Annotated in this window: 48 protein-coding genes and 2 pseudogenes (2 of these 50 running past the window's edge); 24 read left to right on the top strand and 26 right to left on the bottom strand. The window is 70.1% G+C overall.

The features are described 5' to 3' along the window. The 4 genes from ACIRF9_RS35725 to ACIRF9_RS35710 all read right to left on the bottom strand — a co-directional run. On the bottom strand, positions 1 to 1612 hold the 5' portion of the coding sequence (locus ACIRF9_RS35725; RefSeq protein ID WP_403830900.1) for a glycosyl hydrolase. Its footprint begins 404 nt before the window's first position; the window shows 1612 of its 2016 coding nt (coding positions 1-1612); its start codon is at positions 1610 to 1612; its stop codon lies beyond the left edge, outside the window. Between the two features lie 200 nt (positions 1613 to 1812). Then, complete coding sequence (locus ACIRF9_RS35720) at positions 1813 to 2667, bottom strand: carbohydrate ABC transporter permease (RefSeq protein WP_403830897.1); 855 nt, start codon at positions 2665 to 2667, stop codon at positions 1813 to 1815. Continuing rightward, entirely contained in the window at positions 2664 to 3629 is a 966-nt protein-coding gene (locus tag ACIRF9_RS35715) for a carbohydrate ABC transporter permease (RefSeq protein ID WP_403830894.1), read from the bottom strand. The genes ACIRF9_RS35720 and ACIRF9_RS35715 overlap by 4 nt, the downstream gene beginning before the upstream one ends. 77 nt (positions 3630 to 3706) lie before the next feature. Then, positions 3707 to 5026 (bottom strand): ABC transporter substrate-binding protein, encoded by a 1320-nt coding sequence (locus ACIRF9_RS35710; protein ID WP_403830891.1) that lies wholly within the window; start codon positions 5024 to 5026, stop codon positions 3707 to 3709. 283 nt (positions 5027 to 5309) lie between these two features. Between ACIRF9_RS35710 and ACIRF9_RS35705 the strand changes: the two genes are divergently transcribed. The 3 genes from ACIRF9_RS35705 (at position 5310) to ACIRF9_RS35695 (ending at position 10155) form a co-directional block, all read left to right on the top strand. Continuing rightward, the gene (locus tag ACIRF9_RS35705) at positions 5310 to 7709 is read left to right on the top strand and encodes a glycoside hydrolase family 2 protein (RefSeq protein WP_403830888.1); all 2400 of its coding nucleotides are present in this window, start codon (positions 5310 to 5312) and stop codon (positions 7707 to 7709) included. After that, positions 7706 to 8737: a LacI family DNA-binding transcriptional regulator gene (locus ACIRF9_RS35700; protein WP_403830886.1), complete on the top strand. Its 1032-nt coding sequence runs from the start codon at positions 7706 to 7708 to the stop codon at positions 8735 to 8737. The genes ACIRF9_RS35705 and ACIRF9_RS35700 overlap by 4 nt, the downstream gene beginning before the upstream one ends. 512 nt (positions 8738 to 9249) lie before the next feature. Then, positions 9250 to 10155, top strand: a complete 906-nt coding sequence (locus ACIRF9_RS35695) for an alpha/beta hydrolase (protein ID WP_403830883.1) — start codon at positions 9250 to 9252, stop codon at positions 10153 to 10155. Here the strand turns inward: ACIRF9_RS35695 and ACIRF9_RS35690 are convergent. Continuing rightward, positions 10127 to 11104, bottom strand: a complete 978-nt coding sequence (locus tag ACIRF9_RS35690) for a helix-turn-helix domain-containing protein (RefSeq protein ID WP_403830881.1) — start codon at positions 11102 to 11104, stop codon at positions 10127 to 10129. The genes ACIRF9_RS35695 and ACIRF9_RS35690 overlap by 29 nt on opposite strands. A 701-nt stretch (positions 11105 to 11805) precedes the next feature. Here ACIRF9_RS35690 and ACIRF9_RS35685 point away from each other — a divergent pair. After that, positions 11806 to 13203 (top strand): IS1380 family transposase, encoded by a 1398-nt coding sequence (locus ACIRF9_RS35685; RefSeq protein WP_403830879.1) that lies wholly within the window; start codon positions 11806 to 11808, stop codon positions 13201 to 13203. Between the two features lie 139 nt (positions 13204 to 13342). On the opposite strand, the gene ACIRF9_RS35680 is transcribed toward ACIRF9_RS35685, so the two are convergent. The 5 genes from ACIRF9_RS35680 to ACIRF9_RS35660 all read right to left on the bottom strand — a co-directional run bounded on the left by ACIRF9_RS35680 (position 13343) and on the right by ACIRF9_RS35660 (position 18891). Beyond that, the gene (locus ACIRF9_RS35680) at positions 13343 to 14221 is read right to left on the bottom strand and encodes a VOC family protein (RefSeq protein WP_403830876.1); all 879 of its coding nucleotides are present in this window, start codon (positions 14219 to 14221) and stop codon (positions 13343 to 13345) included. Between the two features lie 530 nt (positions 14222 to 14751). Further along, positions 14752 to 15405 carry an NAD(P)-dependent oxidoreductase gene (locus tag ACIRF9_RS35675; protein ID WP_403830874.1) on the bottom strand — a complete coding sequence of 218 codons (654 nt, stop codon included), beginning with the start codon at positions 15403 to 15405 and terminating at the stop codon, positions 14752 to 14754. 22 nt (positions 15406 to 15427) lie between these two features. Then, complete coding sequence (locus ACIRF9_RS35670; RefSeq protein WP_403830871.1) at positions 15428 to 15961, bottom strand: MarR family winged helix-turn-helix transcriptional regulator; 534 nt, start codon at positions 15959 to 15961, stop codon at positions 15428 to 15430. 100 nt (positions 15962 to 16061) lie between these two features. Next, positions 16062 to 17036 carry an Lrp/AsnC family transcriptional regulator gene (locus ACIRF9_RS35665; protein WP_403830927.1) on the bottom strand — a complete coding sequence of 325 codons (975 nt, stop codon included), beginning with the start codon at positions 17034 to 17036 and terminating at the stop codon, positions 16062 to 16064. A gap of 301 nt (positions 17037 to 17337) precedes the next feature. Next, positions 17338 to 18891 carry an MFS transporter gene (locus tag ACIRF9_RS35660; protein ID WP_403830925.1) on the bottom strand — a complete coding sequence of 518 codons (1554 nt, stop codon included), beginning with the start codon at positions 18889 to 18891 and terminating at the stop codon, positions 17338 to 17340. A gap of 320 nt (positions 18892 to 19211) precedes the next feature. On the opposite strand from ACIRF9_RS35660, the gene ACIRF9_RS35655 reads away from it, so the two are divergent. Then, positions 19212 to 19823, top strand: a complete 612-nt coding sequence (locus ACIRF9_RS35655; RefSeq protein ID WP_403830868.1) for a TetR/AcrR family transcriptional regulator — start codon at positions 19212 to 19214, stop codon at positions 19821 to 19823. 75 nt (positions 19824 to 19898) lie between these two features. After that, entirely contained in the window at positions 19899 to 21473 is a 1575-nt protein-coding gene (locus ACIRF9_RS35650) for an MDR family MFS transporter (protein WP_403830866.1), read from the top strand. A 78-nt stretch (positions 21474 to 21551) separates the two neighbouring features. On the opposite strand, the gene ACIRF9_RS35645 is transcribed toward ACIRF9_RS35650, so the two are convergent. Continuing rightward, a complete protein-coding gene (locus ACIRF9_RS35645) occupies positions 21552 to 22424 on the bottom strand; it encodes a LysR family transcriptional regulator (protein WP_403830863.1) in 873 nt (290 codons plus the stop codon). Positions 22425 to 22576: 152 nt separating this feature from the next. Here ACIRF9_RS35645 and ACIRF9_RS35640 point away from each other — a divergent pair, with 152 nt between their 5' ends. The 7 genes from ACIRF9_RS35640 to ACIRF9_RS35610 all read left to right on the top strand — a co-directional run bounded on the left by ACIRF9_RS35640 (position 22577) and on the right by ACIRF9_RS35610 (position 27952). Beyond that, positions 22577 to 23470, top strand: coding sequence for an MBL fold metallo-hydrolase (locus ACIRF9_RS35640; RefSeq protein WP_403830860.1), 894 nt, complete (start codon positions 22577 to 22579; stop codon positions 23468 to 23470). A gap of 46 nt (positions 23471 to 23516) precedes the next feature. Next, positions 23517 to 24446 (top strand): nuclear transport factor 2 family protein, encoded by a 930-nt coding sequence (locus ACIRF9_RS35635; RefSeq protein ID WP_403830858.1) that lies wholly within the window; start codon positions 23517 to 23519, stop codon positions 24444 to 24446. 85 nt (positions 24447 to 24531) lie between these two features. After that, entirely contained in the window at positions 24532 to 25323 is a 792-nt protein-coding gene (locus tag ACIRF9_RS35630; protein WP_403830855.1) for a maleylpyruvate isomerase family mycothiol-dependent enzyme, read from the top strand. Between the two features lie 306 nt (positions 25324 to 25629). After that, positions 25630 to 26430, top strand: coding sequence for an IclR family transcriptional regulator (locus ACIRF9_RS35625; protein ID WP_403830853.1), 801 nt, complete (start codon positions 25630 to 25632; stop codon positions 26428 to 26430). A gap of 8 nt (positions 26431 to 26438) precedes the next feature. After that, positions 26439 to 27044 (top strand): TetR/AcrR family transcriptional regulator, encoded by a 606-nt coding sequence (locus ACIRF9_RS35620; protein ID WP_403830851.1) that lies wholly within the window; start codon positions 26439 to 26441, stop codon positions 27042 to 27044. Between the two features lie 315 nt (positions 27045 to 27359). Next, entirely contained in the window at positions 27360 to 27491 is a 132-nt protein-coding gene (locus ACIRF9_RS35615) for a hypothetical protein (RefSeq protein WP_403830848.1), read from the top strand. Between the two features lie 38 nt (positions 27492 to 27529). Further along, entirely contained in the window at positions 27530 to 27952 is a 423-nt protein-coding gene (locus ACIRF9_RS35610; protein ID WP_403830845.1) for a nuclear transport factor 2 family protein, read from the top strand. A 56-nt stretch (positions 27953 to 28008) separates the two neighbouring features. On the opposite strand, the gene ACIRF9_RS35605 is transcribed toward ACIRF9_RS35610, so the two are convergent. After that, complete coding sequence (locus tag ACIRF9_RS35605) at positions 28009 to 28497, bottom strand: hypothetical protein (RefSeq protein WP_403830842.1); 489 nt, start codon at positions 28495 to 28497, stop codon at positions 28009 to 28011. 134 nt (positions 28498 to 28631) lie between these two features. Here ACIRF9_RS35605 and ACIRF9_RS35600 point away from each other — a divergent pair, with 134 nt between their 5' ends. Next, the gene (locus tag ACIRF9_RS35600) at positions 28632 to 28853 is read left to right on the top strand and encodes a hypothetical protein (protein WP_403830839.1); all 222 of its coding nucleotides are present in this window, start codon (positions 28632 to 28634) and stop codon (positions 28851 to 28853) included. Here the strand turns inward: ACIRF9_RS35600 and ACIRF9_RS35595 are convergent. Then, on the bottom strand, positions 28850 to 29104 hold the full coding sequence (locus tag ACIRF9_RS35595; protein ID WP_403830837.1) for a hypothetical protein: 255 nt from the start codon (positions 29102 to 29104) through the stop codon (positions 28850 to 28852). The two genes, ACIRF9_RS35600 and ACIRF9_RS35595, sit on opposite strands and share 4 nt — an antisense overlap. 57 nt (positions 29105 to 29161) lie before the next feature. Here ACIRF9_RS35595 and ACIRF9_RS35590 point away from each other — a divergent pair, with 57 nt between their 5' ends. Beyond that, a complete protein-coding gene (locus ACIRF9_RS35590; RefSeq protein ID WP_403830834.1) occupies positions 29162 to 30145 on the top strand; it encodes a nuclear transport factor 2 family protein in 984 nt (327 codons plus the stop codon). Positions 30146 to 30607: 462 nt separating this feature from the next. On the opposite strand, the gene ACIRF9_RS35585 is transcribed toward ACIRF9_RS35590, so the two are convergent. Both ACIRF9_RS35585 and ACIRF9_RS35580 read right to left on the bottom strand, forming a co-directional pair. Next, complete coding sequence (locus ACIRF9_RS35585) at positions 30608 to 31807, bottom strand: cytochrome P450 (RefSeq protein WP_403830833.1); 1200 nt, start codon at positions 31805 to 31807, stop codon at positions 30608 to 30610. Between the two features lie 109 nt (positions 31808 to 31916). Next, on the bottom strand, positions 31917 to 32111 hold the full coding sequence (locus tag ACIRF9_RS35580; RefSeq protein WP_403830830.1) for a ferredoxin: 195 nt from the start codon (positions 32109 to 32111) through the stop codon (positions 31917 to 31919). A 446-nt stretch (positions 32112 to 32557) separates the two neighbouring features. Here ACIRF9_RS35580 and ACIRF9_RS35575 point away from each other — a divergent pair, with 446 nt between their 5' ends. Then, complete coding sequence (locus tag ACIRF9_RS35575) at positions 32558 to 33292, top strand: SDR family oxidoreductase (RefSeq protein ID WP_403830827.1); 735 nt, start codon at positions 32558 to 32560, stop codon at positions 33290 to 33292. Between the two features lie 330 nt (positions 33293 to 33622). Here ACIRF9_RS35575 and ACIRF9_RS35570 read toward each other — a convergent pair whose 3' ends face one another. From ACIRF9_RS35570 to ACIRF9_RS35545, 6 genes are all read right to left on the bottom strand, one after another. Beyond that, positions 33623 to 34657: an ABC transporter permease gene (locus ACIRF9_RS35570; RefSeq protein ID WP_403830824.1), complete on the bottom strand. Its 1035-nt coding sequence runs from the start codon at positions 34655 to 34657 to the stop codon at positions 33623 to 33625. Continuing rightward, positions 34654 to 36213 (bottom strand): sugar ABC transporter ATP-binding protein, encoded by a 1560-nt coding sequence (locus ACIRF9_RS35565; RefSeq protein WP_403830822.1) that lies wholly within the window; start codon positions 36211 to 36213, stop codon positions 34654 to 34656. Before ACIRF9_RS35565 ends, ACIRF9_RS35570 begins: the two co-directional genes overlap by 4 nt. Further along, positions 36210 to 37355: a sugar ABC transporter substrate-binding protein gene (locus tag ACIRF9_RS35560; protein ID WP_403830819.1), complete on the bottom strand. Its 1146-nt coding sequence runs from the start codon at positions 37353 to 37355 to the stop codon at positions 36210 to 36212. The genes ACIRF9_RS35565 and ACIRF9_RS35560 overlap by 4 nt, the downstream gene beginning before the upstream one ends. A gap of 555 nt (positions 37356 to 37910) precedes the next feature. Beyond that, positions 37911 to 38246: a hypothetical protein gene (locus ACIRF9_RS35555; protein WP_403830817.1), complete on the bottom strand. Its 336-nt coding sequence runs from the start codon at positions 38244 to 38246 to the stop codon at positions 37911 to 37913. Beyond that, positions 38243 to 39157, bottom strand: coding sequence for a thioredoxin family protein (locus ACIRF9_RS35550; protein WP_403830814.1), 915 nt, complete (start codon positions 39155 to 39157; stop codon positions 38243 to 38245). The genes ACIRF9_RS35555 and ACIRF9_RS35550 overlap by 4 nt, the downstream gene beginning before the upstream one ends. 82 nt (positions 39158 to 39239) lie before the next feature. Beyond that, positions 39240 to 40169, bottom strand: coding sequence for a thioredoxin family protein (locus ACIRF9_RS35545; RefSeq protein ID WP_403830811.1), 930 nt, complete (start codon positions 40167 to 40169; stop codon positions 39240 to 39242). Positions 40170 to 40900: 731 nt separating this feature from the next. Here ACIRF9_RS35545 and ACIRF9_RS35540 point away from each other — a divergent pair. After that, on the top strand, positions 40901 to 41821 hold the full coding sequence (locus tag ACIRF9_RS35540; protein WP_403830809.1) for a nuclear transport factor 2 family protein: 921 nt from the start codon (positions 40901 to 40903) through the stop codon (positions 41819 to 41821). Between the two features lie 287 nt (positions 41822 to 42108). Continuing rightward, on the top strand, positions 42109 to 43059 hold the full coding sequence (locus tag ACIRF9_RS35535) for an alpha/beta hydrolase family esterase (protein ID WP_403830807.1): 951 nt from the start codon (positions 42109 to 42111) through the stop codon (positions 43057 to 43059). A 192-nt stretch (positions 43060 to 43251) separates the two neighbouring features. On the opposite strand, the gene ACIRF9_RS35530 is transcribed toward ACIRF9_RS35535, so the two are convergent. Further along, a complete protein-coding gene (locus ACIRF9_RS35530; RefSeq protein WP_403830805.1) occupies positions 43252 to 43713 on the bottom strand; it encodes a YybH family protein in 462 nt (153 codons plus the stop codon). A 148-nt stretch (positions 43714 to 43861) separates the two neighbouring features. On the opposite strand from ACIRF9_RS35530, the gene ACIRF9_RS35525 reads away from it, so the two are divergent. The 5 genes from ACIRF9_RS35525 (at position 43862) to ACIRF9_RS35505 (ending at position 51655) form a co-directional block, all read left to right on the top strand. After that, positions 43862 to 44257 carry a winged helix-turn-helix transcriptional regulator gene (locus tag ACIRF9_RS35525; RefSeq protein ID WP_403830803.1) on the top strand — a complete coding sequence of 132 codons (396 nt, stop codon included), beginning with the start codon at positions 43862 to 43864 and terminating at the stop codon, positions 44255 to 44257. A 304-nt stretch (positions 44258 to 44561) separates the two neighbouring features. Then, on the top strand, positions 44562 to 46139 hold the full coding sequence (locus ACIRF9_RS35520) for a carboxylesterase/lipase family protein (protein WP_403830800.1): 1578 nt from the start codon (positions 44562 to 44564) through the stop codon (positions 46137 to 46139). A gap of 888 nt (positions 46140 to 47027) precedes the next feature. Beyond that, positions 47028 to 47798, top strand: coding sequence for an SDR family NAD(P)-dependent oxidoreductase (locus ACIRF9_RS35515; protein ID WP_403830799.1), 771 nt, complete (start codon positions 47028 to 47030; stop codon positions 47796 to 47798). Between the two features lie 88 nt (positions 47799 to 47886). Continuing rightward, on the top strand, positions 47887 to 49173 hold the full coding sequence (locus tag ACIRF9_RS35510; RefSeq protein ID WP_403830797.1) for an MFS transporter: 1287 nt from the start codon (positions 47887 to 47889) through the stop codon (positions 49171 to 49173). A gap of 232 nt (positions 49174 to 49405) precedes the next feature. Next, entirely contained in the window at positions 49406 to 51655 is a 2250-nt protein-coding gene (locus ACIRF9_RS35505; RefSeq protein WP_403830795.1) for a glycoside hydrolase family 3 C-terminal domain-containing protein, read from the top strand. 102 nt (positions 51656 to 51757) lie between these two features. Here the strand turns inward: ACIRF9_RS35505 and ACIRF9_RS35500 are convergent. Next, positions 51758 to 52770 (bottom strand): annotated as a pseudogene (locus ACIRF9_RS35500) (Lrp/AsnC family transcriptional regulator). Between the two features lie 109 nt (positions 52771 to 52879). On the opposite strand from ACIRF9_RS35500, the pseudogene ACIRF9_RS35495 reads away from it, so the two are divergent. Then, a pseudogene (locus ACIRF9_RS35495) lies at positions 52880 to 54369 on the top strand (MFS transporter). 63 nt (positions 54370 to 54432) lie between these two features. On the opposite strand, the gene ACIRF9_RS35490 reads toward ACIRF9_RS35495, so the two are convergent. The 3 genes in view from ACIRF9_RS35490 to ACIRF9_RS35480 are tightly spaced (at most 37 nt apart) and all read right to left on the bottom strand, a layout consistent with a single transcriptional unit that may run on beyond the window. After that, positions 54433 to 55353, bottom strand: coding sequence for an SDR family NAD(P)-dependent oxidoreductase (locus tag ACIRF9_RS35490; RefSeq protein ID WP_403830792.1), 921 nt, complete (start codon positions 55351 to 55353; stop codon positions 54433 to 54435). Continuing rightward, on the bottom strand, positions 55350 to 56381 hold the full coding sequence (locus tag ACIRF9_RS35485; protein WP_403830790.1) for an NADP-dependent oxidoreductase: 1032 nt from the start codon (positions 56379 to 56381) through the stop codon (positions 55350 to 55352). Before ACIRF9_RS35485 ends, ACIRF9_RS35490 begins: the two co-directional genes overlap by 4 nt. Positions 56382 to 56418: 37 nt before the next feature. Continuing rightward, positions 56419 to 57450, bottom strand: partial view of an acyl-CoA dehydrogenase family protein gene (locus ACIRF9_RS35480; RefSeq protein WP_403830788.1) — the 3' portion only. Its footprint extends 114 nt past the window's final position; the window shows 1032 of its 1146 coding nt (coding positions 115-1146); its start codon lies beyond the right edge, outside the window — the gene reads right to left on this strand; it ends in the stop codon at positions 56419 to 56421.

Genomic DNA, 57450 nt, shown 5'->3' with positions numbered 1-57450 from the left:
ACAGGGTGGTGACGTTGGAGTTGACGTGACTGTAGGCCTCGCTGAGGCTGACGTCGTCCCCGGCGTAGCCCTCGAAGTCGTCCACCCACCCGTTGGGCAGGGGCGCGACCTCGCCGAGGAGCACCACGGCCGAGTCGGTGAGCGTCCTGCCGTCCACCCGTGCGCTCACCGTGACGTCGGCCTTGCGGTTGTCCAGCCAGGCCGGGTCGACCGACCAGACGCCCGAGTGGAAGCCGTCGGCGTCGAGGCGCAGCGGTCTGGGGCGTCCGCCGTTCACGGCCCAGGTGACGCGGCTCGCCCGCGCCGGTGTGACCCGCAGCCGCACGGTGGTCCTGCATGTCGTCACGCGCTGCCGGTCCGTGGGGGTCACCAGGTGCAGGAACGGGTCGTTCCTGACGGAGGTGGTGCGTGTGGAGAACACCCCCCGCAGATCGTCGGCGAAAACGGTGTACGGGTCTTCGTAGTACGACACGAAGTCCGCCCACAGCGGATGGCCCGAGTAGGGCACATAGGCGCGGTTGGTGCCTCCGAAGTTGGCCCAGGTGAGCATGTACGTCGCCTGACGGGCCAGCGGGTCCGACCTGACGGCGGCCAGCAACCGGGTGAACCACTTCACGTCGCGTCCCTCGGTGCCGCTCTCCCCGAACTCGCTGAGGGCCGGTGCCTTGCCCCGCTCGTTCGCCAGCCGAACCACCATGGCCAGGTCCTTCACCAAGCCGTTCAGCCAGGTGGCCGAGCCGGCCGAATCGTCGTAGGCGTCGTAGCCGAGGATGTCGACGAACTGGTCGCCAGGATAGGTCCTGAGGTAGCCGGTCGGGTCGCCTCCGAAGCTCTGGTTCGGCGAGTAGGCGTAGAGCAGGTTGTGGACGCCTTTGGTGTCGCGCAGGTACTCGACGGTGTAGCGGTACAGCTCGATGTACTCCGCCGAGGTGGTGTGGCCCGCGCCCCACCAGAACCAGCCGCCGTTGTTCTCGTGGAAGGGACGGAAGATCACGGGGATCTCGGTGCCGTCGGCTCGGCGCGCGCCCTTGACCGCCTTGGCGATGCGGTCGAGGAAGGAGGTGAACCGCGCGTGCTGCGCGCCTCCGGGAAGGATCCGGCCGACCACTCGACCTGCGATGTCGTTGAAGTTCCCGCCGGTGACGAAGTTCGGCATGTGTGCGCTGAGGGTGTTGATGCCGCCACGGGCGTCGCCCTGCCTGATGACCCGGCTGAGCGCGGCGATGTTCTCGGCGTGGGTTCCGCCCTCGACGCCGGGCCGCTCACCGCCGTCGAGGATGAGGGTGTCCCAGCCGAAGACCGCGGGATGGTCGCCCACCGCCGCCTCGGTGTCGGACGCTCTGCCGTTCGGAGTGCCGAAGGTGAAGCCGTAGGTGAGGTCGTGCTGGTGGCCGAAGAGGATGCCCTTGCCCTGTTGGCGCTTCAGGAAGGCGAACAGGGAACGGGTGGCGGGGTTCGCCCTGTCGTCGACGAGCCGGACCTGCGTCGGCACGTCGGCGGATGTCCGGGACGACGGTGAGGCGACGGCTTTCGACAGCTGGGAACCCGCTGCGACGGCGACCGAGGCGCCGAGGAGGACGAACGCGCGACGGTTCAGGGGTGGGTTGGGCATGGACGTCTCCTTTGACGTGGGTAGCCCTGCTCATGGAAACCACTCACTGCGGTGGGGTGGGTGAACGGCCCTCACTGTCCCGGCCGACGTGGACCAGGCATCGGGTCCGCCGTGGGCTGCGGGGCGCGGCGTCGTGGAAGTAGCACCGTGAACCGGTCAGGCGGGCGCGGTCACGCGTCCGGTCGTGGAGCCGCGCCCGTTCACTTCGTGGCGCCCCGTGCGAACCCGTTGTAGATGTAACGCTGGAGGAAGAGGAAGACGACGAGGGTGGGCACGATGACGAGGATCGCGCCGGCCGAGATGGCCTCCCAGTGGGCGCCGAAGGGGCCCTTGAAGCGGAACAGGGCGGTGGAGATGGTGCCCAGGTCCTCGGAGGGCATGTAGAGGAAGGGGATGTAGAAGTCGTTGTAGACGGTGATGCCCTTGATGATGACGACGGTGGCGATCGCCGGTTTGAGCAGCGGGAAGATGATCCGCCAATAGATGCTGAGGGCGTTCGCGCCGTCCAGCCTCGCGGCCTCGTCGAGGGAGACGGGGATGGAGCGGATGAACTGCAGGAAGATGTAGATGGACACGATGTCGGTGCCCATGTAGAGCAGGATCGGCGCCCACCGGGTGTCGAAGAGGCCGAAACTGTTGACCACTTGGAACGTCGCCACCTGCGTGGTCACGCCGGGCACCAGGGTGGCGACGAGGAACAGCCCCATGACGAGCTTCTTGCCGCGGAAGCCGAACCGGTCGATGGCGTACGCGGTCATCGAGCCGATCACCACGGTGCCGGTGATGGAGAACAGCAGGATGAAGGCGGTGTTCCCGAACGCCGTCAGCATGTGTCCGTCGCGGAACGCGGTGCTGTAGTTGGACCAGTTGAGCCAGTCGTGGGGAAGCCGGAACGCTCCTCCCCCCTCCGTCACCTCCCTCGACGTCTTCAGCGAGGTCAGGAACACGACGACCAGGGGGACCAGTACCACCGACGAGGCGGCGACCAACGACAGATAGATCAGGACCGTGCCGAGGCCGCGGGGGCGTCGGCTGCCCACGGTGTTGGTGGTCATACGAGATCCACCTTCTCGTCGGGCACCAGGCGGCGCTGGATCCAGGTGATCAGCAGGATGATCAGGAGCAGGACGACGGCCGCGGCCGAGGCCAGACCCGTCTTGTTGAACTGGAACGCGAGCTTCACCGTCTGGATGACGAAGGTCGTGGTGCCGGTGGCACCGCCGGTCATGATGTAGGGGATCTCGAACACAGACAGCGATCCGGACACGGCGAGGATCACGCTCAGGCTGATCACCGGCCGGATGCTCGGCACGATCAGATACCGGAACTGGTGCCGGCGGGTGGCTCCGTCGAGTTCGGCCGCCTCGTACAGCTCACCGGGGATCGACTGGATCGCCCCCAGGAAGAGCACGAAGTTCAGGCCGGTGAAGCGCCAGACGGAGACGCCCGCCAGGGAGACGTTCGCGGAGGTGGGGTCGCCGAGCCAGGCGTGGTCGGTGCCCGCACCGAACCAGGACAGCACCGAGTCGAGGGTGCCGCCGTCCTGGAAGAAGTACAGGAACACGAAGCCGATGGCGACGCCGTTGACGAGGTAGGGGAAGAACAGGATGCCCTTGAAGAGGTTGCGCAGCCGCAGGTTGAAACTGAGAACGGTCGCGAAGTACAGGGCGATGACGATCTGTACGACGGAGGCGGCCAGGTAGTAGAAGCTGACCAGGAACACCCGGAACAGCTCGGGCCGGGTGAAGAGTTCGGTGTAGTTGCCCGTTCCGACGACGTGGATCTCGGGGCTGACACCGTCCCAGTCGGTGAAGCTGTAATAGATCATGTTCGCCACGGGCACGTAGGTGAACGTGATCAGCAGGGCCAGCGGGACCAGCAGGAACAGCCAGGGGGTGGCCCTGCGCAGGACTCCGCGGCCGGGACGGGGGCTCTTCGTCGCCTTCCGGGGTGTCGTGCGAGGGGCGGCGCTCTCCTTGGCCACACGTGTGGTGGGCGTGTGTGCGGTGTGGGTCATGTCGGCCTTTCGGTCGTCCGCGGACTCGGTCGAGCCCGGCCGGATAGGCCGTCGCCGGGCCCGTGCGCCGCACTCCGTCAGGAACCCGTGGTCTTCTGCGCCTCGCTCCACTTCTTGTCGAGTTCGGCGAAGTAGTCCTCCAGGCTTCCGCTCTGGACACCTCGGGCCATGTCGACCAGCTTCTGCCGGTAGTCGGGCTTGGCCAGGCCGATCTCTGCGGCGTTGTCGATGGCGTTGACCTCGGCGCTCTTGGCCTGGGACTGTTCGAGGAGGGTGACACCGTTGTCCTCGAACGGCTTCAGGGTGTCGGGCAGGGCGCCCGACTTCGCCGTCGGTATCGAACCCTCGTTCCGGGCGAAGCCCGACTTCTCGGTGAACCAGTCGATCCACGCGCGCGCGGCCGGCTTGTGCTCGGAGTGCAGGCTCACCGCCTGCTGGTAGTCGGAGGAGGTGATCGCGCAGAACTTGCCGTCCTTCTGCGCCGGGAACGGAAGGAAACCGATGTCGTCGGGGTTCGTGCCGGCGGTCTCGGCCGCGTCCTGCATCTGCGTGATGGCCCACGAGCCGAGCTGCATGGTGGCGATCTCGCCGCGTGCGATCAGCCCTTTGGAGTTCTCCCAGTTGGTGGTCGTGGGGTCCTTCTCCGCGAGCTTGTCGTGGACGACGTCGTAGAGCAGGGAGTCGATGACGTTGAGGTCGCTGCCCTCGGCCCAGGGAGCGGTGGAGGTCGCCAGCTTGTCGTTGGCCTCGGCGTCACAGCTGACCGAACCGATGCTGGCCGTGCCTGCGGTCAGCGGCCACTGGTCCTTGAAGTTCGTGTAGTAGGGCACCGCACCGGTCTTGGTCTTGATGGCCTTGAGGTCGGTCAGGAACTCCTGCGGGCTGGTGGGCCAGTCGGTGATTCCGGCCTTCTTCCAGACCGCCTTGTTGTAGACGAACCCGTTGGCGTTGCCGACGGTGGCGAGGCCGTACACCTTGCCGTCGACGGTCGTGTTGCCGGTGAAACGGAACTTCTCGCTCAGCTCGGATGCGCTGCCGAGCGAGGCGAAGAACGAGGCGTAGTCCTTCTTTGCGATCGCGTTCGGGATCATCAGCACGTCACCGTAGTTCTCGGTGTTCATACGGATCTTGACCTCACCCTCGTAGTCGGTGATGCCCTCGAACTTCACCGTCACCCTGGGATAGGTCTTGTTGAACGCGGCCGCGTACTTCTTCATCGTGCCGTTCTGCACGAGGTCCGTGCGGTGGGTCAGGACCGTGATGGTGCCGGACACCCTGTCCGGGTCCTTCGCCGCGGTGGCGGACCCCTCCTTCGTCGCCGCCGCCCCCGTGCATCCCGTCGCCGTGAGCGCCGTGACGGCGATCAGCGCGGCGACGGCGAGCGTCTTCCTCGCCATATGCGCAGCTCCTTCCAGATGTGCGGCTCAGGCCCGCCTTTGGGCTGTCGGCACTATGGCACCGAGGGATTGAACCGGTAAAGCTTTCGGTCAGATCGCGATACCTAATTGTTACTTAAGTGCTGCACAAAGCAGCTACTCCATCGGCCAAAAGGCAAGAAAAGGATCGAATAGCATCACATCAACGAGGACTAGACCGGTTTATAGACACCACTCGAACGGACAGCTAGGTTGGCTGGGCCGTCACCAGAACCGACCTTGCCTCAAGTGAGGGGAGCCGCACATGAAGGACGTCACCCTGCTCAGCGACGGGTGGGGGCTGCGCCACGAGGACACGGTGCTGCCCGCCCGGGTACCGGGCTGCGTGCACACCGACCTGCTGGCCGCGGGGATCATCTCCGACCCTTTCATCGGCACCAACGAGCGCGAGATCTCCTGGGTCGGCGACCAGGCCTGGGCCTACACCACCCACCTCACGGCCGAGACCGCGCACGAGCGCACGGACCTGGTCTTCGAAGGCCTCGACACCGCGGCCGAGATCACCCTCGACGGCAAGGTGCTCGGCCGGACCCGCAACATGCACCGCACCCACCGCTTCAACGTCACCGGCCGCACCGGACAACTCCAGGTGCGCTTCACTCCGGCCCGCGAGGAGGCGGAGGCCGTACGCAAGACGGTCGGCGACCGGCCGAACGTCTATCCCGAGCCCTCCCAGTACATCCGCAAGATGGCGTGCAGCTTCGGCTGGGACTGGGGCCCCACCGTCGTCACTGCCGGAATCTGGCGGCCCGCGCGTCTGGAGCACTGGTCGACCGCCCGGATCGCGCAGGCCCGGCCCGTCGTCACGGTCACCGGGGCACAGGGCCGTGTCGAGATCCACCTCACGGTGGAACGCGCGGGCGGCGCCACCGGACGTCTCCTGACCGCGCGGGCGTCGGTGGCCGGAACGGACACCGAGGTCACCGTCTCGGACGGGCACGCCCTGCTCGTGCTGGACGTTCCCGATCCGGAGCTGTGGTGGCCCCGCGGGTACGGGAAGCAGCCGCTGTACGACCTGACGGTCACCCTCACCGACGGCGACGACACACTGGACACCTGGCGGCGGCGGATCGGCTTCCGCACCATCGAACTGGACCGCACTCCCGACGAGTACGGCACCGGCTTCACCTTGGTCGTCAACGGGGTACGCCTCTTCGCGCGCGGCGTGAACTGGATCCCCGACGACATCCTGCCCTCCCGCGTCACCCCGGAGCGCTACCGGCACCGCCTCACCCAGGCCGCGGACGCCAACGTCGACCTCGTGCGCGTCTGGGGCGGCGGCATCTACGAGGACGACGCCTTCTACGACGTCTGCGACGAACTCGGGCTCATGGTCTGGCAGGACTTCCTGTTCGCCTGCTCCGCCTACCCCGAGGAACAGCCGCTGCGCGGCGAGGTGGAGGCCGAGGCCCGGGAGAACGTCGTACGGCTGATGCCGCACCCCTCGCTGGTGCTGTGGAACGGCAACAACGAGAACCTGTGGGGCTTCAGGGACTGGGGCTGGGAGACCGAACTCGCCGGTGGCTCCTGGGGCGGGGGGTACTACCTGGACCTGCTGCCGCGCGTCGTCGCCGAGTTGGACCCGACCCGGCCGTACACGGCCGGCAGCCCCTGGTCCGGTTCCTGGGACCACCACCCCAACGACCCGGCCCACGGCACCCACCACTCCTGGGAGGTGTGGAACCGGCGGGACTACGCGGAGTACCGCGACAGCGTGCCCCGCTTCGTCGCCGAGTTCGGCTGGCAGGCGCCGCCCGCCCTGGCCACCCTGCGACGTGCCCTGCCCGGTGAGGACCTCGCCCCCGACTCGCCCGGCATGCTCCACCACCAGAAGGCCGAGGACGGCAACGGCAAACTCGACCGCGGGGTCGCCCGTCACTTCGCTCTCCCGAGGGGCACCGGGGCCGGTTTCGACCGCTGGCACTATCTGACCCAGCTCGTCCAGGCCCGGGCCGTCGCCGCGGGCATCGAGCACTGGCGCTCCCACTGGCCGTTGTGCGCGGGCACCGTCGTCTGGCAGCTGAACGACTGCTGGCCGGTCAGCTCCTGGTCGGCCGTCGACGGCGACGGACGGCTCAAGCCGCTCCACCACGAGCTGCGCCGCCTGTACGCCGACCGGCTGCTCACCCTCCAGCCCACCGCGGACGGCGTCGCGCTCTGCCTGGTCAACCAGGCGGCCGTCCCCTGGCGGGCCGAGGTCACCGTACGCAGGACTGCCGCCGACGGAACGGTGACGGCCCGGGTGCCGCTCACCGTCGAGGTGGTGGCCCGTGACGCCGTCCGGACGCCGCTGTCCGCGGACCTGCTCGGGCTGGACGGGGAGTTCCTGGTCGCGGACGTGGACGGGCTGCGCGCGGTGCACTTCCCCGTACCGGACCGTGAGTTCCCCTACGTGCGCCCGGACTTCGACGTACGGGTGGAGTCAGTCCCCGGTGCTGCCGATACAGTCGACGTCGTGGTCAGCGCACGCACTCTCGTCAGGGACCTCCTTCTGCAACCCGACCGGCTCGCCCCCGACGCCGTGTCCGACACCGGCCTCGTCACCCTGCTCCCCGGCGAGGAGAGCAGAATCCGCGTCGGCGGCTGGGCCGAGCCCGACGCCGGACAGGCCCGTGCGGCGATCTTCTGTGTGGAACCGTCGTGAGCGCACCCCCGCAACGCGTCACCATCAAGGACGTCGCCGCCCTGGCCGGCGTGTCGAAGGGCGCGGTGTCGCTCGCGTTCAACGACAGGCCCGGGCTGTCCGTCACCACCCGGGACCGCATCTTCCAGGCGGCCCGGGAACTGGGATGGACGCCCAACGTACGGGCCCGCAGCCTGTCCTCCGGCGCCGAGGTGGACACCATCGGGCTGGCGATCTGCCGACCGGCCCGCCTGCTCGGTCTCGAACCCTTCTACATGGAGTTCATCTCCGGGGTCGAAAGCGTGCTGGTCGAGCGGTCCTGCTCGCTCCTGCTGCACCTGGTGCGGGATGTGGACGAGGAGATCGCGCTGCAGCAGAGATGGTGGCGGGGCAGGCAGATCGGCGGGTCCATCCTGGTCGACTTCCGCGAGAACGACCCTCGCGTCCCCGCACTGCGCGCCGTCGGGCTGCCCGCGGTGGCGGTCGGCCACCCCTCGCTGACAGGCGGATTCACCTCGGTGTGGACGGACGACGCCACCGCCGCCACCGAGGCCGTACGGTATCTGGCGGCGCTCGGCCATCGCCGCATCGCCCGCGTCGGCGGACCCACCGGGCTCGGCCACAGCGCCATCCGCGCGAAGGCGTTCGCCGAGGCCGCGCGGGACCTGCGCCTCGCCGACGACCTCCAGATCGCCACGGGCTACGAGGGCGAGGAAGGAGCGCGCGCCACCCGTTCGCTGCTGCTCATGACCGACCGTCCGACGGCCATCCTCTACGACAACGACATCATGGCCGTCGCGGGAGCCGCGGTCGCCGCGGAACTGGGCGTCTCGGTGCCGCGTGACCTCTCCCTGCTCGCCTGGGACGACTCCCAGCTGTGCCGGCTGACCCACCCGCCGCTGTCAGCGATGAGCCACGACGTGCACGGGTTCGGCGCCGACGTGGCCCGGACCCTGTTCGCGGTCATCGCCGACGAGGAACCCGCGTCCCACCAGGTCGCCACCCCCTCGCTCACCCCCCGCGGCTCGACGGCACCGCCGCCGCCGTAGGACCGCGGCCCGCGGTGGAGGTCTCCGAGGCCGGGGCCGACCACACCGAGGCAGCGCCGGCACCCGGCCCCGCCCGTGCCCGGCGCCGCTTCGGGAAGCGGCCAGGACCGGTCTTGGGGACCAACCGAACAGCCAGTATCGGTGAGATTGGCTTCCTGGATGACGTGTACCGCGATGTGCTCTGAAGCGGATGCGCCGGCCGCCGACGCGGACCGCGTGCACCACGATGAAGGGCGCGTCGCAGCGGGTCGACGACATCGCCGGGTTCCGGCTGGGGCGGGTGAAACCGGACAAGGTCCCGCCGAACCGGCTCTCCTGGGGGGGTGTGCGGCATGCTCGGCCGCCCGTTCACCGACGGGTACATGTCCGCCAACATCTCAGCCGGGACCAGCTCGCCGCGATGCCCGGCCAGGAACATCGCACTCCCGCGGTGGCGGGTGTTGCGCGTGAGCGCACATGCGGTTGCGCGTCAGGAGCAGCACCGCCTGCCGACCCCGTCCATGCTCGGAGCCATGCGAAACGACATCGAATTCCGGACCACCGACGGGACTCTGCTGCGCGGCTGGCACTACGTACCCGAGGGCCCCGGTCCTTTCCCCACCGTGGTCATGGCCACCGGCCTCTCCGGCGTCAAGGAGGGCGGACGCCTGCCCGACCTGGCCGAACGGTTCGCGGCGGCCGGCCTGGCCGCCGTCGTCTACGACCACCGCAACCTCGGCACCAGCGAGGGCACCCCGCGCCAGGAGATCGACCCGCTCCTGCAGATGCGCGACTACAGCGACGCCGTGACCTTCGCGGAGACCTTGCCGCAGACCGACCTGGAGCGCATCGGGGCCTGGGGCTCCAGCCTCTCCGGCGGACATGTGATCGTCCTCGCCGGCCAGGATCGCCGTGTGCGCGCCATCGTCGCCCAGGTGCCCATGGTCAGCGGCCGCGAATGCGGCCAGCGGCTGGTGCCCGCGCCGGCGCTCGCCGCCGCGGCAGCCTTCCAGCGGGCCGACCGCAGGGCGCGCATGGCGGGCGAGGCTCCCGCGATGATCCCCGTGGCCTCCCCCGACCCCACCGCCCCGGCCGCCCTGCCGACCCCGGACTCCTGGGAGTTCGTCCAGACGCACAACGACCTGCCCACCTATCGCAACGAAGTGACTCTCCGCAGTATGGAGCTGCTGACCGGCTACGAACCGGGCCTGCTCATCGAGCGCGTCAGCCCCACCCCCATGTTGATGATCGTCGCGGAGGACGACCTCGTCTGCCCGCCGGAACTCCAGTTCGCCGCGTACTCCCGCGCCCACGAGCCCAAGAAGTACGTCAGCCTCCGCGGCGGCCACTTCGACGTCTACCGTGACGCCCCTGCCTTCGACCGGGCGGCGGAGGCGGCCGTCGCCTTCTTCACGGAGCACCTCGGCGCTGCCGGCTGAGGGCCGTCGCGCGCACCTCGCGTGGGCTCGCGCCGTAGCGTTCGTGGAACGAGCGACTGAAGTGTCCGGCGTTGGCGAACCCGACGGCGAAGGCGATCTCGGTGACACCGCGGCCGTCGGCTCGGCTCAGCTCCGCATGGGCGCGGCCGAGACGGAGGGCCTTGACGTATCCCCGCACCGTGTGGCCTCGCTGGGCGAACACGTCCTGGAGGGTGCGCAGCGGCACCTTCAGTTCGGCGGCCAGGACCCCGGGGCTCAGATCCGGGTCCTCCAGCCGTCCCTCGACATGGGCACAGGCACGCTTGAACAGCGCGGCCTGAAGCGCCGCCCGCCCATGCAGCACCCGCGGCCGCAGACATGCCACCAGCAGTTCGGCGAGGGCGCGGGACGAGGCGTGCCGACCCGTGTCGTCCAGATCCGGCGCGTAGCGGGCCACATCGGCCGTCACCGCCCGGAACAGGCCGACAGCCGGGTCCGCGGACGGCAGCTCGACCATGGGGCGGGCGTCGAGAGTCGGGCACAGCAAGGAGAGGAACTCGCGCGGGAAGAAGACACTGCGCTTGTGGTCCTTCTTCTTGATGTCGAACCAGGCCGGTGCCGTGCTGTCCCACACCACGACGCCACCCGGCCGGAGTTCCACCGGCTCTTCGCCACCACCGATGACCATGCGTCCCCGGAGCTGGATCAGGGCGACGATCCATTCGTGCTCGGTACGCGCGATCTCCTCCGGCCCGCGCCGCCCGCCCACCGGAGCCGCCGAGGACTCCACGATCCGGGACCGCGTCAGTTCGTGGGCGCGCATCCACCCGATCTCGCCACCGCCCGGCCGGCAATCACCCGGCTCCCGGGGCTCCAGCCGCCACGGGACATGGACGGCGGACAGCACGTCCTGTTCTCGTGTGCGGCCGTCACCCCCGACCGGCCGGATCCGCGTCGCTCCGGTAGCCATACGACCAGTGAAACACACCCGCTTCTCTCGGTACGCCGTCTCGGATCTCGGCGCTGAGCCGCCCGGAGTGCAACGGCCCGCCGCCATGGCGCGGTTCGGTGCAGCCGGCGTCCGTCAGCACTCCCGGCGATCGCCGGGAGTGCGGCGACCCGGGCGACGAGGCCGGTAGCCGCCTCCAGGCGCACACCCTTCGAAGGCAGCAGCGGTCCCGGCCGTTGGCCCGGTAGCCGGGCCGGTCCAGTTCGCCGGTGCGGGGTGTATTGAGGAGATCGACCTCCGCGAACGGCTCCAGGCCCAGCCCCACGAGGGCTGACCTGCGGCTGTCCCGCCGCGGCAGAGCACCCGCAGCGGCAGAGCACTGCCGACAGCACCGCCGGAGTCCTCTCACCGTTCAAGATCAATCTCACCCATACCGGCCGTTCCGTTGATCCTGAAGGGCGAGGTCCTCCTCGGAACCGGCGATGCGGTCCTCGGGGCCATGCCCGCAAGAACCGCCTTCGTCCGCCAGAGCGCCTTCACTCGGCGTCACGCCGGGCCGTGCCGTGCCGTGGTCACCACGGTGATCAGCAAACCGACCTCACGAATTCATGGCGCCCGGTGTCGTAGTGACAGTCGGTCACATCATGAAGAAAGGGTGCTTCCGACCTGCGATGATTCAGCTTCTCTAGGACTGGATCACGTGCAGGGGAGGCACCCTTCCGGTGTCGAAGCGTACAGAGTGGGCCGATGATCTGTCGCTGTCCGCGAGCGGGAAGAAGCTGGTGGGCAAGGCGGGCATCGTGCCGGTGCGGCGTCTGGCGGACAAGGTCGGGCTGACCGACGCGCTCGGGGCTGCCTTGGTGCGGCGGGACTTCCGCCCCGTCCATGACCGGGCAACCGTCCTGGTCTCGGCGGCCTGCGCGGTCCTGCTGGGCGCGCGGTCGATGGCCGGGATCGACATGATGCGCCAGACCTCGCTGGTCCTGGGCCGCCCGGCCTCGGCGTCCACGCTGTGGCGGACCCTGGAGGCGATCGGATCGGTCCAGCTGACGAAGATCGCCTCCGCGCGGGCCCGGACCCGTGTCCACGTCCACGAGCAGCTCGACCTGCGCCCGGGCGGCTTTCCCCGGATCAAGGTCAACGGGCGGGAGCCGACCGGGATCACCGTGCTGGACCTGGACGCCTCGGTCATCCCGGCGCACTCCGACAAGGAGGGCGCCGAGCCCAACTTCAAGGGATATGGCCACCACCCGCTGTTGATGTTCTGCGACAACACCGAAGAACTCCTGGTCAACCGGCTGCGACCGGGATCGGCCGGCTCCAACACCGCCGATGACCACATCTCGGTGAGTATCGAGGGCCTGCGTCAGCTGCCCACCCGCCGACGGCGCCGGGTCCTGTTCCGCACCGACGGCGCCGGGGCGACACGAGAGTTCCTCGCCTGGATCACCTCCGGCGGCGGCAACGCGGCCAACCGCTGGGAGTACTCCGTCGGGCACACCCGCGGCGACGACTTCTGGAAGGCCCTGGCCAAGGTCCCGGCCACCGCGTGGACGCCGGCCCTGGACCACAAGGGCAAGCCGCGCAAGGACGCCGGCCCCGTCGAGATCACCGACATGCTCGACCTGACCGGCTGGCCGGAAGGGATGCGGGTGATCGTGCGCCGCGAACCCATCCACCCCAAGTACGAACGCGAGCTCAAGCCGTACGAGAAGAAGACCGACTACCGCTACCAGGCCATCGCCACCAACACCACCAGCGGGCAACTGCAGTTCCTCGAGGCCCGAGCCCGCTCCCACACCCACGTCGAGGCCGGCATCCGACGCGGCAAGGCCCTCTCCCTCAACCTGATGCCCTCCCGCTACTTCAAGGTCAACCAAGCCTGGTGGACCCTCCTCGCCCTGGCCACCGACCTCGCCCGCTGGTTCCAACTCCTGGCCCCCGAAGGCAGACTCGCCCGGGCCAAGCTCGCCACCCTGCGCACCCGACTCCTGGACGTCCCCGCGAAACTCGCCGGCCACGCCCGAAGCCGCGAGCTGAAACTCGACCCCGCCTGGCCCGCATCCACTGACATCGTCGACGCCTGGGACGCCGTCCAGGCCCTGCCCGCCCCCGGCTGACCACCACCCCACCGACCCCCATCCCGATCCCGGAAGGAGGAGACCCGCCCCGTCCTCGGCCCGTGGAAACCGACGACCACCCGTGACGACACACGGCCGGAACGTCACCACCACCCGAAGGACGAACCAGGACGAATCCTCAACCCCGACCGATCACCTCAGGCTGACGCGCGCACGTGAATGATCGAGGGTAGTACCCGGTGTTGTGGTCTCCGCCGACGAGACGGCCGCCCCAGCCGTATTCGACCTTCACTCCCGAGGGGCTCTCGCAGTAGAAGGAGAGCATGTGGTCGTTCGTGTGCCGCCCGAGGCTCAGGCTGAGCGGTACGTCGTTGTCCTGGACTCGGTCGAGCGCCCGTCCGACGGTGTCCAGGTCGTCGACCTCAAGCATGAAGTGCTGCAGCATCGGCGGCACGCCCGGAATCGACACGAACGCCACCGTGTGGTGCCGCGGGTTGGGCGAGGTGAAGGAGCACGGCTCCCCCATCACCAGGACGTCCCGGACCTGGAATCCCAGGGTGCCGACGTAGAAGTCGCGGACCCGTTCGTACTCGTCGACGAAGAGATCCGCGTGCCCGAGTCCCAGCGGGCCGGTCACGAACCGGGCTCCCCGCGGCGAGACGAACGGCTCGCGGTCGCTCTTCCCGCCGTAGTAGAACTCGACCGGGTGCCCGGAAGGATCACGCGTCCTGAACACGTCCAGTACGCCCCTCCGCTCGGCGAGTCGCGGCTCGTCCTCGATTTCGATCCCGCTGTTCGAGAGCCGCTTGCGCAGGTTCTCGAACGCCTCGCGGCTGGAGACCTCGAGTCCGATGTCCGTCAGTCCGCCGTCGGCGCCCGGTTGCACCGCGACGCGCCAACTCCGCTCGTCGACTCGGAGATAGAGACTTCCGTCGTCGGACCCGTCAGGCGACCGGCCGACCTGCATTCCGAGGACGGATTCGGCGAATGTCCGCCATGCCGCGACATCCTCGGCGGTGATGACGAGATATCCGAGGGAAGTTACCTCAAGACTCATTTGGAATCCTCCCGGAGACGCTGTGCGAATTCCCGGAGCCGAAGTTAGGAGTGGCCGCGCGAGGGCCACAACGCGATTGGTCCGTATGCCGGAACCGCGCGGGGGATCCTTGAGGTGGCGTGAACGTTGCGTGCGGCGCAATGTCGTCGGCCCGCCGACCGCGAACGGGGCGCTCGGCGCTTCGGCACAGCTGACGGCCGCCGTGGCCCGGTCGCCATGATCACGATCAGCGCCCCGAAGGCTCACTCACGTACGGCGAGAGCGGTCCGCATCCCAGGAGGAGCGTTTTGGCCGCACGCGCAGGTCCCCCGGGGTCCGGAGTGCTGTGCCACTCCGGACCCCGGGGGACCTGTGGGTTGTGCCGATGCGCGGGGCGCCCCGGGCCCGGGCGGTCGCGCGCGGAGCCGCACCAGGAAAGGCCGTGCCCTGATGGCGGCACACTACGCCGAGGGCCTGCGCGGAGCCCCACGTCGAACGCCTGAAGCCCGTGCGGCGGCGCCCCTTTCTCCCGTCCGCGCCTTGAGCGGCCGTCAGTAGGCCACGGTGATACGGCGACGGATCGCGTCGCCCTTCTCCAGCTCGTCGACCAGCGCGACCGCGAAGTCCTCGGCGCTGATGGTGCTGCTGCCGTCGGGCGCGTACAGCATCTGGTCACCGCCGAGCCGGAACACACCCTTGCGCTCACCGGGGCCGATCTCGTCCGCCGGGGAGAGGTACGTCCAGTCGAGGTCGGTCACCTCAGCCCGGAACAGCCGCAGGACCTCGCGAAGGGCACGCGACTCGGGCTTGTAGATGTCGAGGAAGTCCGGGGTGTCCACCCGGTCCACACCCGAGGGGGTCTGGAGGCTGCCCGCCCCGCCGACGATCAGGAACCGCCGTACGTCCGCCGTGCGCAGTCCCTCGATCAGGGAGCGGTACGTCGCCAGGAGCGACACCGCCGGGTCGACGGAGCCGTCGCGGGCCGGGGAGATCGCCGAGACCACGGCGTCGTGACCGGCGGCGCCCTTGGCCACCTGGCCGGGGTCCGAGGCGTCGAGGGTCACCGTGGTCAGCGCGGGGTTCTCCGGCAGGTCGCCGGAACGACCCGAGCGGGTCGCCGCGGTCACCTCGTGTCCACGGGTCAGCGCTTCCGCGGCGATGCGCGAGCCGACCATGCCGGTGGCGCCGATCAGGAGGATCTTCACGGGGTGTCTCCGTTCGTCTCTTTCACATGGGTGAGTCCGGGTGCGCCGCCTGGGCCGTGCATGACCCCGGCGCCGCCTGCTGCCGGCCTCGGGCATCGTTCGCCAGCACCTTGCTGACCAGCTCTCGCAGAATGAGCCGCTCGACCCTGGTGAGCGGCTCCAGCAGATCCGCAGTGACCTGCGGAACGTGGGCCTCAAGTGCGCGTGTCAGCTGTTCCCGGCCGCGGTCGGTCGGTTCCAGCAGCATTGCCCGTTTGTCGTCAGGGTGCGGATGCCGCGTCAGCAGCCCCGCGGTCTCCATCCGGGCGACCAGTCGGGTCAGCCCACCGGAGTCGACGGACAGCTCCTGCGCCAGGCGGGCGTTCGTGGTGCGGTTCTGCGGGTGGCGGGCCAGCCGCAGCAGGACCTCGAACTCCGTACCGGTGAGCCCGGTGGCCTCGCGCATGACGCGCGAGGCCCGGTCACCGATGGTGTTCACCAGCCGCAGGAGGTCGCCGAACAGCACGACACCCTCGTCGTTCACCAGCGAACCGCGATCCGCGGCACCGTCACTCATAAGACTGACTGTACAGCAGAGTTTGAGCGTTTCCATCACACCCATACCCTCACCGAGAGGGTCAAATGATTCTCTTTCAGGCATAATGATCGATGACTTATCAGCGGTTCGGTTCGTAGGTGTACTCCTTGACCTGCCTCAGAATGAGCGCGGTCTCGATGGACTGGACGCCCTCGAGCGCTCCGATCCTGTCGCTGAGGTAGGTGTACAGCTCGGCCGTGTCGCGGTGCAGGGTCGCCGCCACGACGTTGGCCTGACCGGTGGTGGCCGCGGCGAAGCGCACCTCCCGGTGTCCCGCGAGAGCGCTGCCGACGGCGGCGAGCGCTGCGGGCGCCACCGTGAGCCAGAGCATCGCCTCCACCGTTCGGCCGAGCGGTTCGTGATCGAACTGGACGTCCATGTAGAGGACGCCGGTGGAGCGAAGGCGGTCGAGGCGTCGCCTCACCACTCCCTCCGACAGGCCCGTGGCTGCCTGGAGCTCGGTGAGCGGAGCGCGTCCGTCGCGTCGGAGTACGGCCAGGAGCGTCTCGTCGGCCTGGTCCAGGGTGACAGGCGTTCCGGCGCCGTCCACGGAGGACGGCCGCAACGCAGCCGCCTCTTCGGGCCCGAGGGCGTCGATCTTGCTCGGCAGGCTGAGTGGACCGCCGTAGAAGTGACGCAGCACGCAGTGGGCGCTCACCGAGATGACGCTCGGTGAGCGCGGGAGTCGTCCGAAGAGCAGTTCGTCGCGTTCCTGCCGACTGCGCGGCTTCATCCCGCACATCACCTCCGTCCCGCCGGAGATCAGGCCGAGGTAGGCGGTGTCCGGACGCCGGGCCAGCGCGTCCGCCAACTGCGGTGCGATGTCGGGGGTGCAGCGCAACCGGACGATCCAGGTGTCACGACCGAGTCGACTGCCGTCCGTGATACCGAGCACCCGTAGGCGCACGGTGTCGCGCAGCCGCCGGAAGCGGCGCGCGATGGTGTGGTCGGACACGCCCAGCGCCTCCGCGATGCGATTGAAAGGTGCCCTGCCGTCCAGTTGCAGAGCCTGCAGCAGTTTGAGGTCGAGCGAGTCGAGCACGCCGTACTCCAAGTGGTCCTTGTTCACCCCGGTGTCGATGCGCGGCACCCGTCCGGACGAGCGGGCCGAGCCCGTGCGCACCCCGCAGCAGCCTGAGCACACGGCCCACGCGGGCCGTGTGCTCAGGGTGCCGTGTCATGTCCCCGGTCGGGCGCGCGAGGTACCTGTCACGCGCGCTCGCAAGGCGCCGGACGCCGCGATGATCCGACCGGCAACATGACACAGATGCCCAGGGTCGCACCGGTGTGCGGCCTGCGGACTGCCGGGGGCGACTCCTCCTGGAGCGCCTTCGGCAGGCCGTCCCGTCCGTGCCCTACCGGACCGGATCGGGCAGCTTTCCGGACTCCCCTCCCCCGGCGACCTGAGACGGAGCGTTCGATGCGCCGGGAGATGTCGTGGCCGACCGCGGACGCAGCAGGACGACACCGACCAGGGCGGCGAACAGCACCAGGCCGGCGGACACACCGATGCACAGCCTCAGTCCGTCGAGGAACGCTTCCGAGAGGGCGCCGAGGGCACGCCCGGCGTTCGCGCCCAGGTCCATACGGGCGACGGCGCCCAGACCACCGGCGTCCACGGCAGCCGTGACCTGGTGCACTGTCGCGCCGGGGAGTCCGGCGTCGGTGAGGTGGCCGGGCAGGGAGTCGGTTGCCCTGGTGGTCAGCAGGGTGCCCAGCACTGCAGGCCCGAGTGCGCCGCCGACCTGCCGGAAGGCGTTGTTGCCCGCCGACGCCATGCCCGCCTGGTGGTGCGGCACGGCGGCAACCGCGGTGGCCGTCATGGGCGTGATGACGATGCCGAGGCCGACTCCCAGCAGGAACAGCCGCCAGGCGAGGGAGGCGAAGGAGACGTCGGCGTCGATGCCGATCAGGGACAGCAGCGAGGCCGCGACGAGGAGCAGGCCGGCGGTGATCAGGGTCCGCGGCGTGAACCGGTGCATCAGCTTCCCGGCCGGCATGCCTGCCAGGATCGCTCCGAAGGTGATCATGAAGAGCCGGTAGCCCGCTTCCAGGGTGTCGAGTTGCTGCACCATGCCGAAGAACAGGCTCAGGACGAAGAAGAAACCGATCATCCCCAGGAAGGTGATCATGGCCACCAGGGTGGTCGCGGTGAACGCCGGGCTGCGGAACAGCGTGAGGTCCAGCATCGGACTGCCGCTGCGTCGCTCCACGAGGACGAAGCCGGTTCCGGAGATCACCGCCAACGCCAGCGCCACCAGGACCTTGACGTCGGTGAACGAGTCGGCGCCACCCTCGATGACGCCGTAGACCAGCGCGGTGATGGCCACCATGCCGGTGAGCTGGCCCGACCAGTCCAGGCGTCGCGAGCCGGGGGCACGGGAGTCGGGCACCAGACGTGCGGCGACCACGATGGCGATCAGCGAGACCGGGACGGGCAAGAGGTAGATCCAGCGCCAGGCGAAGTGTTCGAGGATCACTCCGGACAGGAGCGGGCCCAGGTTGAGGGCCGCCATCAGGGCGGTCGCCCACAGGCCGATGAACTTACCGCGCTCCCGGTGGTCGGGGACGGCGTGACTGATCAGCGCCAGTGTGGTCGGCAGGAGGGCCGCCGCGCCGAGTCCGGCGACCGCCTGTCCCACCCACAGGACCTCGACGGACTGCGCGCTCAGGGCGATGACGGCCCCACCTCCGGCCATCGCCAGACCCGCGAGATAGACCTTCTTACGGCCGTGCACGTCTCCGAAGACCCCGGCGGTCAGAATCAGCGCGGCCATGGACAGGACGAACGCGTCCGTCACCCAGGCCAGTTGGGACGTGGACGTGTGCAGCGCCCGCTGGATGGCCGGCAGGCTCACCGAGACGGTGGTCACCGGCAGATAGGCGATGAACACGCCGAGACAGGCCATGACGAGCGTGACCGTCCGTCCCTCTTGGGGCGCCCCCGCCCTTGTCGTGCCGTTCACGAGAATTCCCCTCCATGACGCCGTGCGCCGGATCGACTGCAATCGGGGACAGCCTCCGTGTCTCACGCGTCAACAGGCCAGCCACGACTGGCAGAACGCGGAAAATCGATGTCCGGCCCGGGTGTGACGCGGATTTCCGACGGCGGACGGTCGGGCTTGGAGTCACCGGATCCGTCACCGTGTGACCCATGTCACCACGTAATGCAGTCACTGCACTAAGTGCAGCGTCAAAATATTTTGCAGAGTATGCAAGAATCTCTCTCATGCCTCGCCCTACCGAAAGCCTGCGTGAGCGCAGGCGCCGTGAGACGCGACGGGAGATTCACGCCGCCACCCTGCGGCTGGCCAGGGAACACGGCTTCGACAAGATCACCACCGAGATGATCAGCGCAGAGGCCGGCGTCTCCCCCCGTACCTTCTTCAACTACTTCCCCAGCAAGGAAGCGGCGGTCATCCAGGAGCCGCCGCAACCGTCGCAGGAGTACGTCGACGCCTTCACGGGCGCCGGTCCGGCGGAACCTCGCGAGGTACTGGCGGACCTGACCCGGTTCCTCCTGCAGGGCATGGTCGAACACCCGCCGCGGCGCGACGAGTTCCAGGCCACGTTCGGGGCGGCCGCCGAGCATCCCCCCGTCCTCGCGGCGCTGCTCGCCCGCTTCCAGGCGTTCGAGCGGACCCTGGCGGCGATGGTGGCGGTCCGCACCCAGCAGGATCCGCAGGACGAGTTGCCCCGGCTGATGGCCGCCCTGGCCATGACCGCCGTCAAGATCGGCATGGAGAGCTGGGCATCGACCGACCCCATGGATGAGGACGACAGCCCGATCCCGTACATCGAGCGCGTACTCGCCCTACTCGGCGGCCTCCTCTCCCCCTGATCGAACCTCGCCATCCCCCGAGCCTCCCCCGGGACCCGGCAAGCCGTGTCCCGCCCCACGACTTCGGAGTTCCCTGTGACCGACACCATCCCGGCCGAGGAGGGGGAGGAGAGCGAATCCTCCGGCCTGCCTCCGCACTTCGCCCTGATATTCGCCGGCCTGATGGCCGCGATGCTGCTGTCCTCCCTCGACCAGACAATCGTCGCCACTGCGCTGCCCACGATCGTCGGTGAGCTGCACGGCGTCAGCCACATGGCATGGGTGACGACCGCGTACATCCTCGCCGCCACGATCGGCATGCCCGTGTACGGCCGCTTCGGCGACCTGATCGGCCGGAAGGCCCTCTTCCTCAGCGGCATCGGCATCTTCATCGCAGGCTCCGCAATCGCCGGTGCAGCACCCAACATGACCACGCTGATCATCGGCCGCGCGGTCCAGGGCCTCGGCGGAGGCGGTCTGATGATCACCTCGCAGGCGATCATCGCCGACCTCGTGCCGCCCCGGCAGCGCGCCAAGTACATGGCTCCCATCGGGGCTGTGTTCGGTCTGTCCGCGGTGGTCGGACCGCTGCTCGGCGGCTTCTTCACCGACCACGCCAACTGGCGCTGGTGCTTCTGGATCAACCTCCCCATCGGCGTCATCGCCCTCGGCGTGTGCGCCTACGCGCTGCGTCTGCCGCGCCGCTCCGGCAAGGTCACCATCGACTACGTGGGCATCGCCCTGATGGCCGCCGCCGTCACCGGCACCGTGCTGGTCGCGGACTGGGGAGGCACGGACTACGGCTGGACGGACCCGGTGATCCTCGGTCTGGGCGCGGGCGCCGTCGTCGTCTGGACGCTGTTCTTCCTCTCTCAGCGCCGCTCGGCCGAGCCGATCATCCCGCTGCGGCTGTTCCGCAGCCCGATCTTCAACATCGCCACGCTGATCAGCATGATCATGGTGGGCATCGGCATGTTCGCGGTGATCGGCTACCTGCCGACCTACCTGCAGATGGTGTACGGGGTGAGCGCGACCGAGTCCGGACTGCTGCTGCTGCCCATGGTCGTGGGCATCATGGCGACGGCCGTCCCGTCCGGCCAGCTGATCAGCAAGACGGGGCGCTACAAGGTGTACCCGATCATCGGCGCCGTCCTGATCGGCGTCACCGCCCTGCTGATGTCCCTCACCCTCGACATCGACACGCCGATCTCCCTGATCCTCGGATACGTGTTCCTGCTCGGGGCGGGCTGTGGCCTGCTCATGCAGAACCTCGTCCTGGCCGTGCAGAACGCCTTCCCGGCCAGCGAGGTCGGAACCGCCACCTCGGCGAACAACTTCTTCCGTGAGATCGGAGCCACCCTGGGCACGGCGGCCGTCGGCGCCGTCTTCACGCACCGGCTCACCGACCAGCTGACCCAACGCCTGCCCGGCGGTGCCCTCAAGGCCACCGGGGACACCAACTCCCTCACCCCGTCCGTGGTGCACTCGCTGCCGGACCGGATCCAGGACGCCGTGGTCAGCTCCTACCAACACGCGCTGACCCCGGTCTTCGGGTACTTGGTGCCTCTGTTCGCCGTGGGTGTGGTGCTCGCCTTCCTACTGCCGGAGAAGCCTCTGTCCAACACCAACTCCGAGACGGAGACGGGTGTCGGGGTGTCCGTCGCCCATTAGGCCGACACGCACCCGGTGCCCCGTCCGCCCCCGCCCCGTCGTTCACCCGGCGGCGGAGGGGGCGGCCCCGTGTCGGTTTCAGCCCGCGGAGGACGCCGAACCGTAGAACCGGGCGGCGATATCGGTGAACGAACGGATCAGCGGGTCGCCGTTCGCGCTGCTCCACGCGACGACGAGACTGCTGCGGGGCATGTCGGTCACGGGAACGCAGACGAGCCCGGCCGGCAGTGCGTGCCCGATCGGCATCAGCCCGATCGTGCGGTTCCACAGCACAGCCTGGACGCACTCGTGAACCGTGCGTACCACGGGCCCCTCCCGCAACTCTCCGCTGGCGGCGCTCCAGTAGGCGCGCCAGACGGGGTCGCTGTCGTCGGGGAGCCGGAACCACCGGCGGTCGGCGAGGTCGGCGACGGCCAGACTCTCCCGCCCGGCCAGCGGGTCGTCGATGCGCAGGACCGCGCCGACGGCGTCGGAGCGCAGCACATGCACGCTGATCCCCGTGTCGTCGAACGGCCAGCGGGTGAGGGCCACGTCGACCAGTCCGCCGTGCAGCCCTGTGGTGGGATCGGTGAGGTCCGCCTCACGGACCCGCACGTCGACGTCGGGGTGCAGCTTCCTGAACGCCTCGACCAGACCGGCCCCGGCCTCGTCCGCGCTGTCGGCGAGGGTACCGATGGTCAGGGTGGCGGCACCGGACGCCGCGGCGACCCGGGCCCGTACGTGCTCGGCCTGGTCCAGCAGCGTCCGCGCCTCGTCGTAGAGGGTGCTGCCCGCGGCGGTGAGGGAGACCCCGGTGGCCGAGCGGTGCAGCAGGACGGCACCGAGGTCGGACTCCAGCTGTTTGATCGCCCGGCTCAGCGGCGGCTGGGTCATGTGCAGACGCAGCGCGGCGCGCCCGAAGTGGCGTTCCTCGGCGACGGCGACGAAGTAGCGCAGGGAGCGTAGGTCCATCACCAGCAACGATACCGGCACGGCATGGGGATTGCGCAATGGGTGTTGGACACCCGGGTCACGGCGCGCTGAGCTGGACTCCGGACCATCCGCCGACCCAGGGCACGGCGGCATCCGTTCCCAGCAGCCAAGGACGTCGAAGGAGCCGTTTCATGGCCGACCATCCGGCACCCGAGCCCCCTGTGCACACCATCCGGCCGCGGGAACTCGCACGCGACCTGCTGGTGATCCCTCAGCTGCCGGGTCAGTTGGCCGCGAACATGGGCGTCATCGGGGGCACGCACTCCGTACTCGTCGTCGAGACCGGCATGGGCCCACGCAACGGCGAGGCACTGCTCCGGTTCGCCAGCGAGTACGCCCGCGGACGCAGAATTTTCCTGACGACCACCCACTTCCATCCCGAACACGCCTTCGGCGCCCAGGCCTTCGCCGGGGAGGCGGAGTACCTGATGAACCGGGCGCAGGCCAAGGACCTGGAGACGAAGGGGGCCGGCTACCTGGACATGTTCCGGGGGTTCGGCGGACCCATCGCCGAGCAGCTGGAGGGCGTAGAACTGGTCTCTCCGGACCAGGTCTACGACCACACCCATGTCCTCGACCTCGGCAGCCGCGTGGTCCAACTGCGCGCCACCGGCCGGGCCCACACCCTGGGTGACCAGGTGATCACCGTCCCGGACGCGGGAGTGATGTTCACCGGCGACCTAGTCGAGGCCGGCCAGTTCTCGATCTTCCCCTGGTTCCCGCCGTACGACACCGATGTGTCCGGCACCCGCTGGATCACGGTGATGGAGAAGCTCCTCACCGAACAGCCCGAGGTGGTCGTACCCGGACACGGCGACGTCGGCGGTCCCCAGTTGCTCGCCGACGTCAGGGACTACCTCCGGCTGCTGCGCGACGAGACCTGGCGGCGCCGGGACTCAGCGGCGAGCGAGGAGACCATCGTCGAGGAGGTCACCGCACTGATGCTCGAGCGTCATCCGGAGTGGACCGGCCAGGAGTGGATCGAGCAGGGCGTCGGCTGCCTGTGCGCGGAGCACGCCCACTGACACCAGCACACACCTCCCACCCATGACACCCCAGGAGAGCACACCCGTGCCGAGAACCCCCATCACCCGCCGCAGAGCCGTCACCACCGCACTCGCGGCAGCCGCCTTCGTGGGCGTCGGCGCCCTGCCCGCCGCCGCGCGGCCCGGCGCATTCCCCCGCAAGCGTGGCGGACGGGACTGCGCCGACCTGGAGCACCAGAAGCGCGTCTCAGTACGTCTGCAGAAAGCGCTGTGGCAGGACGGCGACACCTCACTGGTGGACGAGTTCGTCAGCCCCACCTACATCCAGCACAACCCGCTGGCCGCGGACGGCCCCGAGGCGCTCAAGGCCATCGCCACCGCCGTGCACCAGCAGTTCCCCGACGAGAAGTTCAACATCGTCCGGGTGCTGGCCGAGGGCGGTCTCGTGGTCATGCACACCCACCAGGTCTTCGTGCCCGGCACCCCCGGCCGCAACGTCATCGACATCGTGCGCTTCGAGCACGGGAAGATCGCCGAACACTGGGACGTCATCCAGGACGTGCCCTCGACCCCGTCGGTCAACAGCCACGACATGTTCGCCACGCTCAGCAGCCCGCGCACCGACCAGCCGGGACCGCAGCGGCTGACCGCACACAGCAAGCGGGTCGTCCTGGAGTACGTCAACCGGCTGGCACGCCAGGACCTGTCCGTCCTGGACGACCTTCTGGCTCCCGACGTCATCCAGCACAACCCGAACCTGCCCGACGGCGCGCGGGCCACCAAGGCCGTCTACGCCGACCACTTCAAGCAGTTCCCGAACCTGACGTTCGACCTGAAGCGGGTCGTCGCGGAGGGAGACCTGGTGGCGGTGCACGCGCACCTCATCGACACGCCCGGGGCGCTCGGCCAGGCCGTCGCGGAGATCTTCCGGGTACGCGACGGGAAGATCATCGAGCACTGGGACGACTTCCAGGACGTGCCGGCCACTTCTCAGAACAACAACACCATGTTCTGATCCGGTGGGCGCGGGACCCGCGGCGGTGCGGGTCCCGCCCACTCGTCCGTCTTCCCCGACCAACCGAGCATCCACGGGAGCAACCATGAGCAACGCCGACGCGGTCATCGCCGTACTACGCACCGGACACGACTCCCTGGCCGAGTCGGTGTCGGGGTTCGGCGACGACGACCTGGCCCGCCCTTCGGGCGCGGCTGAGTGGGACGTCTCCCAGGTGCTCAGTCATCTGGGCAGTGGCGCGGAGATCTTCGCGGCCCGCCTGCGTGCCGCCGTCGACGACACCGAGTACCCCGGGCCCGATCTCAACCAGAACATCTGGGACAAGTGGAACGCCATGAGCCGGCGAGAACGCGCCGACGGCTTCATCAAGGCCGACGAATCCCTGGTGGCGCTGTACGAGTCCCTGGACGCCGCCACGCGCGACAAGCTCCGCATCGACATGGGCTTCCTGCCCGAGCCGGTCGACGTGGCCACCTCTGCGCGGCTGCGGCTCAGCGAGTTCGCCCTGCACTCCTGGGACGTCGCGGTCGCCTTCGACGAACACGCCACGATCTCCTCGGACGCCGCCGCGGCCCTGCTGCACGCCAAGCCGGACATGCTCGCCTGGGTGGGCAGGGCCGACGCGTTGGAGGGCCGCACGTCGGTCATCCACGTCACCACCTCCGGGCCCGGCTCCGTGTTCGAACTACGGCTGCAGGCACCGGTCAGCGTGGAGTTCGACCTGTCCGAGAAGTCCGACGGCACGCTCAGGCTCCCCGCCGAGGCCTGGCTGCGGCTGGTCGCGGGACGGCTCACCGAGCGCCACACCCCGGACAGCGTGACGGCGACCGGGGCCGCCGACCTCGGCCTGCTGCGCCGGGTGTTCGCCGGCTACTAGAGCCGAGCGAGGGCGGCGACCGTCCCGAGGGCCACACCGCAACGGTCGCCGCCGTGTCCCGGGCTCACAGGGCCGTTCTGCTCCCCCGACGACCAGGTGACAGGTGACACCCCAGGTCCGCGGCCTGGCCCGCCGCAACGGTCGCGCACCCCATGGACATGGGGCGCGCGAGGCCGCTGTGGCGGGCGCGCAGGGTCTGCGCAACCTCCCGGCCATCGGAGCAGCACGCATATTGCGCAAGCCGGAAATAGGGTCGTAACATCCTCTAGAATGATGGTTCTAGCCTCAACGCGGAGGTCAGACCCCATGATCGACCAGCCCTCGGCGGGCAGCCGGGTCACTTCCGGAGCCATAGCGCCGTCCGTGCTCTGGAAAGCGTTCGACGTTCTCAGCGCGTTCAACCACAAGGAACGCGTTCTCACCCTCGCCCAGATCGCACGACAGAGCGGTCTGCCCAAGTCGACCGTGCACCGGGTGCTCGCCATGCTCGCGGACATCGGCGCCGTCGAGCCGCACGAGGGCGGATACCGCATCGGGCTCCGCATGTTCACGCTGGGAGCCCTCCCACCGGAGGCAGCACTGCGCGAGACGGCGCTGATGCACATGGAGGAACTCCACCGCTATACCGGCCAGACCCTGCACCTGGCGGTGCTGCGCGGCGCCGATGTCGTGTATCTGGAGAAACTGCCCAGCCGCAAGAGCCTCCCCACGCCGGCGACCGTCGGCGACCGGCTTCCCGCACACTGCACCGCGGTGGGCAAGGTGCTTCTGGCCTACTCCGGCGACAGTATTGCGGCGACCGCGCTCGCCGGCCCGTTGCAGCGCAGGACCGCCAAGTCGCTGGCGACCACGGATCAGATCCGCAGCCAGTTGGAGACGATCCGAGCACGCGGTTACGCGGACGACCGCGAGGAGGCCGCCGACGGCCTGGCCTGCATGGCCGTACCCGTGATGCGGGGGGATCGGGCCGTCGCCGCCGTGTCGGTGGCCTTCCCGGCGTCCGCGGGCAGCGGTCAGGTGCTGGTCTCCGCGCTGCGCCAGGCCGCCGTCGCGATCTCACGATCGACGGCGACGGTCTCGACCGACCTGCTGGCATCCATCGAGTAGCGGCGGGAATGGACGGCTCACAGAAGCAGATCCTGGACGCCGCGGAGCACCTGTTCGGCACTCACGGCTACACGAATGTGAGTATCCATCAGGTGTGCGCGGAGTCCGGTCTGCCGGTCGGCTCCGTCTACCACCACTTCGGCAGCAAGGCGGGCGTCCTCAGGGCCGTGCTCTTGCGCGGAATGGGAACGTTCTTCGACGCGCTACCCTCGTTCGACGACCTGGAGGGCTCCCCTTGTGAGCGCCTGGCCGCGTTCTACACGATCGCGGGCGACCTCATCGCCAAACGGCTGCCGTTGTTCAGGCTGTTCACCGCGCTTCAGCTGCACCAAGCGGACAACGACGAGGTGCAGTCGATCGTGGACGCCAGTGTGCAACGTGGCTTCACGCGAGTCCTGGGCTTCATCGAGGCCGTCGCCGACAGCTACGGCGTCCGCGACCCGGCCGTGTGCGCGAGAGAACTCGCGAGGCTCAACATCGTGTTCACCAGCGGTCTCGTGGCCTCGGGCGACGGCGTGGGACTGGACGTCATGACCGGCGTCAGCCGCCACCTGCACCGGCTCATCCTGGCGTCGATCATGGACCGGGCCGCGGGTTCGCCGGCCGGCCGGTGATCCGTTGCGCGGTCGGGTCGGCCGGGCCGCCGACCTGCACCCACCCAGGGGTCCAATGGCTGCCATCGGATCCCTGCAGGTACCTTCCCCTTCTCTTCCCCGGGCGCAGCCCGCTCGTTACGCTCCGGATCCAACCGTGCTTCAACGACGGGGCCGGATCTGCTGGTGGCTCTGGAAGCCCTCCTGGAAGAGAAGAACGTCACGCACGCACCTGCACGTCCTGACGACGTTCCGGGCCCCCTACGGCCGCAGCTGGTGGACTCCGCGCTGAACCGTCCGGAGTGCTTCCCCGAGGAGGGTTCCACGATGGAGGGAATGACACCGCCCACACGTCCGGTGACCTTCAACCAGCCGTACCACCCGGACAAGGCACCGGCCTACCAGCCCGTCCCACCGCGGCCCCACCACGACTGGTCGGAGACCACCTCCTACACGGATCCGCTGTAGCGGCACCCGCAACCCACCCGCACCGGACTGGAGGAACCGTGGACAGGCCCACGTACGACGAATACGTCCGCCGCTTCAATGCGGAGGACGACACCGCCTTCGACGACTACCTGGACCCCGACATGAGAATGGTGAACGGAACCCTGGAGTTCCAGGGAGTCCAGTGCATGAAGGACCATTACGCCAAGATCTGGGGGAAGTTCCGCGAAACACTGAACGTCGAGCGGTTCGTCAGCGACGGTGAGACCGTCGCCGTACGCATGCACACCCACTTCGAAGCGCTCGCCGACCATCCCGACTCGCTCTTCGGCCCCGTACGCAAGGGCGAGTCCCTCGACTACCGCGGGATCATCATGTACGAGCTCAGGGACGGGCGGTTCGCGACCATCCAGGTCTCGTACAACAGTTTCTCCGCGACGGACCTCGACGGCAGGACGACGGAGCTGGGCGTTCCCCATTAGGTCGTGGCCGGGGCGGACCGCGTCCGCCCCGGCCACGATCCACGACATGCGGGGGGTCAGGCGGAGGCCGCCTGCACGGTCGGCTCGCCGGTCTCCGCGACTTCACGAACGGGGTTCCTCCGCACCAGCAGCAGTGTGACCACCACGCCCACCGCCATGCCGTGACCCAGCGCCGAGGTGGCGGCCGCCCGGGCACTCTCTCCGCCCGCGCTCACCACGGCGAGCGGCCCGGCCACCGCCTCCATGCCCGCGTCGGCGCCGCTGAGTTTCCCCGCCAGCGCGGAGGAGGCAAGGCTCAACGCGGCGGTGCTGATGACCGCCGGGCCCAGGGCCTGGCCGAACTCCCACACCAGGCTTGTCGCGCCGCTGGCCATGCCGGTCCGGTCGATCGGTACGGCGTTGACGGCAGCCGACGTCAGCGAGGACACCACACAGATCAAGCCACAGATCAAGCCGACTCCCAGCAGCAGCACCGGACCGATGAAGGCCGCCAGGGGCGTGGTGGTGACGGGCAGGGCCGCGATCCAGAACTGCCCTGCGGCCATCGGCAGCAGACCGCCCGTCAGCAGCCAGCGCGCGTCGATCCGGGGTGAGCATGCGGCTCAGCACGAGTGCGAGCAGCAGCGGGATCAACTGCAGGATCACGCACGGCAGAGCGGCCCGCAGGGCGCTCAGGTGCATGACCGCCCCGAGGCGGATGGAGACGACGTACCCGGTGCCGATGAACCCGAACATGCCGACCAGGGCGACGAGCGAGGAGGCGGCGAACGACGGGATCCTCAACAGGTCCAGATCGAACATCGGCGACCCGGCGCGCTTCTCGGCGATGGCGAAGGCGACCAGAGACACCCCCGCCAGGGAGAGCGCAGCGACGATCGCGGGGCTGCTCCAGCCACGTTAGCCGCCCTCGATGACGCCCCACAGCAGACTGGTCAGCCCCACGGCGACGGTCATCTGCCCGGGCCAGTCGAGCGCGCGGCCTTCCGGGGCCCGGGAGTCGGTGACGAGGATCCAGGAGCACACGGCGACGGCCACACCGAGGACGATCGGAGGCACGAACGCCCACCGGAAGTCGGCAATGGTTGCCAGCACCCCCGAGGACAACGGGCCGACGGCCGAGGCGACGGAGATGCTCAGCGCCCAGGTGGACACCGCCTTGGCCCGGTCCTTCTCCTCCGGTGTCCGGCGGCGCCGTTCGACCAGGACTGGGTGGAGACGGCACGGCAGACGCTGCGGGCGGGTCGGAAGCCACTCGGCTACTCGCCCGACGCGTTGCCGGAGTACGCCCCCGTCGTACAGGACGCGGTCGACTTCGAGCCGGACGAGGAGCAGCCGACTCCTGAACTGGCGGCGCTGCAGCGGCGGATCACCGCTCTTGAGGACGTCTGGGCCATAGAGAACCTCATGAGCCGGCACGAGTACCTGCACGCGGCCGGTCTCAACGAGGAGGAACTGGACACCTGCTTCGCGCTGTCGCAAGCGGACCTGTCCTTCGAACCCGAGGACTGGGGGGTGTGGGAAGGCGCGGAGGCGATCCGGCTCTGCTATGTCGACGGCGCGCCGCCGGTGGGCCTGGGCATGATGACCGAACACGACACGTCTACGGCCCTCGTCGTCGTCGCGGACGCCGGCAGGACCGCCAAGGGCGTGTGGATGTGGCCCGGCCACGAGACGTTCGCCTCACCCGACGGCGACTCGCACGTCTTCTGGTCCTGGGGACGTTACGGCGTCGACTTCGTGAAGGAGAACGGCCGCTGGAAGTTCTGGCACTTCTACATCTACACGACGTTCCGCACCCCCTTCGGCACCAGCTGGGTCGACAGCGCCCTCGGCCCCCGCATGTTCGACCTCGCCGAGGGCGAGACGCCTCCCGGGATGACACCGCCGACACTCGGTGTCACGGACAACGCGCCCTACCACCCGTCCCGTGCCCCACGGCTGCTGCCCGATCCGCCACGGCGGTATCCCGACGTTCTCCGAGACGGTCTCCTTCATCCCGCGGCCGGAGTAGTTACCGCCCCGGAGGACTCGCGGAGTTCCGGCTGTCCCTGCCACGTGCGGGAGGCCGCGCGGAAAGGACTCGCCTCACGGCGAGCATGTCGCCGACGCGGCCGGGCCGACCCGTCGGTCATGCCGCACGGCCGACCTGCGCCGTCTGCCGCCGTGTCCTTGTCGAAGTCGCCCTGTCCGTAGAGGCTGCCGACGCTCATGGCGCCGTAGTCGAGGGCGCCGACATCCGGCGCGTCGGGGCCGCGAGGCGGCGGGGGGATGGTCATGGGTGGTCCCCCCTTTCCTGCGGTCATGCCGTGAGCGACGAGCCTCTCGGCAGTGTCGGCGATGGGGTCCTCGACAGGACGGGGCACCCATCCGAGGAGGCGCTCCGCGTTCGCGCCGGTCGCGTCGGAGTCCTGGCCGAGTCGGGGGCGCAGCGAGCCTGGCTGTGGGTTGAACCGGCTGAGGATGCGAGCGAGGGCCAAGGGCGGCTCGCGCGTGGGTGCTTTCGCCGCGCGGTCACCAAGCCTCCGGCGAAGGGTGCGGGCAACCTCGACGATGCGCAGGCCGCGGCGCCCACGGATGTGGCGTGCCGTGTTCCGGCCCCGGGACCGGCTGCCGTCCGCCCCGGTCGGCCGACGGCGGTCACGAGGCCGGTGCCGGTCAGCCCAAGACCACGTCCAGCCGATGGGGCCGGTGCAGGATGTCGCCCGGGGTCTTCTCCCAGACGTAGTCCTCGGCCAGCCGCATGCCGGGGTAGCGGTCGAGCAGCGTCTGCAGCAGGATGCGCACCTCCAGCCGGGCCAGCGGAGCGCCCAGGCAGGTGTGGATGCCGTAGCCGAGGGACAGGTGCGCGGGGAGGGCCTCCCGGTCGAGGCTGAACTCCTGCGCCTCCGGCCCCCACACCTGCTCGTCGGCTCCCGCGGACTGGAGGCTGAGCAGGACCTTGTCGCCGGTGGGAACGGGGTTTCCGGAGAGCTCCGCACCGTCCTTCGCGGTACGGATGACGAACCGAAGCGGGGGATCGTGCCGGAGCGACTCCTCCATCGCCATGGGCAGCAGCGTCCGGTCCTCGCGCACGCGCTCCCAGAGTCCGGGGTCCCGCAGCAGTTCGTAGGTGAGGTTGGTCGCAAGGCTGCGGGTGGTGTCGGTGCCCGCGAAGACGAGTTGCAGCATGTGGCCGGCGGCCTCGCGCGTGGTGAACTCCTGCTCGCCCGGTTCGGCGTGGACGAGTCCGTCGATGACGTCGGCCCCGGTGGGGCCGCCCTCCCGACGGCGTTCCACCTCACCGGTCAGGAACCGGAAGAGGGCCTCGAAGTCGGGGCCCCGGAAGCCGTTCGGCACCAGTTCCGCGGAGACCCGGTCCGTCCAGCCCTGGACCTCGTACCAAGACTCCTCGGGAAGGCCCAGCAGCGCGAAGACGACCTGCGCCGGGATGCGGTTGAAGAACAGGGCGTACAGATCCACGGTTCCGTTCTCGGGCAGGCCGTCGGCGACCCTCTCCGTGATCTCCTGGATCCGCGGCGCCTGCTTGCGCAGCTTGGCGGGGGCGAACCACTTGCGCAGCCGGGCCCGTAGCGCGGTGTGGTCCGGGGGGTCCATGCGGGTGATCGCCGCAGAGGGCGGGGCCACCGAGTCGTCCAGGGTGAAATTGCCGTGGTTGGAGAAGTACGCCGGGCAGTTGAGTGCTTCGCGTACGTCCTTCTCCGCCGCGACGACGCTGATTCCGGCTCGGGGATGCGACACCGGGCATCTGCGGCGTGCCTCGGCGAGACGTTCGGCCGCCTCCTGCTGATGCTGGGGGTTCAGCGGGTCGAAGGGGGCGGAGGGGGTGGTGGATTCGGTGGGCGCCGAAGTCGTCATGGCGGCTCTCCAGGAGATGTCGCGGTTCGCGGGGCAGGCTCGCGAACTGCGGAAAGGGGGGCGGAAGGGAAGGCGCGAAGGCGCGGCTCGGCCGCCGTGTCCGCGGTCGTCAGCCGTGCAGGCGCGGGGCGGCGACCGGACAGGTGCGCGCGCCCGCCTCGGCCTTGGCGCGCAGTTCGGGCGGCACCTCGGTGACCAGCAGTTCCAACTCGCCCTCGTCATCGAGCCGGTAGATCTCGGGAGCCACCTGCTCGCACAGCCCGTGGCCTTCACAACGGTCATGGTCGAGGTCGACGTACGTCATGTTCGATCTCCTCGGTCGGGACGGCGGACGGAAAGGCGCGAGCGCGGCGGCGGTGGCCCTTGTCGCCGTCGTCGGTTCCGTGATGGCCGCACGCATGGCAGCGGCCGCGTGCATGCAGCGACCCCGCCCTCCGGGACCGGGCCCACTGGTGTGATGGCACCCGTACATGTTCCGGCAAACTGCGAATCCCCCGAGGTTCTTGTTCCGGCCGCCGGAACACCGGGCCCGACTCGGGGGGCCGGAGCCGGTGCCGGTCCGCCGATGCGCCTCAACGCCCTTGACACAACGGGTCGTTCCGTTCGCCGGGACGCTCGTGCGCAGGCGTGCGTACGGGGTGTGAGACTTCGACGAGGTGATCAGCAGGACCCGGCGGGCGGGCAGCCAGTCACCGTGATCGACCACACGCCCAGTCGCAGCAGCACACCACATCGTCCGAGGAGCCACGCATGACCGAACGGAAGGCCGCGATCGTGACCGGAAGCTCCCGGGGCATCGGCAGAGCCGTCGCCGTGCGGCTGGCGGCCGACGGGGTCGCCGTGATCGTCAACTGCCTGAGCCGACGCGAGGCCGCGGACAAGGTCGTCGCCGAGATCGAGGCCGACGGCGGACGGGCCGTGGCAGTCCAGGCCGACGTCGCCGTTCCCGACCAGCTGCGCGGCCTGTTCGACGCGGCGGACCAGCACTTCGGCGGCGTGGACATCCTGGTGCACAACGTGAGCTCACCGCGCTTCACCACGATCGCCGACGCCACGGACGAGGACTTCGAGATCGCCATCGCCCGGAGCACGCGAGCCGCCTTCGTCGCGTTCCGCGAGGCGGCGAACCGGCTGCGCGACGGCGGCAGGATCGTCGTCATCTCCAGCGGCAGTTCCGTCGACCACATACCGAACGGCGGAATCTACGGCGCCGCCAAGGCGGCCACCGACCGAATGGTCCGCACCCTCGCCCAGGAACTCGGGCCCCGCCGGATCACGGCCAACAGCGTCCTTCCTGGCGCCACCCGTACCGACGGGCTGCTCGAGCACCTGCCCGCCGCAGCGGTCGACCGGCTGGCCGCGCTGAGCCCGCTGGGCCGGATCGCCGAGCCCGAGGACATCGCCGACGTCGTCGCCTTCCTCGCCTCCGAGGCGGGCAGATGGGTCACCGGGCAGGCCGTCCGCGCCCATGGGGGCGCGTCCTGAGGCGACGGCACCAGCTGCCCGCCTCCCCCTCCGTGCGCGCGGCACGAGCGCGCCCCGTCCTCGGCTCTCGCGCGGGGAGTTCTCGTGCTGAACGCATGGCGCGGGCCTGGCCGCACGCTCCGGAGAACGGCGGTCCCGCTCGGTGTTTCCCTTCGTGCGGTAATCGCGGTGGGTCTCGGGGACCGTGGAGCGGCCATGCCCGGTGCGCGCCGTGCGGCACCGGGCACGGAGGCCGGACGGTCCACGCTCGCGGCGATCGTCGTAGGACCGGCGCCGCCCGGGACGTACGGCTTCCGTCGTCTCAGGTAGTGCCGGTCGCCGGGCGGCCTCCTACCGCCTGGTGCGGCGATGGGCGAGCAGCGCGAGGGACACGGCGAGGATGAGGGCGGCTCCGTTGAAGAGGTCGGACACGTAGGTCGGGGCACCGGCCAGTTGGAGTCCGTAGATCCCGGTGCCCAGCAGTGCGACGGCGAGAAGGGTGCCCAGGACGTTCACCCGGCCGTTGGTCTTCACCTGGGTGGCACCGAGCAGCACCGCGGAGAACGCCGGCAGCAGGTACGGAGGCCCTACGTTGGGGTCGGTCGCGCCGAGCTCGGCGGCCAGGACGACTCCGGCCACCGTCGCCATGAGGCTGGAGGCGAGGAGTGCGCACACCGACACCCGGCCGACCCGGACTCCGATGAGCCGTGCGGCCTCCTTGTTGCCGCCGACCGCGTACGCGTAACGCCCGGCCGTGGTGAGTTCGGTGACGTAGAACAGGATGAGGCCGACCGCTGCGACGTACCAGACCGGTGTGGGTACCTCCAGCAGGGATCCCTGCCCGAAGCTGGTGAGGTCGCTGCCCGGAGGCAGGATCACCTGGTTGCCCCCCGTGATCCAGTAGGCGAACGCCGACAGCAGACTGCTGGTGCCGAGCGTGGCGATGAACGAGTCGATGCCGACCCCGACCACGAGCAGGCTGTTCAGCAGGCCGACGCCCAGGCCGGTCAGCACCACGACAAGGAGTGTGACCGCCAGGCTCCTGCCGTCGGCCTGGAGCTGAACGGTCAGTACGGCGCCTACGCCGAGGGTGGCCGCGACGGACAGGTCGAACAGCCCGGCTGCGACCGGAAGGATCAGGGCCATCGCCGCGATCGCGGTGACGGACTGGTTCGCGCTGACAGTGCGCAGCGTGGTGGCGGTCAGGAAGGTGTCCGGCACCCATAGTGCGTAGAGGACGACGAGTGCGGCCAGGGCGTACACCCCGCTGAGCCGGTCGAGCCCGGCGCGGTGCACGAACGCGGTGCGGACCGTGGGCCGTTCGGCCGACGCGTCGCCGGGGCCCGGCTGGGTGTCCGCCGGGCGCAGGTCTTCGGCAGAGCTCATCCCCGGTCTCCTTCGTTCTCGGTGAGGCATGCGGCGGCGAGTACGTCCGGGTCGACCGGTGCGGCGAACTCCGCGCTCACCCGGCCGCGGGAGAGGACGACCACCCGTGTGCACAGCCGTGCCAGTTCTTCGTTGTCGGTCGAGCAGACCAGCACGGCGGCCCCTTCGGCCGCCGCCTCCTCGACGCGCCGGTGGATCTCCTCCCGGGCTCCGATGTCGACGCCCTGTGTCGGCTCGTCGAGCAGCAGGACGGACGGCCGCAGCCGCAGCAGCCGGGCGAGCACGACCTTCTGGCTGTTGCCGCCGGACAGCTGGGTGAGCGGGCTGCGCGGGCGCGGGGTCCGGATGTCGAGCCGCCCGACCCAGGCGGCCGTCTCCTCGACCTCCAGCCGACGCCGGTACACCAGGCGCCGCACGAAGTCGCGGGGTCGGGAGATGGCGATGTTCTCGGCGACGTCGTGCCCGTGCAGCACCGCGTTGGCGTCGCGGTCGGCGGGCACCAGGACCATTCCGGCGGTGATCGAGCTGTCGGGGCGCCCGGGCGGGACAGGGGTGCCCTCGAGGGTCACCGTGCCCTGGCGCTGGAGGGCCCCGAACAGCAGCGGGGCCAGTTCCTCTCGGCCCGAGCCGGTGATCCCCGCGACGCCGAGCACCTCGCCGGCCCGTACGTCGAGATCGACGCCGTGCACGGACCGGCCGCAGACCGCCCGGGCGGCGAGCTTGACGGGTGCGGTGCCGGCCGGGGGCCTCCCGGCCAGCCGGTCGACCTTCCGCCCGACCATCAGTTCGATCAGTTCGCTCTCGTCGGTGGCAGCGACGGGCATGGTCGCGACGACGCGCCCGCCCCTCAGCACGCTGACCGTGTCGGCCAGTTCGAAGACCTCGGAGAGATGGTGCGAGATGAGCACGACGCCGATCCCGCGCTCACGGACCCGGCGGACCAGGTCGAACAGCTGGGCGACCTCGGGGCCGGGCAGGTTCGCGGTCGGCTCGTCCAGGACGAGCACCCGGGCCGGAGTCCGGTGCGGCGCGACCGCCCGTGCGACCGCCACCGCGGAACGCTCGCTGGCGGCCAGCTGCTGGACCGGCAGGTTCACGTCGAAGTACCGGCTCAGCGAGGCCAGCAGTTCCTCGGCCTCACGCCGGCGGATGCTCCAGCGCACCGGCATGCCTCGGCCGGCGCCGTAGCCCCGCCCGAGTCCGAGGTTCTCGACCGTGGTCAGACCGCCGACCAGGCCGAGGTCCTGGTGGACGAAGCGCAGACCGGCCCGGTCGCTGGCGTCGGGGTGATGCTGTGTCAGGGGCTCGCCGTCCACCAGGATGATCGATCCCGGATCGGGTTCGTGATATCCGGCGAGGATCTTGACCAGCGTGGACTTGCCCGATCCGTTCTCCCCCACCAGGGCGTGCACCTCCGAACGGGCGACGGACAGGCCCACCCGGTCCAGGACGGTGTTCCCGCCGAAGGTCTTGCTCGTCTCCCGCACGACCAGGGCGGGCGCGCCGCGCCCCCCTGGCGTGTCGGTGGCCGCGGCCGACCCCTTCCCGGTGGTCAACTGACCCGCCACAGCTTCTTGAACTGGTCCTGGTAGTCGGCCACGCCGATGTAGTAGCCGGTCTTGTCGGCGGCGACCTTACCGGCGTTGTCCTGGGTGACCAGCTGCAGGGGCAGCAGGGCGGCCGCCGCGGCCTGCGTGTCGGCCTTGACGTAGTCCCTCGCGAGCACGTCGAACAGCCGCCAGTTGGCGATGTCGACCGTGTTGCCAACCCAGGCCGACTCGGTGCCCGCCTTGATGTTCGCGAGGTCGGCCGGGTCGGGCGATCCGCCCCCGATGTGGACGCCCTTCAGGCCCGCTGTGGCCAGCGCGGCCGGCACACCCTGGGCGAGGTCACCCGTGGCGAACATGAGCCACTTGACGCCCGGGTTGCGCTGAAGGAGCCCGACGACGTTGGACGGCGTCTTCGTTCCCTGGTCGGTGACCTGCTGGTTGACGACGGATGTCGTACACCCCGGGCACCACTGTTTCACCCAGGACTGGAACGCGGAGACCCAGGGCGCCAGGATCGGGAAGGCCTGGATGCTGAAGACGCCGACCTTGCCCTTCCCGTCGGACTCGGTCACGAAGTACGCGGCGAGCAGCTTGCCGTACCACTGCATCTGCGGGGCGCCCAGGACGTCGCCCAGGACACCGTCGGTCTTGCCGTCGCCGGTGGCGGTGCTGACGACCTTGATGCCTGCGGCCTTCGCCTCGGCGATCTGCTTCGCGAACACGGCGGCCGGAAACCCGGCGAAGAGGATGGCGTCGGGATGCCGCGCTATCGCCGCGTCGAACGCCGCCGCCGCCGAGGCCGGTGTCGGTCCCGTGGCGATCGAGTCATAGGACCAGCCGAGCAGTTGCGCCGCCACCTTCTGCGAGGCGGCGGCCCTTTGCGCGATGGCCGTCGACGCCTGCAGATTGATGACGGACTTCCCCGTCGGGGGTCTCTCGGGAAGTGTTTTCAGATCACCGATGGACGTCGGATTGGCGATGTACTTCGCGAGAAATGCGGCCGCCTCCTTCTGACCGGCCGTGGCAGGTCCGCGTGTTTTCGTGGAGGCGGTGGTGGAACTCGAATCGGACGAGCAAGCGGTGAGGGCAGTGGCCGCCAGGCCGGCGGCCAGGACGGTCACGATGGACTTGGTGATACGACTGCCCACGGGGGCCTCCTCAGGGATCGAACGCTGCGGCTCGGCTGGAGTATTGCCCCCGATTCAGCCTGTGGCCGAAATCCGTCCCGGGGAGCGGAACGCCCCAGGTCACGTGCGTTGTACACATAATTCTTCGCCGGTTTTCAGAGCGGCAGCACCGGGAAAGACGGATCACGCGCGCGAAGTGCAAAGATTCGTCGGAGCATCCGGATTACGCAAAAGTAAACGCACAAGAACCACGTCGGCCCCCTGACCCCGTACGGACCACCGCCGACAACTGGCGCGCTGACAACGGAATCGCCCTTTGCGAACTCCGGGCCGGCCGATCCAACGCCTCCAGCGTACGCAGTAGTCGACCAACTGATGTGCGAGAGCCGCATGGTGGTCGGGCAGGGAGGCCGAATGCCGTGTGGACCCGTGGTATCGCATTCCTCCTTGAGAGATGTGCGGGCACGATGACCGGCGGTGGCGGCATAGGGGAGGTCGCCACTACCGCCGGCCGTCGCGCCCGCACATCTCCTCACCGCGGTGGGACAGTCTTCAGGCCCGGCGGGCCCAGGCGCGTCAGGCGTGGTCGAGTGCCTGCTCCAGGGCGTGACGGACCTGGGCGGGATCGGGCAGAGGGCTCGGCCGACCGTCCTGGCGGAAGTAGACGCGGCACGCGAGTGCGGGGGACGCGTCCTCCTCCGGCGGCTCGATGTCCCTGCCGTCGACGCGAATGGTGGGCGAGCCCGTGAAGCGTTCCCGGGCCGCGTCCGCGTCGGTGACGACCTGCACGGTCTCGATGCCGGCCGGATCCAGCCCGAGTCCCGTCATCGCCTCCTCGAGCATGGCCCGGGCCGTCTTGTGGGAAGGGCAGCCGGACCACCACAGCAGTTCCACCCGCGGGGCGGCTTTCATCGGTTCCACTTGATCGAGCAGCCCACAGGCTGGGTGTCGGCGGGGTCCGGGGCCGTACCAGCGAGCACGTGCTCCAGCGCGCCACGCAGCCAGCCCGCGTTCAGCGAGTCGTCTGCCACGTCGGCGTCGGGGGCGCCGTGGTAGGCGACCGTGCCGCGCTCGTCGACGACGAACACCTCCGGGGTGTGCCGGGCTCCCCAACGGCGCGCCACGGCCTGGCCCTCGTCGACGAGGTACGGACCGGCGAACTCCCCCTCGACGACCCGCTTCCGGGAGTGCTCGACACCGTCCTTGGGGTTGACGGCGGGGTCGTTGGGGTTGATGTGCAGGAAGCGCACACCGCGGGCCGCGTAGTCCCGCGCGGCCTGTTGCACCCTGTCGTGCCAGCCGAGGGAGAACGGGCAGTGGTTGCACGTAAAGACCACGACCGTGGCCCTCGACTCCTCCGGGCGCAGGGCGACCTCGGCGCCGTCCACGTCAGGCAGCTCGAAGGCGGGTGCGGTGTCCCCCGGTCGCAACGGCTGGATCATGTCTTCGGGTTCGGGGTGATGCGGCTGCGGGGCAATCTCGCTGATCAGGCCGACGGCGTCCAGCGTGAACGTGAAGTCGATGGCGCCCATGGGTCCTCCGGGACTGGGCAGCGGGGCGCCGCCGGGGCCGACCCCCCGCACCGTCACCTTCCCGTCCGTCGCGACCGGCAGCACCCTCCACTCGACCTCTCCGAGCCACCCCGCGGGCATCATGAGACCGACGATCATGACGACGTTGTCGACGCCCTGGGTCCTGCGTCCGCCGAAGTCGAACACCACATCGGGCGCGAGCACGGCCCGCATTCCCGCTGCCGGGTCGGCGGACTTCTCGGCCGCGAACCAGCCCCGAACGCTGGCGGGCGCCTTGTCCGGATACGTCATGCGCATACCTCCCAGAAGTCGTCGCGTGGCCTGGACGGCGCGCCGGACCGGCGCTCTGGGCCATGGTGTGCGTGCGGGGTCCTCATCGCTGTGTCCACTTGATCGAGCAGCCGACGGGCTCGGTGTCGGCGGGGTCCGGGGCCGTACCGGCCAGCATCTGCTCCAGCGCGGCACGCAGCCAGCCCGCGTTCTGGGCGGCATCGGTCGCATCCGAGTCGGGGGCGCCGTGGTAGGCGACCGTGCCGTGCTCGTCGACGACGAAGACCTCCGGGGTGCGCCGGGCGCCCCAACTGCGCGCCACCGCCTGGCCCTCGTCAACCAGGTACGGACCGGAGAAGTGCCCCTGGGCAACCCGCTCGCGGCAGTGGTCCACGCCGTCCTTGGCGCCCTGCCCGGGGTCGTTGGAGTTGACGTGCAGGAGGCGCACGCCGCGGGCCGAGTAGTCCCGCCCGACCTGCTCCAGCCTGTCGTGCCAGGCCAGGGAGAACGGGCAGTGGTTGCTCACGAAGACGACGATCGTGGCCGCCCCCTCCCGGCGCGAGGGGACCTCACCGCCCTCGACGTCCGGCAGCACGAAGTCGGGAGCGGTGTCCCCCGCCCGCAACGGACGCGGCAGGTCGGGTGGTTCGGGCTGGTGCGCCTGTCCGGCCAGGCCGACGATCAGACCGTCCTCGTCCAGGGTGAACATGAGGTCCATGGCGTCCATCCGCTGCGCCGGCGCCCCCGGCACAAACACGTGCAACTGGGTTCCGCCGGCGCCGGTCGCCCGGACCGTCACCTGCCCCGCCGCGCCCACGGGAAGCAGGCTCCACTCGGCGTCGCCGAGCCAGCCGGCCGGCATCGCGAAGGTGACCATGGCGACGACGGCATCGACGCCTCGTATCTTCTGCCCGCCGAAGTCCATCACGACATCGCGCCCGAGCACGGTCCGCAGTCCGGCCGCCTGGTCGGCGGACTTCTCCGCGGCGAACCAGCCCTGAACGGCGACGGGCGCACCGTCGAGGGAGGTCATGCGCGGGCCTTCCCCGAGTCGTCCCGGGGGCACGGGGGGCGGTCCGGTCCGCGAGCCGCTCCGTTCCGGTACTCGCGGGAATCCCCGATTCCGGCGGGCGCGCCGGCTCGTACGCTGCTCCATACCACTGGACGTCCTCCTGAACCCCGAGACGCCGAGGCGTCGCAATGTCGGTTGTCCGAACCGGCGCCACTCGGTACGGCCGCGACGAGATTCACGTCACGCGCCGGCGCGGCGCCCGCTTCCGGTCAGGTTCGTTCCTGGTGCTGGACACCTGGACGAGCACGCACCGGTTTCCCGGTGCGGCGCAGCCAGGTGAGGTGGCTCGCCGTCACGCGGGCCACTTGCCGGGAGGCTAGAACGTCCGACCGCCCGGCACACGATCGCGTTCCGGTCTCCGGTACGGCCGCGGACAACGGCACCGCGTCCTCCCTTCACGGCGACCCGCCGGTCCACGTCGACATCAACGGCAACTCCGTGGATACGGCGGCTCCCACAGGTGGCAGCAGAGCCGGATAAAGCTGACTTGGCATTGATCGATGGGCGAGACAAACACGGACAAACAGCTATAAATTCCCATTTAAGCAGCAGAAGCAGCGGCTCGATTATCTGAAGAATCAGCGATCTCCGCTTGCCGCTTGGCGCGCCCTCCTGCCACACTTCCACTTACCAGGAGTTAGCGCTGACCCCTGGTAAGCATCCTTTGCCCATGACGCCGTACAGGAGAATCCATGCAAGCCCGCAAGGCCACCACCGCCGCACTCATGGCGGTCGCCCTCACCACCGCGGTCGCCGTCGTACCCGCCGCGGCGGCCACCCCCACATCCGCCTCCCAGCGGCACTGCCAGGGTGACGAGGCCCGGCTCGAACTGCAGGAGTCGGTCGCCGTCCGCGCCCTCAAGGGTGTGTTCGAACGCGGAGACACCAGCGTCGTCGACCGGTTCGTGCGGACCGACTACATCCAGCACAATCCGCAGGTCGGCGACGGAGCGGCCGCCCTCAAGGCGATCGGCCGCTCATTCCACCAGCAGTTCCCCCACGCCTCGTACGCGGTGAAGCGCGTCATCGCCGAGGGTGACATGGTTCTCGTGCACTCCAACCTGGTCACGACGCCGGGGACCCGCGGGAGTGCCGTCGTCGACATCTTCCGCTTCCAGGGCGGGAAGATCGCCGAACACTGGGACGTGATCCAGGAGGTGCCGGCCACTTCCGTCAGCGGCAACGACATGTTCTCCACGCTCAGCCGGCCTCAGACGTCCGACCCCGGCCCGGACCGGCTCACCGCGCGCAACAAGGCACTGACCACCGAGTACTACGACCGGCTCCTCGTCCACCAGGACCTTTCCACCATCGACACGTACGTGGCACCGGAGTACCACCAGCACAATCCCGCCATCCCGGACGGCCCCGAAGGAGCACGGGCCGGTCTTGCCGCGCTGTTCGAGCAGTCCCCGCAGCTCGAGGTCCGGCCCAAGAGGATCATCGCCGAGGGAAACCTGGTGGCGTTCCACAGCCACTTCATCCCCGCGCCCGGCGATCCCGGCCTGGCCATCGTGGACATCTTCCGGATCCGCGACGGGAAGGTCGTGGAGCACTGGGACGTGATCCAGAACGTGCCGGCCAGCTCCGCGAACGACAACACCATGTTCTGACGACGCAGCAATAGGCGACAGGTCCGACCGCGGGGTGGCGAGCACCCCGCGGCTTCAAGACCGGCGCAGCCATGGAGGCTAAAACCTAGCTTCGTTCGATATTAGCCGCTAGGGTTCCGGCCATACCTCCCGCGGGCCGGCGTCGTCGTCCGCAAGACGGCACCGCCCGCGTACGCCCGGCTGTCCGGATGTCCGGCGCCGCGCACGACCGCGGGCCTCCGAGCCGCACTCAAGGGAGATCTCACGTGCGCAGACCGAGAACCCCGCTCCGCACCCTGTTCGCATGTTTGACAGCCACGCTCCTCACCGCCGCGGCCATGGCGCCGTCCACGGCGGCCACCGGCGACGGCTCCGCCTCGTACCGCGGATGCCGGCTGGAGCCGGGACGCACGACCCTCACCGTCCGCTCCGGCGGGCTTGACCGGGTCGTGGTGGTGTACGTCCCCCACGGCACGGCGGGGCAGGGCCGACTGCCGCTGGTGCTGAACCTGCACGGCAGCCAGGGCGCCGCCACCTGGCAACTGGACGGCAGTCAGCTGGAGGAGACCGCCCAGAGCGAGGGCTTTCTGGTGGCCGCACCGCAGGGCGCCATGGTCCTGGGCGCCGGATACCAGTGGAACGTTCCGCATGTCACCGACGGCGACGGACCGGACGACGAGCGGTTCCTGACCGACACGATCACGCAGCTCGTCCGCACCGGATGTGCCGACCAGGACCGGGTCTACGCGACCGGGTACTCCGGCGGCGCCCGCATGGTGTCCCAGTACGCCTGCGACAACCCCGGCCGGGTCGCGGCGATCGCAGCGGTCTCGGGCCTGCGGGCGGGTGCCCCCGTGGCGGGAGCCGACGGGGCCCTCGTACCCGACCCCGAGACGTGCGCACCCGAACGCCCCGTCCCGGTACTGGCGTTCGCCGGCACCGGCGACCAGATCAACCCGTTCGCCGGCGGCGGCGCCGCGTACTGGGGTTACGGTGCCGTAGCCGCCCAGAGGCGTTGGGCCGCCCTCGACAACTGCCGCCGGGGTCCCCAGAACACCCGCGTCTCCGAACACGTGACCCGCACCCGCTACGCCGCTTGCCGCCACGGCGCGGAGGTCACCATGTACGTCGTCGAAGGCGGCGGCCACACCTGGCCCGGGGCGACAGTGCCGTGGCCGCCGGTTCTGGGGACGGTCACCCAGGAGATCAGCGCCAACCAGCTCATGTGGCGCTTCTTCCAGGACCACGAACGTTCCTGAAGCGGACCCGACACCGCAGGGCGGTTCCTTCGTGAAACCCCGTCAGGGGTCTCACGGGACACGGCCGGCTCGTCACCCAGGAGGCCTGCAAGGACGACAGCAGCCCGATTGCCTGTGCCGACCGCGGGGAAGCCGCCCGAACCGCTCGTGGGTGGTGCCGGAGACGCCGGCACCACCCACGGCCACCGCCACTCAGCGCTGAACGGGCGTGTTCGGCGGTCCGCCCCAGTTCCACGACACGATCCTCCACTGCTCGCCCGACCTGGCCAAGGCGAACGTCCAGGTCCCCCGTGCCTCGACGGCGAGTTCCGGGCCGGAGACGAGCGCCCTCGCGTACACCGCGGCGTACGCATGGTCACCGGCGACGTAGATCCGCTGCCACTCACCGAGCTCGAACTCGACCGTGGTCAGCCCCACCGACCCGATGGCGGCCTGAAGGTCCTTCCACCACGCCCGGGTCGGCGAGTCGCCTTCCCAGACGAACGGCGGAAACGCGTCCACCAGCATCCCGGACGGCGCCCAGTCGGCTGCGATGGCGTCCTCGTCGGCGCTGTTCAAGGCGAACACGTGATGCCGGATCACGGCCTCCACTGCCGCGTTCTCCTCGTCCTGGGACGGTGCCGCCGTCGCCGCGGAACCTGTGGCCTCGCTCATGAGTACTTCCCTGTGGTCAAGCCTGACGGAATCCGGGAGTCCCCGGGGAAACCGACGCTACGACCTGCTGAAACGAGCCCACAAGAAGGCACTTTGCAGAGATCAGGTCGCATCCGTGTGACCATGGGAGGGAACGGGAGGCTCTGGTATGTCACACACCGCGTCGGACTTCCTGGCGAAACGGAAGGGCGCACTCGATCCCCACTGTGTCGTCCGCGACATCCTGAACCGGGTCGGCGACCAGTGGAGCCTGTTGGTCGTCACGACGCTGGCGGAGGGGACGAAACGCTTCGGTGAGCTGTCGCGCGAGATCGGCGACGTCTCGAAGCAGATGCTGGCGCGCACCCTCCGGCAGCTCGAACAGGACGGATTCGTCCAGCGGACGGTCTTCCCGGAGGTGCCTCCTCGCGTGGAGTACACGCTGACAGAGCTGGGACGCTCGTTCCTGGGCCCGGTCATCGGCCTCGTGGAGTGGGCCGACGCGCATCACGACGCCGTCGTCGCCGCACGGCACGACTACGAGGGGCGCGCCCAGGACCGATGAGCGTCGCGACGCGCGAAGGCGGGATCGCCGTCGCCCGACCCCGGCGCCGCCCGACCCCGGCGCCGCCTGGACGCGGCCTGCCGTCGCGGACCGCACTCGAGGACGTCCCTCCTGGCGAAAACCTTGTAGTGTTCGGTTTTCACGTCTAGGCTCTCGCCCGCACAGGGAGCCTTCCGACCGCCCGCCGCGCGCCGAGCCGGTACCAGCGCCTTACGGGTGGACGGGTGGGTCACGGAGCCGGCACCCCGGCGGCACCGGGGGCGAACGACAGGACGACGAGGCCGAGCGTGAAAGGCATGACGAGATGACCGATTCCCAGGAGACGGCGCGCCCGGTGGTGACGACCACCCACGGAGCCGTCCGCGGAGTCCGCTCGGACGGCGGTCTGTGCTTCGCCGGAATCCCGTTCGCCGCTCCGCCCGTGGGCGGACTGCGGCTGCGGCCGCCCGTGCCCGCCGCGCCCTGGACCGGTGTCCGCGACGCGTCGCGGTTCCCGCCGGCACCGGCCCAGCACACCGGCATCACCCCCGAGATCGAGGCGCTCGGTCCGCACGCGGTCGGCGTCGCCCGGGCGCTCGGGGCAGCCGACGGCGAGTTCTCCGAGGACTGCCTCTACCTGAACGTGTGGACCCCCGACGTCGACGGCCGGCTGCCCGTGCTGATGTGGATCTACGGCGGAGCGTTCGAGTCGGGCACGGCGTCGCCGCCGAGCTTCGACGGCGCGGCGTTGTCCCTGCTGACCGGCGCGGTCGTGGTGGCCGCCAACTACCGGGTGGGGGCGCTGGGATGGCTCCACCCGACGGGACCGGGCAGCGAGCGGTGGACCGCGAGCGCCAACCTCGGCCTCCAGGACCAGGCCGCGGCCCTGCGCTGGATCCACGACAACGCCGACCGCTTCGGCGGCGACCCCGGCAACGTCACGGTCGCCGGCGCCTCGGCCGGGGCGTTCTCCGTCGGCGCGCTGCTGGCCCTCCCGGACGCGAAGGGCCTGTTCCACAAGGCGATCCTGCAGAGCGGCAGCGTCACCCGCGTGCAGTCCCCCGACATCGCGCGGGCACTCACCGAGAGCTTCCTCTCCGCCGTGGGCGTCAAGTCCCTCGACGAACTGGCGACCGCCCCACTCGGACGCATCCTCGACGCGCAGTCCTCCGTCGTCGACTCCGACGTCGGCCGGCGCAACCTGCCGGGAGGACGCATCTGGGGCGTGGTCCACGACGGTACGGTGCTGCCGGCACGTCCCCTCGACGCCGTCGGGGCCGGAGCCGCCGTGGGCATCCCACTCCTGATCGGCGCCAACCGCGACGAGATCCACATGTGGGCGGAGCTCGGCGGTGCCGGTTACCGCCTCGCCGACGAGGACGCCCTGACGGCCGAGATGAACCGGGCGGGTGTCGCCGACCCGGCGGCGCTCCTGGAGGCATACCGCGTACGGCTCCGGGGTGCGGCTCCCCGGCCCGGCCGTCCGGAGGCCGCCCCGCCGGACGAACTGCGCGATCTGCGCACACTGTTCCTCAGCGACGCCGTCTACCGCGTCCCGTCCGCCCGGCTCGCCCGCGCCCAGGTCGCGGCGGGCGGCACCGCGCACACCTACCTCCTGTCCGCCGAGCCCTTCGGTGCGGGCACGGGCGCGTTTCACGGCGCCGAGACGTTCTACCTCGGCGACAGGCTCGCCGCCCTGGACATCGACACCCCCGACAACCGGGCCACACGCGAGCAACTCGCCACCGCCTGGAGGCGGTTCCTGCGCACGGCCGACCCGGGCTGGCCGACCCACGACCCCGCCGCCCCGCCCACCGGGACCACCCGCCTGATCGGACCGGACCCGCGGGACATCCATGAACCGCCCCTCGACATCGCGGCACACTGGGACCTCGGCACCTGACCGCCCCGCTCGGGACCGCGGCGAGCGGTGCCCGCGAGCAGCTCGCGGCTGACTCCGAGGCGGAACCGGCGCGGCAGGGACGAACGGCCCGAGACCGTCCGCCACCACGTCGCCGGCCCGGGGACGCACGTCGTGCAGAACGTGGACCTGCACCGCCGGGTGCCGCCCCCGGGGCTCTGGACGGACCTGCGAGCGCGGGGACTCCTGCGCGGGGACGTTCCCGTCCGAGGAATGTGACTTCTGCGGGGGCCGACTCCTGGTCAGGGCGCCGACCCCCGCTGCGGACGCCCGTCAGGTGGCGCCGTTTCTCGAGTCGGGTGAACCGCCGCTCCGGTTCGGCGAGGAAACTCTCGCCACCATGCAGCGTCATCCCGACCACACATACCGTCGTGCCGCGGTGCGGGGCCGCAGGCCCGGAGCCGACGAACGTACCGACAAACCGTCCGACACGGTGCCAGGGCCCGCATGAATCGATTCACGTGGCGGCGACTCGAAAACTTTCTGGCCGAAACTCTAGCCATAAAAACCGAACAAAGCTAGGTTTCTGGCGTGTGAACTTCCGGTTCGCACCCGGTCAGCTCGGTTCGGCACCCCTGACAGCCGCTTTCCGGCGACGACCGCGTCAGCCTCGACGCAGATCCGTCCCGGCAGCACAGGACTGCCGAGCAGACAGACCATCCCCACCCCGGCCGCCACAGATGTGAAAGGTTCCACCTCCAGGACGCGGGCAAGGGCGTCGCACCGCACACCGCCCCCGAGCCACCCCGACAGCATCCGGGGCCGTGCTCCCGCCGACGTGTCCGGTCCCGATTGACTTGACGCCGCGCCCGCTTCCCCGACGAAGCGACACGGGGCAAGCTCTCACCGCGAAAACACGAGGGAACACCCATGCAACGACTCACCGACCGCCGCATCCTCGTCACGGGCGCCGCTTCGGGCATAGGCCGCGCCACCACACTCCGGCTCCTGTCCGAGGGAGCCCAGGTCACAGGGACCGACATCGCAGCGGACGGCCTCGCCGAGACCGCGGAGCTCGCGGCCAAGGCAGGCACCGGCGAGCGGCTGAGCACAGCCGTACTCGACGTGTCCGACGAGACCGCCGTGGGGAGCGTCGTGGCCGACGCCATCGCCTCGCTGGGCGGGCTCGACGCCCTGGTCAACGTGGCCGGCATGCTGCGCGGGGCCCACACCCACACCTGTTCCCTCGACCTGTGGAACCAGGTCATCGCGGTGAACCTCACCGGCACCTTCCTGGTCACCCGCGCCGCCCTGCCCGCCCTGCTGGAGACAGGCACAGGCGTAGTGGTGAACTTCAGCTCCACCTCCGCCCAGTTCGCCCACCCGATGATGGCCGCCTACTCCGCGAGCAAGGGCGGCATCCTCTCCTTCACCCACAGCATCGCCCAGGAATACGGCAAGCAGGGGCTGCGCGCGGTCAACGTCAACCCCGGCAGCATCTCCTCCGGCATCACCGAGAACATCTTCTCCCTCATGCCCGAGGACACCGACTGGAGCCTCCTCGGCAAGCTCACCCCCGCCATCGGTGAGGGCTTCGGCTCCCCCGAGGCCGTCGCCGGGGTCGTCGCCATGGTCGTCTCCGACGACGGCGCCTTCCTCACCGGCACCGAGATCCGCATCGACGGCGGAACCCACCAGTAACCCGGCACGGGCACCTCGGCATCCGGTGCCCGTTTCGTCCCCTTCCCTACACGTGTACTCTCACGTGTCCGTACGGCCGGAGGCCAAGATGACACAGCACGCCGCCGGGCTTCCCGCCACCGAGGCCGGCCCGAGGAGCCCGGAGGACGGCCCGCCGCCGGTCGGCCGCCGGTTCGTCACGCTCTACGTGATCGCCTATCTCGGCGTCTACGTCGCGGTGATGACCCCGCTCCTGGTGTCGCTGGCGATGCGGCTGGAGACCATCGACCCGAACGGCAAGACCGGCAGCCTGGGCCTGGTGGTGGGCGTGGGAACTCTTGTCGGCATGGTGTCCGGCCTGGTCTTCGGGGTACTCAGCGACAACACCACGTCCCGGCTGGGGCGCCGCAAGCCCTGGATGCTCGCCGGGATGCCGGTCCTGCTCGCCGGTGCGGCCGTCACCGGCGCGGGCACGTCGGTGTCCGTCCTGCTGGCCGGTTTCGTCGTCGGCCAGGTCGGGCTCAGCGCGCTCATGACCCCCCTGGTGGCGATGCTCCCCGACCAGGTGCCGGAGCAGCAGCGCGGCAAGGTCTCCGGTCTGCTCGGCTTCACCGCGCAGATCGCCGGGGTCGCCGGCTTCCAGCTGGCCACACCGCTGCGGCATTCCGGGCTGCTGCTCTTCCTCGTCCCCGCGGTCATCGCCTGCCTGGCCCTGCTGCCCGTGGTCCTCTTCCTGCCCGATCCGGCGGCCCGGCGCGCGGACCGGGAACGGCAGGGTCTGGTGACCATGTTCCGCGACCTCACCTTCAACCCCCGGCGCCACCCCGACCTGGGCTGGACCTGGGGCGGCCGGTTCCTGATCCAGCTCAGCCTGATGTTCCTGTCGACGTACCAGCTCTACTTCCTCACCGACCATCTCCACTACGAGCTGAGCAAGGTGACGGGGCTGCTGGCGCTCACCGGCGGTGTCGGCCTGCTGATGACCTCCGCGGGCGCCGTGGTGAGCGGCATCCTCTCGGACCGTCTGCGGCGCAGGAAACGGTTCATCTACCTCGCCGCGACCGCGTTCGCCGTCGGTTTCGTCGTGATCGCCTTCGCCTCGTCGTTCGCGCAGGTGTTCGTCGGCTCGCAGATCATCCTGCTGGGGGCGGGCATGTTCGGTGCGGTGGACATCGCCCTCATCACCGATGTCATCCCCAACCGGGAGACGGAGGGCGCGAAGTACATGAGCGTCTTCGCCGTCGCCGCCGCCCTGCCACAGTCGGTCGCCCCGCTGGTCGCGCCGTTCATCCTCGCCGTGGGCGGTGGGGACAACTACCCGCTTCTCTTCCTGAGCGCGGCGGGGGTCGCGGTGGCCGGCGGGCTGACCGTACGGCCCATCCGGGGAGTCCGCTGAACCGGAGACACCCTTCACCGGGCCTCCGCGAACGCGCTCCCCACACAAGTCCACCGCAGGCACCCCTCACAGCCACCCCCGAAGACGCGCCCTCCGGGCACGCACCAAAAACCGAGCGCTATTCGGTTTTGTACTACGATCCACCCGAAAGCGCTCTCACGAGCCGTTCCGCTCGCCGATCGCCGACGGCCGCCCGCCCGTCCGCCACCGACCATTCCGAGGAACTCGCATCATGTCCCAGAACCCCACCCAGCTCGATCTGGACCGGAAGACCGCGCTGCTCTCCGGACTGAACATGTGGTCCAGCAAGCCCGACGATGAAGCCGGATTCCCCGCGCTGGTACTCAGTGACGGTCCGAACGGCGTCCGGCGCCAGAAGGGCGAGGCTGACCACCTCGGAGTCCACCGCAGCGAGCCCGCCACCTGTTTCCCGCCCGGTGCCGCCCTCGGCTCCAGCTGGGACCCCGACCTCGTGCGCCGGGTCGGCGAGGCGCTGGCCGTCGAGGCCCGCGCACTCGACGTGGACGTGCTCCTCGGCCCCGCGATCAACATCAAGCGCTCCCCGCTGTGCGGCCGCAACTTCGAGTACCTCTCCGAGGACCCGCTGATCAGCGGCGTACTCGGCTCAAGCCTCGTCGAGGGGATGCAGAGCGGGGGTATCGCCGCGTCGGTCAAGCACTTCGCGGCCAACAACCAGGAGACCGACCGGATGCGGGTCAGCTCCGACGTCGACGACCGCGCCCTGCGCGAGATCTACTTCCCGGCCTTCGAGCGCATAGTGAAGCAGGCGCGTCCGGCCACCGTCATGTGCTCCTACAACAAGATCAACGGGGTCCACGCCGCCGAGAACCGCTGGCTGCTCACCCAGGTGCTGCGCGAGGAGTGGGGCTTCGACGGGCTGGTCGTCTCCGACTGGGGCGCCGTCGGCGACCGCGTCGCGGCGCTGGCGGCCGGAATGGACCTGGAGATGCCCGGCAACGGCGGCGTCACCGACGCCGAGGTCGCCGAGGCGGTGCGGTCGGGCCGTCTCGAGGAGTCCGTGGTCGACACGGCTCTGGCACGCCTGCGCGACCTCACCGGGCGTGTCCGGCCCGCGGGTGAGGTCGAACTGGACCACGAGGCCCACCACCGGCTCGCCCGCGAGGTCGCCGGCGAGTGCCTGGTCCTGCTGAGGAACCGGGACGGCGCCCTGCCGCTCGCGTCCGTCGGCCGTGTGGCCGTCGTCGGCGAGTTCGCGGAGGAACTGCGCTACCAAGGGGGTGGCAGCTCGCATGTCAACGCCACCCGGGTCGACAGCCCTCTCGCCGAGCTGCGCGCCCTGATGCCGGAGGCGGAGGTCGGCTTCGCCCGGGGCTACGACATCACGGGACAGGCGGACGCGGTGCGGCTGCGCGAGGAGGCCGTCGCGCTCGCGACCGGAGCCGACACCGCGGTCCTGGTCATCGGCCTGCGCGAGGCGGACGAGTCCGAGGGCTTCGACCGCGACCACATCCAGCTCCCCGAGGACCAGGTCGAGCTGGTGCGGGGCGTGGCCCGGGCGGCCCGCCGTACCGTCGTCGTGGTGCTCAACGGCGGTGTGGTGACCCTGGAGGGATGGCACGACGAGGTGGACGCGATCGTGGAGGCATGGCTGCCCGGCCAGGCCGGCGGCGGCGCCATCGCCGACGTGCTCACCGGGCGGGTCAACCCGTCCGGGCGCCTCGCGGAGTCCATCCCGTTCCGGCTCAACGACAACCCCGCCTACCTCAACTTCCCCGGTGAGCAGGGCCATGTCCGGTACGGCGAGGGCGTGATGGTCGGCTACCGCTACTACGAGAGTGCCGACGTCGCCGTCCGCTACCCCTTCGGCCACGGCCTCGGCTACACCACGTTCGAGCAGAGCGGCTTCCAGGTGACCGCGACCGGCGAGGACACCGCCAGGGCCACGGTCACCGTCACCAACACCGGCAACCGCTCCGGCAAGCACGTGGTGCAGGTCTACGTCTCCGCGCCCGCGCGCCCGGTCAGCAGCCCCGCCCGTGAGCTGCGGGGCTTCGCCAAGGTGGCGCTGGAGCCCGGCGAGAGCAAGGTCGTCGAGATCGACCTCGACCGCCGTGCCTTCGCCTTCTGGGACATCACCCGCGACGACTGGACCCTGGCCGCCGGACGGTACGAGGTCCAGCTCGGCGAGAACGCCCACGACGTGATCGCCGTACAGCCGCTGGACCTCGCCGGGGATCGCCTGGCGGTACCCCTCACCATGGACTCCACGGTCGGCGAGTGGTTCGGCCACACGACGGTGGGCCCGGTGCTCAACGGGGCCCTCATGGCCGGGATGTCCGAGGAGCAGGCCGCTGCCGCCGCGGAGAACCAGGACGCGATGCGCATGGTCGAGTCCATGCCGATGCGTCAGTTCCTCGGCTTCCTGCCGACGCCGATCCCGGCGGAGTTCCTCGACCAGCTCATGACGATGAGCCGCTCGCCCGAGCCCGTGGCTCCGTAGTCGGCGGGCCGGGGGACACCCCGGCCCTGGTCCCCGTTCGAGGCGGCCATGGCGCGGCCGGCATCCAGGTGCCCGCCGCGCCGTGGCCGCCCTTTCGTTCGGCTACGGCGTCCGAAGGGGTGGCGTCTGATACGTGAGCTGCTTGACCTGCCGCAGAAACGGTGTCGTCTCCACGTGTTGCACGCCCTCCAGTTGTCCGAGCGGACCGCTGAGGTAGTCGTACAGGCCGACGGTGCTCCTCGCGCGGACGGTGACCATGAGGTTGGAGGGCCCCGCGGTCGCGGTGACGTGCGTGACCTCGGTGTGGTGGGCCAGCGCCTCGCCCACCGCGCGCAGGGCGGCGGGGCGGCCGTCACCCAGAGGACCGCGGTGATCGGATAGCCGAGGATCGCGGCGTCGCACTCGACGTCGAAGTACAGGGCCCCCGACGCCACCAGGGCCGCCAGCCGGCGCTTGACGGCTGACTCGGAGCGGCCGGTGGCGTGCTGCAACTCGGCGTGGACGGCGCGTCCGTCCCGTTCGAGGACGGCTACGCGGGGTTCATCCTCGGGCGCGATACCGGCCGGGCCAGGCTCCGGCACCGGCTCGGGGCGCAGGACGGCGATCTGCTCCTCGGACAGCGCCCCGAACTTCCGCAGCCAGCCGCTCGGACCGCCGTAGAAGCGGAAGAGCAGCTGGTGGGCGCGGATCTCGACGATGCTGGGGGTGCGGGGCAGCTTGCCCAGCAGCAGGTCGTCGCGGTCCCAGGGGTTGCGCGGCAGGGTTCCGCAGATCACCTCGGTGCCACCCGAGGCGAGCGCGATCCAGCCGGTGTCGGGGCGCTTGGCCAGCGCGTCCGCGATGGTCAGGGCGGTGTCGGGGACACAGCGCAGCCGGAGCATCCACTGGTCGAGCCCCAGTCGTTCCGGGTCACGCACGGCCACCACCCGCAACCCCGCCTCGGCGCACAATCTGCGGTAGCGGCGGGCGACGGTCTGGTCGGAGACACCGAGCGCCGCGCCGATCCGTTTGAAGGAAGCCCGCCCGTTCACCTCCAACGCCGAGAGGATCAGCAGGTCGAGGTCGTCGGACCCCGACGGGCCGCTCTGCGGAGGATTGCTTTTCGTCGCCTGCACTGACTCTCCTGTCGCGTTTCACCGGTCAGAGGCCCGTTTCCGCTTCACCCGACCGCGCGAGGGCCATCGTACGGAGCCGTACCTGATCAATGCACAAGGAGTTGAAGACATGCCTAAATGGGGGCCGCTCACAGCGATCTGCCTGAGTACGTTCATGTTGTTGCTGGACGTGACGATCGTGGTGCTGGCGCTGCCGGACATGGCGCACTCGCTGGACGCCTCGTTGAGCGATCTGCAGTGGGTCGTCGACGGATACGCGCTGGCGCTGGCCGCTCTGCTGCTGGGTGCCGGCGCCGCCGCCGACATCGTCGGACGCCGCCGGGTGCATGTGGCGGGCGTGGTGGTGTTCGCGGTCGCCTCACTGCTGTGCGGTGTCTCGTCCGGGCCCGGCATGCTGGTGGCCGCACGGGTGCTGCAGGGGCTGGGCGCGGCGGCGATGTTCGCGACCACCCTGCCGCTGCTCGGCTCCGTGTACCAGGGGCGGGAGCGTGGCGCCGCCCTCGGTGTGTGGGGCGCGGTCAGCGGTGTGGCCGCGGCCGTGGGACCGCTGCTCGGCGGGGTGCTGACCGAGGGCCCGGGCTGGCGGTGGATCTTCTTCGTGAATGTGCCGGTGAGCATCGTCACCGTGTGGCTGTCGCTGAAGGTGGTGCCGGAGTCCCGGGGGACGCGGGGGATGCGCGTCGACTGGGCGGGCATGGCGACGTTCGCGGTGTTCGCGGGCGGGACGACGTACGCGATGGTGCGGGCCGGGGAGCACGGCTGGACCTCCACCGGGACGCTGACGGCGTTCGGTTTCGCCGCTGCGGCGCTGGTGGCGTTCGTGCTCGTCGAACGCAAGGTGGCGCATCCCCTGCTGGACCTGAGGCTGCTGAGCAAGCCGGCGTTCGTCGGTGTGCTGGTGGGCGCGCTCGCCTTCGACGGAGTGGCGTTCGGCGTGATCGCCTACGAGTCGATCTGGATGCAGACGCTGCTGGGCATGGACCCCGTGGACGGCGGCCTCGCGCTGCTGCCGCTGCCGGCCGCGGCCATGGTCGTCGCGATGACGGTCGGTGCGCTGTCCCACAAGGTGGTCGCACGATGGACCATGGGAGCGGGCCTGCTGCTGCTCGCCGCCGGATCCTTCGCGCAGGCCTTCCTCGACGCGGATTCCAGCTGGCCGTCCCTGATGCTGGGTCTTGTCCTGGTGGGTGTCGGTACCGGACTCCTCTCCCCCACCATCTCCGGTGCGGCGCTCGCCGCGGTTCCCGCGGAGCGGTCGGGCATGGCGGGCGGTGTGGTGAACACCCTCCGGCAGCTGGGGTACGCGGTCATGGTCGCCGTCTACGGCACCGTGCTGACCTCGCGCATGGGTGAGACCCTGCCGCACGACGCGGCGCACACCCTGGCCGGGGTGGCGCGACCTTCCTGCGGCAGGCATTCCCGGAGCACGTGCTGCGGTCCGCGTTCGCCTATGGGCTCAACTCGGCTCTGGTGAGCGCCGGTTCGGTCGGCCTCGTCGCGGGCCTGGTGGTCCTGACCCTGGTCCGCAGCCCCCGCCAAGCGTCGGGCGGGGGTGGGGACACGGCTCCGGCGGAGCAGGCACCGGTCACGGCCCACTGACCGCTGGCGGTCCCGCCCGGAGCCTTCGCGGTTCCGCGCGGGGCCGCGCGCGTGTAGCACCGTCTACCCCAGCTGCCCGCCGGCCCGGGAACGTCGGCCGAACGCCGCGTCGTACGGACCGTGCTCGCGCACCTTGGCCGCCGTGAGGGCGTCCAGTTCCGGGGCCATCCGGCGGAACGGCCGGTCCATCAGCGAGCGGATCACTCCGCGGAGGACGTGCTGGACCCGCAGTGACCCCGGGACGAAGATCCGCGCCGCTCTGCGTTCGACACCGCCCGCCAGGATGTCGGCGGCCGTCTCGACGGGGAGGGTGCGCCCGGCAGCGCCCGGCAGTTGACGGCGCATCAGTTCCAGGTCGGGGTGGTCCCGGTCGCCCTGGCGGACCATGGGCGTGTCGACGAACATCAGGTAGGCCACGCCGACATCCACACCCAGGTGCGCGACCTCGGTGCGCAGCGTGTCGAGGAGCGCTTCGAGGCCCGCCTTGCTCGCGCCGTAGAACGCCTCACCGGGCGGCGCCATGAGGGCCGCCGCCGAGGCGATCCCGAGGAGGTAGCCCCGGCTCGCCTCAAGGTGCGGCAGACAGGCGTGCAGGAAGCGCCAGTTGCCGGTGACGTTGACGTCGAGTTGTCTCGAAAGGGCGTCCGGGTCCAGGTGCCGGGCGGCGCCCGCGGAGCCGATGCCGGCGTTGGATACGGCGACGTCGATGCCGCCGAAGCGCTCGACGACCGTCTTCACGGCCGCCGTGACGGCGTCGGCGTCGGTGATGTCGCAGCCGACCGCCAGCGCGTCCCCGGCGATCTCCGCCGCCGCCCGTTCGGCCCCCGGACCGTCGATGTCGAGCAGCGCGACCCTGTGCGTACGGCTGAGCCGGCGGGCGAGTTCGAACCCGATGCCGCTCGCCGCGCCGGTGACCACGGCCACGGGCGCGACGCTCCGTCGGGTCGCGGTCTGTCCGGCCGCGGTTCGTCCGGTCGCGCTCATTCGGGGTCCGCCACCTTAAGCAGCAGCTTGCCGGGCTGTTTGCCGCTGAACATCGTCGGCAGCAGGGCGGGCGCGTGCTCGAAACCCTCGACGACCTCCTCCGCCACGTGCAGGCGGCCCTCCCGCACCCACGCGCCGAGTTGGGCGGCGCCCTCGGCGAGACGGTCGGCGTAGAAGAAGAGCAGGATGCCACGCACCGTGAGCTGGTGGGTGCAGATCCGCATGTAGTTGGTGGGGCCCTGCAGCCTGACATCGGTGTAGCCGGAGGACATGGCGCCGCAGATCAGCACGCGTCCCTGGGGAGCCATGTGCAGGAGCAGGGTGTCGAGCATGTCGCCGCCGACGTTGTCGAAGTAGGCGTCGACGCCGTCCGGGCACAACTCCCGCAGACGTTCGTCGAGTTTGTCGTTCTTGTAGTCGATCGCCTCGTCGTAGCCGGCCTGTTCGACGATCCACCGGCACTTCTCCGGACCGCCCGCGATGCCGATCACCCTCTTGGCGCCCAGCGCCTTGGCGATCTGCCCGGCCAGGGAGCCAGTGGCCCCCGTCGCGGCGGAGACCACCACCGTGTCGCCGGGTTTCACCCCGAGGCCGTCGGTGACGCCGAAGTACGCAGTGAGGCCTCCGACACCGAACACCCCGAGGTTCCAGGACAGCGGGTAGTCGGCGCGGGGCAGCGGGCGCAGCGGCATGGGGCCGTCGCCGCGGACGAGGGCGTAGTCCTGCCAGCTCATGAAGCCCTCCACCAGGTCGCCCGGCCGGTACCCGGGGTCACGGGAGGCGACGACCTGGCCGATGCCCATGGTGCGCATCGGGTCGCCGACCCGGATCGGCTCCATGTAGCCGCCGTCGTCGGTGAGCCAGATGCGCTGGCTGGCGTCGTAGCCGAAGTACAGGCTGCGGACGAGGACGTCGCCCTCGCCGGGTGTCGGTACGTCGCCCTCGTGGTAGCGGAAGTCGTCGGTGGTGACGGCGCCGACGGGGCGGCGGGCCAGCAGCCACTGGCGGTTGACGGTGCTTGCGGACATACGAGAGACCTCCATCGATCGGTCGTTCGGGGATGTGCTAGAGGCCCAGGTCACGGCCGATGACTTCCTTCATGATCTCGTTGGACCCGGCCCAGATCTTGGTCACGCGGGCGTCCCGCCAGGCGCGGGCGACGCGGTACTCGTTCATGTAGCCGTAGCCGCCGTGCAGTTGGACGCACTCGTCGAGTACAGCGTTCTGGACCTCGGCGGACCACCACTTGACCTTGGCGGCGTCCACGGCGGTCAACTCACCCCGCGTGTGAGCGAGTAGGCAGCTGTCGAGGTAGGCCTGGGCCGCCTCCACCCGGGTGACCAGCTCGGCGATCCTGAACTTGTTGTGCTGGAAGGATCCGATGGCCTGCCCGAACGCCTTGCGCTCCCGGGTGTACTCGATGGTCTCGCGCAGCATGCGGGAGACGTGACCGATGGAGGTGACCGACGTGGACAGCCGTTCCTGCGGCAGGAGCCGCATCATCGAGGCGAAGCCCTGGCCCACCTCGCCGAGGCGGTTCGCGTCGGGTACGCGGACGTCGGTGAAGAACAGTTCGGCGGTGTCCGCCTCCTCCTGGCCGACCTTGTCGAGCTTGCGCCCGCGTTCGAACCCGGGGGTGCCTGCCTCGACCACGAACAGGGTGATGCCCTTGGCGCGCTCGCCGGGGCCGGTGCGGGCCGCGAGGACGACCAGGTCGGCCTGGTGACCGTTGGTGATGAACGTCTTGGAGCCGTTGATCACCCAGTGGTCGCCGTCGCGGACCGCGGTGGTGCGCAGCGCGGCAAGGTCGGAGCCGCCGGAGGGTTCGGTCATGCCGATGGCGGTGATGAGGTCTCCGGAGGCGACGCCGGGCAGCCAGCGGTGCTTCTGCTCCTCGGTGCCGAGTTCGACGAGATAGGGCGGGCAGGTGTCGGTGTGCAGGGCGAAGCTGGCGCCGACGCCGAAGCTGAACGCCGCGAGTTCCTCGTCGGCGACGGCGTTGAAGCGGAAGTCGCCGGCGCCGGAGCCGCCGTACTCCTCGGGCACGGAGAGGCCGAGGATGCCGAGCTCGCCGGCCTCCCGCCAGATGTCCCGGGC

This window comes from Streptomyces sp. NPDC096132, assembly GCF_044763345.1.
Lineage (GTDB): Bacteria > Actinomycetota > Actinomycetes > Streptomycetales > Streptomycetaceae > Streptomyces.
The sequence above is the reverse complement of the archived record's forward strand: the minus strand, read 5'-3'. Positions and strand labels throughout refer to the sequence as shown.

Excerpts from the sequence above, each read along its gene's own strand:
- ACIRF9_RS35540 (WP_403830809.1), top strand. The coding sequence starts at position 40,901 with ATGCAAGCCCGCAAGGCCACCACCGCCGCACTCATGGCGGTCGCCCTC.
- ACIRF9_RS35640 (WP_403830860.1), top strand. The coding sequence starts at position 22,577 with ATGGCCGACCATCCGGCACCCGAGCCCCCTGTGCACACCATCCGGCCG.
- ACIRF9_RS35645 (WP_403830863.1), bottom strand. The coding sequence starts at position 22,424 with ATGGACCTACGCTCCCTGCGCTACTTCGTCGCCGTCGCCGAGGAACGC.
- ACIRF9_RS35525 (WP_403830803.1), top strand. The coding sequence starts at position 43,862 with ATGTCACACACCGCGTCGGACTTCCTGGCGAAACGGAAGGGCGCACTC.
- ACIRF9_RS35505 (WP_403830795.1), top strand. The coding sequence starts at position 49,406 with ATGTCCCAGAACCCCACCCAGCTCGATCTGGACCGGAAGACCGCGCTG.
- ACIRF9_RS35625 (WP_403830853.1), top strand. The coding sequence starts at position 25,630 with ATGATCGACCAGCCCTCGGCGGGCAGCCGGGTCACTTCCGGAGCCATA.
- ACIRF9_RS35605 (WP_403830842.1), bottom strand. The coding sequence starts at position 28,497 with ATGGCCGCAGGGCAGTTCTGGATCGCGGCCCTGCCCGTCACCACCACG.
- ACIRF9_RS35555 (WP_403830817.1), bottom strand. The coding sequence starts at position 38,246 with ATGAAAGCCGCCCCGCGGGTGGAACTGCTGTGGTGGTCCGGCTGCCCT.
- ACIRF9_RS35575 (WP_403830827.1), top strand. The coding sequence starts at position 32,558 with ATGACCGAACGGAAGGCCGCGATCGTGACCGGAAGCTCCCGGGGCATC.
- ACIRF9_RS35545 (WP_403830811.1), bottom strand. The coding sequence starts at position 40,169 with ATGACCTCCCTCGACGGTGCGCCCGTCGCCGTTCAGGGCTGGTTCGCC.
- ACIRF9_RS35715 (WP_403830894.1), bottom strand. The coding sequence starts at position 3,629 with ATGACCCACACCGCACACACGCCCACCACACGTGTGGCCAAGGAGAGC.
- ACIRF9_RS35585 (WP_403830833.1), bottom strand. The coding sequence starts at position 31,807 with ATGACGACTTCGGCGCCCACCGAATCCACCACCCCCTCCGCCCCCTTC.
- ACIRF9_RS35515 (WP_403830799.1), top strand. The coding sequence starts at position 47,028 with ATGCAACGACTCACCGACCGCCGCATCCTCGTCACGGGCGCCGCTTCG.
- ACIRF9_RS35630 (WP_403830855.1), top strand. The coding sequence starts at position 24,532 with ATGAGCAACGCCGACGCGGTCATCGCCGTACTACGCACCGGACACGAC.
- ACIRF9_RS35670 (WP_403830871.1), bottom strand. The coding sequence starts at position 15,961 with ATGAGTGACGGTGCCGCGGATCGCGGTTCGCTGGTGAACGACGAGGGT.
- ACIRF9_RS35655 (WP_403830868.1), top strand. The coding sequence starts at position 19,212 with ATGCCTCGCCCTACCGAAAGCCTGCGTGAGCGCAGGCGCCGTGAGACG.
- ACIRF9_RS35705 (WP_403830888.1), top strand. The coding sequence starts at position 5,310 with ATGAAGGACGTCACCCTGCTCAGCGACGGGTGGGGGCTGCGCCACGAG.
- ACIRF9_RS35710 (WP_403830891.1), bottom strand. The coding sequence starts at position 5,026 with ATGGCGAGGAAGACGCTCGCCGTCGCCGCGCTGATCGCCGTCACGGCG.
- ACIRF9_RS35550 (WP_403830814.1), bottom strand. The coding sequence starts at position 39,157 with ATGACGTATCCGGACAAGGCGCCCGCCAGCGTTCGGGGCTGGTTCGCG.
- ACIRF9_RS35600 (WP_403830839.1), top strand. The coding sequence starts at position 28,632 with ATGACCGCCCCGAGGCGGATGGAGACGACGTACCCGGTGCCGATGAAC.
- ACIRF9_RS35615 (WP_403830848.1), top strand. The coding sequence starts at position 27,360 with ATGACACCGCCCACACGTCCGGTGACCTTCAACCAGCCGTACCACCCG.
- ACIRF9_RS35580 (WP_403830830.1), bottom strand. The coding sequence starts at position 32,111 with ATGACGTACGTCGACCTCGACCATGACCGTTGTGAAGGCCACGGGCTG.
- ACIRF9_RS35520 (WP_403830800.1), top strand. The coding sequence starts at position 44,562 with ATGACCGATTCCCAGGAGACGGCGCGCCCGGTGGTGACGACCACCCAC.
- ACIRF9_RS35620 (WP_403830851.1), top strand. The coding sequence starts at position 26,439 with ATGGACGGCTCACAGAAGCAGATCCTGGACGCCGCGGAGCACCTGTTC.
- ACIRF9_RS35485 (WP_403830790.1), bottom strand. The coding sequence starts at position 56,381 with ATGTCCGCAAGCACCGTCAACCGCCAGTGGCTGCTGGCCCGCCGCCCC.
- ACIRF9_RS35695 (WP_403830883.1), top strand. The coding sequence starts at position 9,250 with ATGCGAAACGACATCGAATTCCGGACCACCGACGGGACTCTGCTGCGC.
- ACIRF9_RS35690 (WP_403830881.1), bottom strand. The coding sequence starts at position 11,104 with ATGGCTACCGGAGCGACGCGGATCCGGCCGGTCGGGGGTGACGGCCGC.
- ACIRF9_RS35680 (WP_403830876.1), bottom strand. The coding sequence starts at position 14,221 with ATGAGTCTTGAGGTAACTTCCCTCGGATATCTCGTCATCACCGCCGAG.
- ACIRF9_RS35660 (WP_403830925.1), bottom strand. The coding sequence starts at position 18,891 with ATGGCCTGTCTCGGCGTGTTCATCGCCTATCTGCCGGTGACCACCGTC.
- ACIRF9_RS35570 (WP_403830824.1), bottom strand. The coding sequence starts at position 34,657 with ATGAGCTCTGCCGAAGACCTGCGCCCGGCGGACACCCAGCCGGGCCCC.
- ACIRF9_RS35490 (WP_403830792.1), bottom strand. The coding sequence starts at position 55,353 with ATGAGCGCGACCGGACGAACCGCGGCCGGACAGACCGCGACCCGACGG.
- ACIRF9_RS35510 (WP_403830797.1), top strand. The coding sequence starts at position 47,887 with ATGACACAGCACGCCGCCGGGCTTCCCGCCACCGAGGCCGGCCCGAGG.
- ACIRF9_RS35720 (WP_403830897.1), bottom strand. The coding sequence starts at position 2,667 with ATGACCACCAACACCGTGGGCAGCCGACGCCCCCGCGGCCTCGGCACG.
- ACIRF9_RS35530 (WP_403830805.1), bottom strand. The coding sequence starts at position 43,713 with ATGAGCGAGGCCACAGGTTCCGCGGCGACGGCGGCACCGTCCCAGGAC.